The 54,757-nt window shown below is 69.1% G+C and carries 57 protein-coding genes and 1 pseudogene (1 of these 58 cut by a window edge); 29 read left to right on the top strand and 29 right to left on the bottom strand.

Features of this window, described 5'->3' with window-relative positions:
• Nucleotides 1-240, bottom strand: a pseudogene (locus A5713_RS27560) (DUF349 domain-containing protein); the annotation flags it as partial.
• A gap of 484 nt (nt 241-724) precedes the next feature.
• Between A5713_RS27560 and A5713_RS12015 the strand changes: the two are divergent.
• The 7 genes from A5713_RS12015 to A5713_RS12045 all read left to right on the top strand — a co-directional run bounded on the left by A5713_RS12015 (nt 725) and on the right by A5713_RS12045 (nt 9,832).
• On the top strand, nt 725-1,693 hold the full coding sequence (locus A5713_RS12015; protein WP_067917262.1) for a DMT family transporter: 969 nt from the start codon (nt 725-727) through the stop codon (nt 1,691-1,693).
• A gap of 34 nt (nt 1,694-1,727) precedes the next feature.
• Nucleotides 1,728-2,417, top strand: coding sequence for a hypothetical protein (locus tag A5713_RS12020; protein WP_067917260.1), 690 nt, complete (start codon nt 1,728-1,730; stop codon nt 2,415-2,417).
• 7 nt (nt 2,418-2,424) lie between these two features.
• A complete protein-coding gene (miaA, locus tag A5713_RS12025) occupies nt 2,425-3,348 on the top strand; it encodes a tRNA (adenosine(37)-N6)-dimethylallyltransferase MiaA (RefSeq protein WP_068095908.1) in 924 nt (307 codons plus the stop codon).
• Nucleotides 3,349-3,352: 4 nt separating this feature from the next.
• Nucleotides 3,353-4,225 carry a diaminopimelate epimerase gene (gene dapF, locus A5713_RS12030; protein WP_068095785.1) on the top strand — a complete coding sequence of 291 codons (873 nt, stop codon included), beginning with the start codon at nt 3,353-3,355 and terminating at the stop codon, nt 4,223-4,225.
• Nucleotides 4,226-4,271: 46 nt separating this feature from the next.
• Nucleotides 4,272-5,699 carry a GTPase HflX gene (gene hflX / locus A5713_RS12035; protein ID WP_067917256.1) on the top strand — a complete coding sequence of 476 codons (1,428 nt, stop codon included), beginning with the start codon at nt 4,272-4,274 and terminating at the stop codon, nt 5,697-5,699.
• 93 nt (nt 5,700-5,792) lie between these two features.
• A complete protein-coding gene (locus A5713_RS12040; protein WP_067917254.1) occupies nt 5,793-6,953 on the top strand; it encodes an acyl-CoA dehydrogenase family protein in 1,161 nt (386 codons plus the stop codon).
• 593 nt (nt 6,954-7,546) lie between these two features.
• Entirely contained in the window at nt 7,547-9,832 is a 2,286-nt protein-coding gene (locus tag A5713_RS12045; RefSeq protein WP_068095786.1) for a hypothetical protein, read from the top strand.
• A 23-nt stretch (nt 9,833-9,855) separates the two neighbouring features.
• On the opposite strand, the gene lexA is transcribed toward A5713_RS12045, so the two are convergent.
• A complete protein-coding gene (gene lexA / locus A5713_RS12050) occupies nt 9,856-10,554 on the bottom strand; it encodes a transcriptional repressor LexA (RefSeq protein WP_068095788.1) in 699 nt (232 codons plus the stop codon).
• Nucleotides 10,555-10,844: 290 nt separating this feature from the next.
• On the opposite strand from lexA, the gene A5713_RS12055 reads away from it, so the two are divergent.
• The 3 genes from A5713_RS12055 to A5713_RS12065 all read left to right on the top strand — a co-directional run bounded on the left by A5713_RS12055 (nt 10,845) and on the right by A5713_RS12065 (nt 12,425).
• On the top strand, nt 10,845-11,339 hold the full coding sequence (locus A5713_RS12055) for a LysM peptidoglycan-binding domain-containing protein (protein ID WP_068095790.1): 495 nt from the start codon (nt 10,845-10,847) through the stop codon (nt 11,337-11,339).
• Between the two features lie 86 nt (nt 11,340-11,425).
• Nucleotides 11,426-11,890: a transcriptional regulator NrdR gene (gene nrdR, locus A5713_RS12060; RefSeq protein WP_067917247.1), complete on the top strand. Its 465-nt coding sequence runs from the start codon at nt 11,426-11,428 to the stop codon at nt 11,888-11,890.
• A 49-nt stretch (nt 11,891-11,939) separates the two neighbouring features.
• Nucleotides 11,940-12,425: a peroxynitrite isomerase gene (locus A5713_RS12065; protein WP_068095792.1), complete on the top strand. Its 486-nt coding sequence runs from the start codon at nt 11,940-11,942 to the stop codon at nt 12,423-12,425.
• 21 nt (nt 12,426-12,446) lie between these two features.
• Here A5713_RS12065 and A5713_RS12070 read toward each other — a convergent pair whose 3' ends face one another.
• Genes A5713_RS12070 through A5713_RS12080 form a run of 3 tightly spaced genes read right to left on the bottom strand, consistent with a single transcriptional unit; the run spans nt 12,447 to nt 15,232 of the window.
• Nucleotides 12,447-13,133, bottom strand: coding sequence for a PhzF family phenazine biosynthesis protein (locus A5713_RS12070; protein ID WP_068095793.1), 687 nt, complete (start codon nt 13,131-13,133; stop codon nt 12,447-12,449).
• Between the two features lie 46 nt (nt 13,134-13,179).
• On the bottom strand, nt 13,180-14,211 hold the full coding sequence (locus A5713_RS12075; RefSeq protein ID WP_068095798.1) for an alpha/beta fold hydrolase: 1,032 nt from the start codon (nt 14,209-14,211) through the stop codon (nt 13,180-13,182).
• A 46-nt stretch (nt 14,212-14,257) separates the two neighbouring features.
• The gene (locus A5713_RS12080) at nt 14,258-15,232 is read right to left on the bottom strand and encodes a proteasome assembly chaperone family protein (protein ID WP_068095799.1); all 975 of its coding nucleotides are present in this window, start codon (nt 15,230-15,232) and stop codon (nt 14,258-14,260) included.
• A 195-nt stretch (nt 15,233-15,427) separates the two neighbouring features.
• On the opposite strand from A5713_RS12080, the gene A5713_RS12085 reads away from it, so the two are divergent.
• The gene (locus A5713_RS12085) at nt 15,428-16,267 is read left to right on the top strand and encodes a serine protease (protein WP_067917237.1); all 840 of its coding nucleotides are present in this window, start codon (nt 15,428-15,430) and stop codon (nt 16,265-16,267) included.
• On the opposite strand, the gene sthA is transcribed toward A5713_RS12085, so the two are convergent.
• Nucleotides 16,264-17,679: a Si-specific NAD(P)(+) transhydrogenase gene (sthA, locus tag A5713_RS12090; protein WP_068095801.1), complete on the bottom strand. Its 1,416-nt coding sequence runs from the start codon at nt 17,677-17,679 to the stop codon at nt 16,264-16,266. The genes A5713_RS12085 and sthA overlap by 4 nt on opposite strands.
• Nucleotides 17,680-17,790: 111 nt before the next feature.
• Here sthA and A5713_RS12095 point away from each other — a divergent pair, with 111 nt between their 5' ends.
• A complete protein-coding gene (locus tag A5713_RS12095) occupies nt 17,791-18,849 on the top strand; it encodes a DUF4192 domain-containing protein (RefSeq protein WP_068095806.1) in 1,059 nt (352 codons plus the stop codon).
• 16 nt (nt 18,850-18,865) lie between these two features.
• Here the strand turns inward: A5713_RS12095 and A5713_RS12100 are convergent, their stop codons facing one another.
• The 3 genes from A5713_RS12100 to A5713_RS12110 form a co-directional block, all read right to left on the bottom strand.
• On the bottom strand, nt 18,866-19,555 hold the full coding sequence (locus A5713_RS12100; protein WP_068095808.1) for a metal-dependent transcriptional regulator: 690 nt from the start codon (nt 19,553-19,555) through the stop codon (nt 18,866-18,868).
• Between the two features lie 230 nt (nt 19,556-19,785).
• Complete coding sequence (gene sigB / locus A5713_RS12105) at nt 19,786-20,775, bottom strand: sigma-70 family RNA polymerase sigma factor SigB (RefSeq protein ID WP_067924022.1); 990 nt, start codon at nt 20,773-20,775, stop codon at nt 19,786-19,788.
• Between the two features lie 108 nt (nt 20,776-20,883).
• Nucleotides 20,884-21,297 (bottom strand): DUF3099 domain-containing protein, encoded by a 414-nt coding sequence (locus tag A5713_RS12110; protein WP_369804416.1) that lies wholly within the window; start codon nt 21,295-21,297, stop codon nt 20,884-20,886.
• Nucleotides 21,298-21,342: 45 nt separating this feature from the next.
• On the opposite strand from A5713_RS12110, the gene A5713_RS12115 reads away from it, so the two are divergent.
• Complete coding sequence (locus A5713_RS12115) at nt 21,343-21,582, top strand: DUF3039 domain-containing protein (protein ID WP_067924016.1); 240 nt, start codon at nt 21,343-21,345, stop codon at nt 21,580-21,582.
• Nucleotides 21,583-21,604: 22 nt separating this feature from the next.
• Here the strand turns inward: A5713_RS12115 and A5713_RS12120 are convergent, their stop codons facing one another.
• Together A5713_RS12120 and A5713_RS27570 are read right to left on the bottom strand one after the other, a co-directional pair.
• Nucleotides 21,605-22,576, bottom strand: a complete 972-nt coding sequence (locus A5713_RS12120) for a YihY/virulence factor BrkB family protein (RefSeq protein ID WP_068095812.1) — start codon at nt 22,574-22,576, stop codon at nt 21,605-21,607.
• 64 nt (nt 22,577-22,640) lie between these two features.
• Nucleotides 22,641-22,826: a hypothetical protein gene (locus A5713_RS27570; RefSeq protein WP_082945686.1), complete on the bottom strand. Its 186-nt coding sequence runs from the start codon at nt 22,824-22,826 to the stop codon at nt 22,641-22,643.
• Between the two features lie 136 nt (nt 22,827-22,962).
• Here A5713_RS27570 and A5713_RS27575 point away from each other — a divergent pair, with 136 nt between their 5' ends.
• Nucleotides 22,963-23,328: a DUF952 domain-containing protein gene (locus A5713_RS27575; protein ID WP_082972915.1), complete on the top strand. Its 366-nt coding sequence runs from the start codon at nt 22,963-22,965 to the stop codon at nt 23,326-23,328.
• Here the strand turns inward: A5713_RS27575 and A5713_RS12135 are convergent.
• The 3 genes from A5713_RS12135 to ppgK form a co-directional block, all read right to left on the bottom strand.
• A complete protein-coding gene (locus A5713_RS12135; protein ID WP_068095819.1) occupies nt 23,277-23,690 on the bottom strand; it encodes a RidA family protein in 414 nt (137 codons plus the stop codon). The genes A5713_RS27575 and A5713_RS12135 overlap by 52 nt on opposite strands.
• A 103-nt stretch (nt 23,691-23,793) precedes the next feature.
• Nucleotides 23,794-25,296 carry an RNA polymerase sigma factor gene (locus A5713_RS12140; RefSeq protein ID WP_156751860.1) on the bottom strand — a complete coding sequence of 501 codons (1,503 nt, stop codon included), beginning with the start codon at nt 25,294-25,296 and terminating at the stop codon, nt 23,794-23,796.
• Nucleotides 25,297-25,471: 175 nt separating this feature from the next.
• Nucleotides 25,472-26,281 (bottom strand): polyphosphate--glucose phosphotransferase, encoded by an 810-nt coding sequence (ppgK, locus tag A5713_RS12145; RefSeq protein WP_068095821.1) that lies wholly within the window; start codon nt 26,279-26,281, stop codon nt 25,472-25,474.
• Between the two features lie 103 nt (nt 26,282-26,384).
• On the opposite strand from ppgK, the gene A5713_RS12150 reads away from it, so the two are divergent.
• Entirely contained in the window at nt 26,385-27,263 is an 879-nt protein-coding gene (locus A5713_RS12150) for an inositol monophosphatase family protein (RefSeq protein WP_067927371.1), read from the top strand.
• Nucleotides 27,264-27,269: 6 nt separating this feature from the next.
• Here the strand turns inward: A5713_RS12150 and cei are convergent, their stop codons facing one another.
• Nucleotides 27,270-27,920, bottom strand: coding sequence for an envelope integrity protein Cei (gene cei / locus A5713_RS12155; protein ID WP_067927369.1), 651 nt, complete (start codon nt 27,918-27,920; stop codon nt 27,270-27,272).
• A gap of 193 nt (nt 27,921-28,113) precedes the next feature.
• Between cei and A5713_RS12160 the strand changes: the two genes are divergently transcribed.
• A complete protein-coding gene (locus A5713_RS12160; protein WP_067115263.1) occupies nt 28,114-28,416 on the top strand; it encodes a DUF4193 domain-containing protein in 303 nt (100 codons plus the stop codon).
• A gap of 13 nt (nt 28,417-28,429) precedes the next feature.
• Here A5713_RS12160 and A5713_RS12165 read toward each other — a convergent pair whose 3' ends face one another.
• A complete protein-coding gene (locus A5713_RS12165) occupies nt 28,430-28,915 on the bottom strand; it encodes a DUF3093 domain-containing protein (RefSeq protein ID WP_068095824.1) in 486 nt (161 codons plus the stop codon).
• Between the two features lie 25 nt (nt 28,916-28,940).
• On the opposite strand from A5713_RS12165, the gene dut reads away from it, so the two are divergent.
• The gene (dut, locus tag A5713_RS12170; protein WP_067927364.1) at nt 28,941-29,405 is read left to right on the top strand and encodes a dUTP diphosphatase; all 465 of its coding nucleotides are present in this window, start codon (nt 28,941-28,943) and stop codon (nt 29,403-29,405) included.
• A 39-nt stretch (nt 29,406-29,444) separates the two neighbouring features.
• The gene (locus A5713_RS12175) at nt 29,445-30,197 is read left to right on the top strand and encodes a DUF3710 domain-containing protein (RefSeq protein WP_068095826.1); all 753 of its coding nucleotides are present in this window, start codon (nt 29,445-29,447) and stop codon (nt 30,195-30,197) included.
• 5 nt (nt 30,198-30,202) lie between these two features.
• Here A5713_RS12175 and A5713_RS12180 read toward each other — a convergent pair whose 3' ends face one another.
• On the bottom strand, nt 30,203-30,904 hold the full coding sequence (locus A5713_RS12180) for a hypothetical protein (RefSeq protein WP_068095912.1): 702 nt from the start codon (nt 30,902-30,904) through the stop codon (nt 30,203-30,205).
• 137 nt (nt 30,905-31,041) lie between these two features.
• Between A5713_RS12180 and A5713_RS12185 the strand changes: the two genes are divergently transcribed.
• Both A5713_RS12185 and A5713_RS12190 read left to right on the top strand, forming a co-directional pair.
• Nucleotides 31,042-31,410, top strand: coding sequence for an OB-fold nucleic acid binding domain-containing protein (locus A5713_RS12185; protein WP_067927359.1), 369 nt, complete (start codon nt 31,042-31,044; stop codon nt 31,408-31,410).
• Nucleotides 31,411-31,496: 86 nt separating this feature from the next.
• Nucleotides 31,497-32,120 (top strand): DUF3159 domain-containing protein, encoded by a 624-nt coding sequence (locus tag A5713_RS12190; RefSeq protein WP_156751863.1) that lies wholly within the window; start codon nt 31,497-31,499, stop codon nt 32,118-32,120.
• A gap of 118 nt (nt 32,121-32,238) precedes the next feature.
• Here A5713_RS12190 and A5713_RS12195 read toward each other — a convergent pair whose 3' ends face one another.
• Both A5713_RS12195 and A5713_RS12200 read right to left on the bottom strand, forming a co-directional pair.
• Nucleotides 32,239-32,916: a TrkA family potassium uptake protein gene (locus A5713_RS12195; RefSeq protein ID WP_067927355.1), complete on the bottom strand. Its 678-nt coding sequence runs from the start codon at nt 32,914-32,916 to the stop codon at nt 32,239-32,241.
• Nucleotides 32,917-32,928: 12 nt separating this feature from the next.
• Nucleotides 32,929-33,594, bottom strand: a complete 666-nt coding sequence (locus A5713_RS12200) for a TrkA family potassium uptake protein (RefSeq protein WP_156766176.1) — start codon at nt 33,592-33,594, stop codon at nt 32,929-32,931.
• A 127-nt stretch (nt 33,595-33,721) separates the two neighbouring features.
• Between A5713_RS12200 and A5713_RS12205 the strand changes: the two genes are divergently transcribed.
• From A5713_RS12205 to A5713_RS12225, 5 genes are all read left to right on the top strand, one after another.
• Entirely contained in the window at nt 33,722-35,716 is a 1,995-nt protein-coding gene (locus tag A5713_RS12205) for an APC family permease (protein WP_068095833.1), read from the top strand.
• Between the two features lie 29 nt (nt 35,717-35,745).
• Entirely contained in the window at nt 35,746-36,939 is a 1,194-nt protein-coding gene (locus A5713_RS12210) for a class I SAM-dependent RNA methyltransferase (protein WP_067927350.1), read from the top strand.
• 165 nt (nt 36,940-37,104) lie between these two features.
• The gene (locus tag A5713_RS12215; protein WP_082972916.1) at nt 37,105-38,568 is read left to right on the top strand and encodes a cation:proton antiporter; all 1,464 of its coding nucleotides are present in this window, start codon (nt 37,105-37,107) and stop codon (nt 38,566-38,568) included.
• A gap of 54 nt (nt 38,569-38,622) precedes the next feature.
• Nucleotides 38,623-40,548, top strand: a complete 1,926-nt coding sequence (gene dxs / locus A5713_RS12220) for a 1-deoxy-D-xylulose-5-phosphate synthase (protein ID WP_068095839.1) — start codon at nt 38,623-38,625, stop codon at nt 40,546-40,548.
• Between the two features lie 137 nt (nt 40,549-40,685).
• Nucleotides 40,686-41,033 carry a YbaB/EbfC family nucleoid-associated protein gene (locus A5713_RS12225; protein ID WP_067927395.1) on the top strand — a complete coding sequence of 116 codons (348 nt, stop codon included), beginning with the start codon at nt 40,686-40,688 and terminating at the stop codon, nt 41,031-41,033.
• A gap of 46 nt (nt 41,034-41,079) precedes the next feature.
• Here A5713_RS12225 and A5713_RS12230 read toward each other — a convergent pair whose 3' ends face one another.
• The 6 genes from A5713_RS12230 to A5713_RS12255 form a co-directional block, all read right to left on the bottom strand.
• The gene (locus A5713_RS12230; protein ID WP_068095916.1) at nt 41,080-41,616 is read right to left on the bottom strand and encodes a hypothetical protein; all 537 of its coding nucleotides are present in this window, start codon (nt 41,614-41,616) and stop codon (nt 41,080-41,082) included.
• Nucleotides 41,617-41,851: 235 nt separating this feature from the next.
• The gene (locus A5713_RS12235; RefSeq protein ID WP_067927345.1) at nt 41,852-42,166 is read right to left on the bottom strand and encodes an ESX-1 secretion-associated protein; all 315 of its coding nucleotides are present in this window, start codon (nt 42,164-42,166) and stop codon (nt 41,852-41,854) included.
• Between the two features lie 56 nt (nt 42,167-42,222).
• Nucleotides 42,223-43,470 carry an EspA/EspE family type VII secretion system effector gene (locus tag A5713_RS12240; RefSeq protein ID WP_156751861.1) on the bottom strand — a complete coding sequence of 416 codons (1,248 nt, stop codon included), beginning with the start codon at nt 43,468-43,470 and terminating at the stop codon, nt 42,223-42,225.
• Between the two features lie 190 nt (nt 43,471-43,660).
• Nucleotides 43,661-44,953 carry a ribonuclease D gene (locus A5713_RS12245; protein ID WP_067927342.1) on the bottom strand — a complete coding sequence of 431 codons (1,293 nt, stop codon included), beginning with the start codon at nt 44,951-44,953 and terminating at the stop codon, nt 43,661-43,663.
• A 1-nt stretch (nt 44,954) separates the two neighbouring features.
• Complete coding sequence (locus A5713_RS12250; protein ID WP_067927339.1) at nt 44,955-45,590, bottom strand: DUF3000 domain-containing protein; 636 nt, start codon at nt 45,588-45,590, stop codon at nt 44,955-44,957.
• Between the two features lie 174 nt (nt 45,591-45,764).
• A complete protein-coding gene (locus tag A5713_RS12255) occupies nt 45,765-46,586 on the bottom strand; it encodes an enoyl-CoA hydratase/isomerase family protein (protein ID WP_067927337.1) in 822 nt (273 codons plus the stop codon).
• A 57-nt stretch (nt 46,587-46,643) separates the two neighbouring features.
• On the opposite strand from A5713_RS12255, the gene hemE reads away from it, so the two are divergent.
• Genes hemE through A5713_RS12275 form a run of 4 tightly spaced genes read left to right on the top strand, consistent with a single transcriptional unit; the run spans nt 46,644 to nt 50,510 of the window.
• Complete coding sequence (gene hemE / locus A5713_RS12260; protein WP_067927334.1) at nt 46,644-47,705, top strand: uroporphyrinogen decarboxylase; 1,062 nt, start codon at nt 46,644-46,646, stop codon at nt 47,703-47,705.
• Complete coding sequence (locus tag A5713_RS12265; protein WP_068095845.1) at nt 47,702-49,057, top strand: protoporphyrinogen oxidase; 1,356 nt, start codon at nt 47,702-47,704, stop codon at nt 49,055-49,057. Before hemE ends, A5713_RS12265 begins: the two co-directional genes overlap by 4 nt.
• A gap of 5 nt (nt 49,058-49,062) precedes the next feature.
• Nucleotides 49,063-49,758, top strand: coding sequence for a hydrogen peroxide-dependent heme synthase (hemQ, locus tag A5713_RS12270; protein WP_068095847.1), 696 nt, complete (start codon nt 49,063-49,065; stop codon nt 49,756-49,758).
• A complete protein-coding gene (locus A5713_RS12275) occupies nt 49,755-50,510 on the top strand; it encodes a class I SAM-dependent methyltransferase (protein WP_068095849.1) in 756 nt (251 codons plus the stop codon). Before hemQ ends, A5713_RS12275 begins: the two co-directional genes overlap by 4 nt.
• 82 nt (nt 50,511-50,592) lie before the next feature.
• Here the strand turns inward: A5713_RS12275 and A5713_RS12280 are convergent, their stop codons facing one another.
• The 4 genes from A5713_RS12280 to A5713_RS12295 form a co-directional block, all read right to left on the bottom strand.
• Nucleotides 50,593-51,441 carry an endonuclease domain-containing protein gene (locus A5713_RS12280; protein WP_068095853.1) on the bottom strand — a complete coding sequence of 283 codons (849 nt, stop codon included), beginning with the start codon at nt 51,439-51,441 and terminating at the stop codon, nt 50,593-50,595.
• Nucleotides 51,442-51,549: 108 nt separating this feature from the next.
• Nucleotides 51,550-51,960 carry a peptide-methionine (R)-S-oxide reductase MsrB gene (gene msrB, locus A5713_RS12285; RefSeq protein WP_068095855.1) on the bottom strand — a complete coding sequence of 137 codons (411 nt, stop codon included), beginning with the start codon at nt 51,958-51,960 and terminating at the stop codon, nt 51,550-51,552.
• A 60-nt stretch (nt 51,961-52,020) separates the two neighbouring features.
• Nucleotides 52,021-53,298 (bottom strand): arabinofuranan 3-O-arabinosyltransferase, encoded by a 1,278-nt coding sequence (aftC, locus tag A5713_RS12290; RefSeq protein ID WP_068095856.1) that lies wholly within the window; start codon nt 53,296-53,298, stop codon nt 52,021-52,023.
• Nucleotides 53,299-53,316: 18 nt separating this feature from the next.
• On the bottom strand, nt 53,317-54,757 hold the 3' portion of the coding sequence (locus tag A5713_RS12295; RefSeq protein WP_067927315.1) for an alpha/beta hydrolase. Its footprint extends 119 nt past the window's final position; only the last 1,441 of its 1,560 coding nucleotides appear in the window; its start codon lies beyond the right edge, outside the window; the stop codon is at nt 53,317-53,319.

Here is a 54,757-nt window from a genome sequence, read left to right on the forward strand (position 1 = left end):
CCAGAAGCCGACGACGCGTTCGCCGTCGGCGGTGATCAGCCACACCGTGCCGTCGTCGTCGACGCGACCGAACCGATGCGGATCGCTGGTGGGCGGCGCCGGCACCGGGTGGGCGGCGGGCCGCGGCCCCGGGCCCGGCGGCCGGGGGCCGGGACGTGGTCCCGGGCGTGGCACCGGACCCGGAACGGGTCGGGGCGCCGGCCCGGCCGGCTCTGCGCCGTGGGGTTCGTCAGCCGTCATGCGCTCGTCACCTACCCTTCGCGCGGTCGTTGTCCCGCGCACCTGCCGCGCGTAGCGGCACCGTCTGCTGCACCCGTGGGCTGGCCGTCGCGGCCCTCCCAACAGCTGCTCAACAGTATTCAAGCAGCTTGGCGGCCCGTGCGCCGCCACCAGTGATCTTGCCGCTTGGGACGCATCGGCGTGGGCGCATCGGATATCACACCTGTCCTACCCCCGCTCGGACGCAGAAACCATGCCCAAGACGGACGTCGCCGCTTTGCCGGCGTTGGCGTCGGCGGGGTGCGCCGCGGCCGTCGTTACCCGATCGCAGCGTGACCCACAGCGCCTCCATAGGTTGGTGAAGTATCAACAGAGGGTGTTTCGCTGAACGCCGGCGGCGTGGGCGACGTCATACGGTTGTTGCTGAATTGAATGCAAATTTTGGGTGTATTTGCCCTTGCCCCAGGGAAAGCTGGTCGGGGCACTTTTGAGGTGAGGGGTCGCTATGTCGAAGGTTGATGTCGCGGCGTTGATCGCATTGTGCGCGGCGCTGGCGTCCGCGGTCGGCGATGTGATCCGCCAGCGCTCGGCGCAGGAGATCACGGACAAAGACGTCGGCCATCTCGAGTTGTTCCGCATGTCGCTGCGGGACACCCGGTGGTGGTTGGGGGGCGTGGCGGCGATCGTCAATTACAGCCTGCAGGCCGCGGCCCTGGCCTGGGGCTCGGTCGTGCTGGTGACCGCGTTGCAGGTGACCGCGTTGTTGTTCGCGCTGCCGATCTATGCGCGGCTGACCAAGCGGCGGGTGACCCGCTGGGAGTGGACCTGGGCGGTGATACTGGCGAGCGCCCTGGCGGTGGTCATCATCGTCGGCGACCCGGCCTCCGGCGATCAGCGCGCGGCGGTCGGCACGTGGGCCATCGTGGCCGCGGTGATGGTGCCGCTGCTGGTGGCGTGCGTGGTGGCCGCGCGGATCTGGTCGGGCAGCCCGATGGCGGCCGCACTGCTCGCGGTGGTGGCGGGCTCCGCTTTGGCCCTGTTCGCGGTGCTGACCAAGGGCATCGTCGAGGTGGGCGAAGCCGGCCCGCTGGCCGTGTTGAGCGCACCCGAATTCGTGCCCTGGTTGCTGCTGGCGCTGACCGGGATGATCTTCCAGCAGTCGGCGTTCCGCGCCGGCGCGCTGACGGCCTCAATGCCGACGATGACCGTGGCCAAGCCCGTGGTGGCCGGCCTGCTCGGCATCTTCGTGCTCGGTGAAACGCTGAACGCCGCGGGACCCAAGGCCTTCGTGCTGCTCGCGGCGGTGGCTGTGGTGATCGTGGCGACGATCGCGCTGGCCCGCGGCGAGGCCGCCACCATGGTCGCGCAGGTCGGCCGTGACACCGGAGACGTCACGGCGGACGCGTGGTCGTCCGGCGACGGCGCGTCGGACCCGTGCAGCGGTCCCGTCATGGTGGCGAGAGCCGAGGCCTGAACACGCCGCGCCGGTGAAACGTTAGTTTGGTGGCGTGCTCAGCGGCATTGCGATCGTTCCGTCGGCGCCGTTGCTCGTGCCCGAGCTCGCCGGGGCCGCCGCCGCGGAGGTGACCGACGTGGCGGCCGCGGTGCTGGCGACGGCCGCGCTGCTGCCCGTGGACTGGACCATCATCGGGACCGCGGGGCGTGACGAGGCGTTCGGGCCCGACACGGCCGGCACCCTCGCGGGTTTCGGCGTGGACCTCCGGGTCCGGCTGTCCCCGCGGGCCGACGACGAGTCCCCCGCCGAGCTGCCCGTGTGCGTGTTGCTGGCCGCCTGGCTCCGCGGCCAGGTCCGCCCCGACGCCACCGCGCAAGCACGGGTCTATTCCGCCGACCACGACGCCGAGGCCGCGCTGGACCGCGGACGGCGGTTGCGCGCCGAGATCGACGCGTCCCCCACGCCGATCGGGGTGCTGGTGGTGGCCGACGGCGCGAACACCCTCACCCCGGCCGCCCCCGGCGGGTACGACCCCGGCAACGCCGACGCGCAGCGGGCCCTCGACGACGCGCTGGCCACGGGCGACGTCGCCGCCCTGGGCCGGTTGCCGCGCCAGATCCTGGGCCGGGTCGCCTTTCAGGTGCTGGCCGGCCTGGCCGCACCGGGACCGCGGACGACCAAGGAGCTGTACCGAGGTGCGCCCTACGGCGTGGGCTACTTCGCCGGTGCCTGGCAGCTCTGAGGTGGCCGTGCGACCGCTGGCGATAATCGGCCCCACCGGAACGGGCAAGTCGCAGCTGGCGCTCGACATCGCGGAACGGCTCGAGGGCGGCGCCGAGATCGTCAACGCCGACGCGATGCAGCTGTATCGCGGAATGGACATCGGCACCGCCAAGCTGCCCGTCGGCCAACGCCGCGGGATCCCGCATCACCAGCTCGACGTCCTGGACGTCACCGAGACCGCGACCGTCGCCCGCTACCAGGCCGCCGCGGCCGCGGACGTCGAGGCGATCGCGGCCCGCGGCGCCGTGCCCATCATCGTGGGCGGCTCCATGCTCTACATCCAGTCCCTACTCGACGACTGGTCGTTCCCGGCCACCGATGCGGCCGTGCGGGCGCGCTGGGAACGGCGGCTGGCGGAGGTCGGGGTCGGCGACCTGCATGCCGAGCTGGCCCGGCGCGACCCCGCCGCGGCCGCGGCCATCTTGCCGACCGACGCGCGACGAACGGTGCGGGCGCTCGAGGTGGTCGAGCTGACCGGACGGCCGTTCGCCGCGTCCGCGCCGCGCATCGGCGCGCCGAGGTGGGACGCCGCCATCGTCGGACTCGATTGCCAGACAACGACTCTCGACGAGCGGTTGGCCCGCCGCACCGACGCCATGTTCGACCAGGGGCTGGTCGACGAGGTGGCCGCGCTGCTCGACAAGGGACTTCGCGACGGGGTCACCGCGTCGCGCGCCCTGGGCTATGCGCAGGTGATCGAGGCGCTCGACGCCGGGGGCGGCGCCGAGCGGCTGCGCGACGCGCGGGAGCAGACGTACGTGGGCACCCGACGCTACGTGCGGCGCCAGCGGTCGTGGTTCCGCCGCGACCATCGGGTCCGCTGGCTGGATGCTGGTGACAGCGCCCGGCTCGTCGACGAAGCCCTGCAAGCCTGGCGCCACGTATCCTGAGCAGGTGCAATTCGCGAAGGGCCACGGCACCGAGAACGACTTCGTGCTGCTCCCGGACGCGCAGGCCGCGCTCGACCTGACCGCGGCCCGGGTGGCCGCCTTGTGTGACCGGCGGCGCGGGCTGGGCGCCGACGGGGTACTGCGCGTCACCACCGCCGGCGCCGCGCTGGCGGCCGGCGTGCTCGACCGGCTGCCCGACGGCGTGGCCCCGGCCGACTGGTACATGGACTACCGCAACGCCGACGGCTCGCTCGCCCAGATGTGCGGCAACGGCGTCCGGGTGTTCGCGCACTACCTGCGCGCCAGCGGGCTCGAGGCCCGCGACGAGTTCGTGGTCGGGTCGCCGGCCGGCCCGCGGCCGATCACCGTGCACCGCGCCGACGCCACCCGTGCCGACATCAGCGTCGACATGGGCAAGGCCAACACGCTCGGTCCCGGAAGCGCGGTCGTCGGCGGCCGCCGGTTCTCCGGCCTGGCGGTCGACGTGGGCAACCCGCACCTGGCGTGCGTGGATCCCGGCCTGACCGCCGAGGGGCTGGCGCGGCTGGACGTGGCCGCGCCGGTCAGCTTCGACCACGCCCAATTCCCGGACGGGGTCAACGTCGAAGTCCTCACCTCACCGGTTGACGGCGCGGTGCGGATGCGCGTGCACGAGCGCGGTGTGGGCGAGACGCGCTCGTGCGGCACCGGCACGGTCGCGGCCACCGTCGCCGCGCTGGCCGCCGCCGGTGCGGCCACCGGCACGCTGACCGTGCGGGTGCCGGGCGGTGACGTCGTCGTCACCATCACCGACGCCACCAGCTACCTGAGGGGGCCGTCGGTACTGGTGGCACACGGGGAGGTCGGCGAGGAATGGTGGGACGCGCAGGAGCGTTAATTAGAGTGCACGACGCCGATTCGCCGTGCATCATCTTGTATTGCCTATGACACAACCTGAATTCCAAAATCACGCGCCCGCAGTCGCGGAGCCAAGCACCGGCGAGCTCGCGCTGGAAGAACGGTCGGCGCTGCGCCGCGTTGCCGGTCTGTCCACCGAACTCACCGACGTCTCCGAAGTCGAGTACCGCCAGCTGCGGCTGGAACGCGTCGTGCTGGTCGGTGTGTGGACCGACGGCACCGCCGCCGACAGCGAGGCCAGCATGGCCGAGCTCGCCGCCCTGGCCGAGACCGCCGGCTCCCAGGTGCTCGAAGGGCTCATCCAGCGCCGCGACAAGCCCGACCCGTCCACCTACATCGGCTCGGGGAAGGCCCAGGAGCTACGCGAAGTGGTGCTGGCGACCGGCGCCGACACCGTGATCTGCGACGGTGAACTGTCGCCGGCGCAGCTCACCGCGCTGGAAAAGGCGGTGAAGGTCAAGGTCATCGATCGCACCGCCCTGATCCTGGACATCTTCGCCCAGCACGCCACCAGCCGGGAGGGCAAGGCGCAGGTATCGCTGGCCCAGATGGAGTACATGCTGCCGCGGCTGCGCGGCTGGGGTGAGTCGATGTCCCGGCAGGCCGGTGGCCGTGCCGGCGGCAGCGGGGGAGGCGTGGGCCTGCGCGGTCCCGGTGAGACCAAGATCGAGACCGACCGCCGCCGCATTCGCGAACGCATGGCCAAGCTGCGCAGGGAGATCAAGGACATGAAGCAGGTCCGCGACACCCAGCGCAGCCGCCGGCTGGCCAGCGATACGCCGTCGGTCGCCATCGTCGGCTACACCAACGCCGGCAAGTCGAGCCTGCTCAACGCGCTGACCGGAGCGGGGGTTCTGGTGCAGGACGCGTTGTTCGCCACCCTGGAGCCCACCACTCGCCGCGCCGAGTTCGAAGACGGTCGCCCGCTGGTGCTCACCGACACCGTCGGGTTCGTCCGGCACCTGCCCACCCAACTGGTCGAGGCTTTCCGCTCCACGCTGGAGGAGGTCGTCGACGCCGACCTGTTGCTGCATGTGGTCGACGGCTCCGACGTCAACCCCCTGGCCCAGATCAACGCGGTGCGGGAGGTGATCTCCGAAGTGATCGCCGATCATCATGGTGACCCGCCGCCCGAGCTGCTGGTGGTGAACAAGGTCGACGCCGCGAGCGGCCTGATGCTGGCCAAGCTCCGGCACGCGCTGCCCGGCGCGATGTTCGTCTCGGCCCGCACGGGCGAGGGCATCGACGCCCTGCGGCACCGGATGGGCGAGATGGCCGTGCCCGCCGACACCGCCGTGGACGTGGTGATCCCCTATCACCGCGGCGACCTGGTCGCCCGGCTGCACGCCGACGGGCGGGTGCAGCAGGAGGAGCACAACCCCGACGGCACCCGGATCAAGGCCCGGGTGCCGGTGGCGCTGGCCGGCCGGCTGCAAGAGTTCTCGGCCCACTGATCTGCCCGGCGGGCCGACCCCGCCGACTGCCGACCAACCGTCTGGTTGGTATATGTTGGGCGACAGAGTTCCCCGTCGCCGGAGGTCATTCACATGGGCAGTGCCGTCAAGTACCAGCGCACTCTTTTCGAGCCGGAGCACGACCTGTTCCGTGAGTCCTACCGTGCGTTCCTGGATCGCCATGTCGCGCCGCACCACGACGAATGGGAGAAGGCCAAGATCGTCGACCGCGGCGTCTGGCTCGAGGCCGGTAAGCAGGGCTTTTTGGGCATGGCGGTGCCGGAGGAATACGGCGGCGGAGGCAACCCCGACTTCCGGTACAACACGATCATCACCGAGGAGACCACCGCCGGCCGCTACAGCGGCATCGGCTTCGGCCTGCACAACGACATCGTGGCGCCGTACCTGCTCGCGTTGGCCACCGAGGAGCAGAAGCAGCGCTGGCTGCCCAAGTTCTGCACCGGCGAGATCATCACCGCGATCGCGATGACCGAGCCGGGAACCGGTAGCGACTTGCAGGGCATCAAGACCCGCGCGGTCAAGCAGGGCGACCACTACGTGCTCAACGGCGCAAAGACGTTCATCACCAACGGAATCAACGCCGACCTGGTGATCGTGGTCGCCCAGACCGATCCGGACAAAGGGGCGCAGGGCTTTTCGCTGCTCGTCGTCGAACGCGGCATGGAGGGCTTCGAACGCGGCCGCCACCTGGACAAGATCGGGCTGGACGCGCAGGACACCGCCGAGTTGTCGTTCACCGATGTGAAGGTGCCCGCCGAAAACCTGCTGGGGCAGGAGGGCATGGGGTTCATCTACCTGATGCAGAACCTGCCGCAGGAACGCATCTCGATCGCTATCATGGCCGCCGCGGCGATGGAGCACGTGCTCGAACACACGTTGCAATACACCAAGGAGCGCAAGGCATTTAACAAGCCGATCGGCAGCTTCCAGAACAGCCGCTTCGTGCTTGCCGAGCTGGCGACCGAGGCGACCGTGGTGCGCATGATGGTCGACGAGTTCATCCGGCTGCACCTGGACAAGAAGCTGACCGCGGAACAAGCGGCGATGGCCAAGTGGTACTCCACGGAAAAGCAGGTGCACCTGATCGACCGTTGCCTGCAACTGCACGGCGGTTATGGCTACATGCGCGAATATCCCGTTGCCCGTGCCTATCTCGACGCCAGGGTGCAGACGATCTACGGCGGAACGACCGAGATCATGAAAGAGATCATCGGCCGCAGCCTGGGGGTCTAGCCCTAGCATCGTCGGCTGGAAATGCCGCCGGACCGGGCAATTCGGCGCTTCGGCGGCAAACCCGATCGGCGCTCGCCGCGCGGCCGTTTTTCGGGTGGATCGTTGAAGAGTTAATAGTTTCACGTACCGTCGGCACATGTGTTTTGGGTATGCCGCCCGGGCAATGACGCATCGCCACGCCGAAAAACATGACGGCGCCGAGGACCTGGTCAAGTTCGGCAAGTCCTTCGAGCGCCGAATCGCTGCGTGCCGCGGCGGGCGTGCCCCATTGCGCAGGCGATCGTCGGGTTCGGGATTCGGCGCGATTAGCCCAACGTCGCGTGAGCGACGGGGGATCCGGTCGCGATTTGAGCGTGGCTCGGCATCATTTCGACATCGGCGTGGTATCCGTTTTTGTAATATTCGTGATCTGACTTCGCATTTTTCGTTGGCTGGAGCAAAGTTATGCGAGCCCGGCGCAAATGCGGTTCGGAACGGGGTCGTTTCTCCGCGGTCGAACTGCGGCCCGCTCGCCGGCTGTGCGGAACGGGCGCAGCCGCTGATAGGGGAATAGCCGTCGGCTGGGAGGCTTGGTGAACGGGCAGAGAGGTCACATGCGCAGGCTGGTCGGGAGCGCGCTGGTCAGCTTGGCCGCTGCAGCAATGGCCGCTGCCTTGCTGGCGCCACCGGCGGCGGCGTCGCCCATCGGCGACGCCGAGGCGGCCATGATGGCGGCCTGGGAGAAGGCCGGCGGCGACTCATCACCGTTGGGCGCCCGGAAGGGCGATGTCTATCCCGCTGGCGATGGCTTCGCGCTGGACTTCGACGGCGGCAAGATGTTCTTCACCCCGGCGACCGGCGCGAAATTCGCCTACGGGCCCATCCTGGACAAATACGAGATGCTGGGCGGCCCCGCCGGCAGCGATCTGGGCTTCCCGGCCATCAACGAAGTACCCGGCCTCGCCGGCCCCGACAGCCGCGTGGTCACCTTCTCGGCCAGCGACAAGCCGGTGATCTTCTGGACGCCCGACCACGGCGCATTCGTGGTACGCGGCGCGATCAACGCCGCCTGGGACAAGCTGGGCAGTTCGGGCGGCGTGCTCGGAGTCCCGGTCGGCGACGAAACGTACAACGGCGAGGTGTCCGCCCAGAAATTCAGCGGCGGTCAGGTGTCATGGAACAGGCAGACGAAGCAGTTCAGCACCGAGCCGCCGGCCCTGGCCGACCAGTTGAAGGGCCTGCAGGTGGCGATCGATCCCACCGCGGCCATCAACATGGCATGGCGCGCGGCCGGCGGCCCCAACGGGGCCTTGGGGGTCAAGAAGGGCGCGCAGTATCCGATCGGCGGCGACGGCATCGTCCAGGACTTCGCCAACGGGAAGGTGTACTTCAGCCCCGCCACCGGCGCGAACGCCGTGGAAACCAACATCCTGGCCAAGTACGAGTCGCTCGGCGGACCGGCGGGCAGCGACCTGGGTTTCCCCACCGCCAATGAGTCCGACGGTGGCATTCCGTCCAGCCGCATGGTCACCTTCTCCGGAGCCGACAAGCCGGTGATCTTCTGGACCTCGGAGCACGGCGCCTTCGTGGTCCGCGGGGCCATGAAGGCCGCGTGGGACAAGCTCCGCGGACCGACCGGCAAGCTGGGGGCGCCGGTCGGCGACCAGGCCGTCGACGGCGACGTCGTCTCCCAACAGTTCGCCGGCGGCAAGATCTCGTGGAACCGGGCGAAGAACACGTTCAGCACGGATCCGGCCAACCTGGCGCCGTTGCTGTCCGGCCTGCAGGTGTCGGGCCAGAACCAGCCGAGCAGCTCGGCGATGCCCACGCACCCCAAGAAGTTCACCTGGCAGTCGTGGTGGCTGCTGGCCGTCATCCCGGTGCTGGTGCTGATCGTGTTGGCGGGGCTGGTGGCCTTCCGCTGGCGCCGGCGTCGGGCCGGTGACGACGCCGGCTACGAGCCCGACCGCGACCTCGATGTCGGCTACGACGCCGTCGGTGATCAGCAGTGGGGACACGAGGACGCGACCACCGAGCACTTCGCCCACGAGCCCGCAGCCCCCGATGCTGAGGCGGCCGGGCGGGTTAGCTGGCGCCGGGGTGGCGCGGACGAGGGTCCTTTCGGGCTCGAGCAGGAGGACCCCGACGCGGTCGACACCGACTCCTTCTCCGCCGTCTCGCCGGCGGCCCTGTCGGAGGCCGGTTACCCCGAGGGCGAAGTCGGTTACCCCGAATCCGGGGCCGATTACCCCGAAGGCGAGGCCGGTTACCCCGAAGGCGAGGCCGGTCACCCCGAATCCGAGTACGCCGAACCCGGATACGGTGAACCCGAGTACGCCGAATCCGATTACGCCGACGCGGATTACGCCGAAGGCGGGTACGTCGACGACGAGCACGGGTCCGCCTACCCCGAAGCCGACCACGCCGACGGCGACTACGTGGAGGCCGAATACCTCGATGTCGCCGTTCCCCACACGCCTCCCGACGCCGGCTTCGAGGGCGGTGCTCCCGCCCCCGAGCCCGCTCCCGAGTCCGAGGCCGAGCATCCTGACGTCGCGGTGCCCCGAGTCCCGGCGGACGTGTCCGAGGCCGAGGTAGCCGCCCCGGAAACCGTCGCGCCCGAGGCGGCGGCCGTCGGGGCGTCCGAGCAGCGCGGCGGGCGGCACGCGGCCGTCGACGACGACGACAGCGGTGTGGCGCTCGGCCCGGGCGGGCGCCCGACCATCCACCTACCGCTCGACGACCCCTACCAGGCGCCCGACGGATACCCGATCAAGGCGAGCGCCCGCTTCGGGCTGTACTACACGCCCGGCAGCGAGCTCTACCACGACACGCTCGCCGAAATCTGGCTGGCCAGCGAAGAAGTGGCGCAGGCCAACGGGTTCGTCAAGGCGGACTGAGCCTGCCGACACCCGGTACGGGGCTAGACCTTGCGGATCACCGTGACGACCTTGCCCAGCACGGTCGCGTCGTTACCGGGTATGGGATCGAACGCCGGGTTGTGCGGCATCAGCCATACCTGACCACCCGCGCGCTTGAACGTCTTCACGGTGGCTTCCCCGTCGAGCATGGCGGCGACGATGTCGCCGTTGTCGGCGACGTTCTGCTGCCGCACGACCACCCAGTCGCCGTCGCAGATCGCGGCCTCGATCATCGAGTCGCCGACGACCTTGAGCAGGAACAGCGTGCCCTCGCCCACCAGCTCGCGCGGCAGCGGAAACACGTCCTCGACGGCTTCCTCGGCGAGGATGGGGCCACCGGCCGCGATGCGCCCGAGGACCGGGACGAAGGTCGGCTCCGGCAGCGCGTCCGAGCCGGCGACTTCGGTGGCCGGCGCCGCCACGTCGTCATCGGCGCCGCGGACGTCGACCGCGCGGGGGCGGTTCGGGTCGCGGCGCAAATACCCCTTGCGTTCCAGCGTGCGCAGCTGATGCGCCACCGACGACGTCGACGTCAGGCCGACGGCGTCACCGATCTCCCGGATGCTCGGCGGGTAGCCACGGCTGGTGACCGACGCGCGAATGACGTTCAAGATGGTGCGTTGCCGTTCGGTCAGCGATGAATCGACCGCGTGCAGCCGGCCGTCCGCCCCGGCCGATGAGGTGTCGTTGCTGTCGCTCATGGCACTGAATGTAACCCCACCGCGCCCAAGAATCAAACATGTGTTCGACTGGCGTGTCGTGCCGATGCCTCGAGGGTGGAAAACCGCGCCGAAGTCCTAAATCACAAAGGTGTAACTCTTCGGCGGATCGGGTATTTCAGCCGCATGTCAGCTCTAGCGACCACGGACTTGTCGGTGGCGCGGTCTAGCGTTCGACTCGTGCGACACGCTTCGCTCACATGTTCGGATTTCGAACACACGAGCGATACAGTCGAACAGCTGAGCGAATTAAGTTGACCGGAGGAACGCAGATGACAACCATCCACACGCTGGCGCCGCGGACCAGCAGCCCCCGGCGTCCGGTCAACGGACCGGTCCCGGGTCTTCGTTACGGTCGGGACGGGCTGGATCGCTCGCGCCGCCCCGGTCCGGCGCGGCCGGCCGGCGCGCCCACTCGCTACCGCGGCACCGGCGTCGCGATGTCGGGCGCGCCTCATCGCAGGCGGCCCGTCACGGTGGCGACCACCATCTGGCTGGCGCTGGCCGCCGGTGCGATCACTCTGTGGCTGGGCCTGGTCGGGAACGTCGGCCAGGTGCTCAACGGCGACTCCGGGAATTCGGCCGCGCACGTACCGGACCGCTTGGCCGTCGTGCGCGTCGAGGCGGGGGAGTCGCTGCAAGACGTCGCCCACCGGGTGGCTCCCGACGCCCCCGCCCGGCAGGTGGCCGACCGCATCCGTGAACTCAACGACATGAACTCGCCGAATGTGGTCGCCGGCCAGACCCTGATCGCCCCCATCGGTTGACGCCTGGGCTCCGCCCGCGCAGGTCGGCGCACGGGTACGCTCGAAGTGCTGCGGTACCTGGTTGTCGGCACGGCGAAGGAGCGTTCATGCATTGCCCCTTCTGTCGTCATCCCGATTCCCGGGTGATCGACTCGAGGGAAACCGATGAGGGGCAGGCCATCCGGCGCCGCCGCTCGTGCCCCGAGTGCGGACGGCGTTTCACCACCGTGGAGACCGCGGTCCTGGCCGTGGTCAAACGCAGCGGCGTCACCGAACCCTTCAGCAGAGAAAAAGTCATCAGCGGGGTCCGCCGGGCCTGCCAGGGCCGACAGGTCGACGATGATGCGCTGAACCTGCTGGCCCAGCAGGTCGAGGACACCGTGCGCGCCGCGGGCTCGCCGGAGGTCCCCAGTCACGAGGTCGGCCTGGCCATCCTCGGCCCGCTGCGCGACCTGGACGAAGTGGCCTACCTGCGGTTCGCGTCGGTGTACCGGTCCTTTGAGTCCGCGGAGGATTTCGAACGCGAGATCCAGGCGCTGCGCGAACACCGCCAGGTCACCACGCCGAGCTGACCCTCCCGGCCGTGCCGGCCCGGATCGTCACCGGGCTAGGCTCGGTTTCATGCCCGTGGACTTGCATCCCGATCTCGAGGCCCTGGCGCCACTCCTGGGAACCTGGGCCGGCCGGGGGTCGGGTGAGTACCCGACGATCCAGCCCTTCGACTACCTCGAAGAAGTGGTCTTCACGCACGTCGGCAAGCCGTTTCTGGCGTACGCGCAAAAGACCAGGGCGGCGTCCGACGGCAAGCCGTTGCACGCCGAGACCGGATACCTTCGCGTGCCGCAGCCCGGTCACGTCGAACTGGTGCTGGCCCATCCGAGCGGCATCACCGAGATCGAGGTGGGCACTTACTCGGTCACCGGCACGCTGATCGAAATCGAGCTCTCCACAACGGACGTCGGGCTCACCCCGACCGCCAAGGAGGTCACCTCGCTGGGCCGGTCCTTCCGCGTCGACGGTGACGAGCTGTCGTACTCGGTGCGGATGGGTGCGGTCGCGCAACCCCTGCAGCACCACCTCGCCGCGGTGCTGCGCCGGCAGCGCTGAGCGCGCAACCCGGCCGGGGGGTCAGTTCAGATGCCGGACACCGTCATTGACGACGCGGCCGGCCACCCCCACCCAGCCCTCGGCGTTCCACGTCGTGTCGATGATCGATCCCTTGCCCTGGGTGATGTGGAGGTCGCGGCTGAGGTAATCGGTGATGCGCATCGCCGCCGAACCCGTCGCCTCGTCTTCCCGCACGCCGAGATTGGCGGCGAACACGCGGGCGCGCAGCGAACCGCCGGCCCGGTCCGTCCAGGCCCACAGGTAGTGCGCCGTGTCGTCGGCAAAATCCCCCGGGTCGGCGGCGAGAAGTTCGTCCGGCGAACCGAATTCGTGGAGGGCGACCTCGGGCGCCCACTCCGAGCGGGCGCTGATTCCGGTCCGGTCGGCGGTGTAACTCACCTGCACCAGGCCCGCCGACACCTGCAGCGTGTTGATCGGCGTGCCGTTCTCCCGCAACCACCACGCCGCGCCGACGGTGGGGTGCCCCGCGAACGCGATCTGGATCATCGGGGTGTAAATGCTGGCGTGCGCGGTGGTTGACCCGGCAGCGGGAAGATCGACGAAAACCGTTTCGCTGTAGCCCAATTGCGTCGCCAGCCGTTGCCGGTCCGCGGGTTCGACCTGGCCGGCATCCACGACGCCCAGCGGATTGCCGTAATTGCCGTCCGGATCGGTGAACACCCGCAACACGGTGACGTCGATACCCATGGCCCGACTGTACGACCCCGCGCGCGGCCGCACCGATCAAGGTGGTTCAGGTGGCGCTGCGTTCGTCGGAGTCCATGGCGTTCAGCACGGCGACGCGGGTGGGCGCTGGGCCGCTGACGGCCTTCTCGCCGCCGCCGCTGCGAAGTAACGCGCGCAGGGCGGCCTGATCGTATTCGGCGGGCGCGGTGCTGTCGATGAAGCGTTCGACCACGTCGATGAAGCGGGCCGGGTCGTCGTGGAACGGAAAGTGGCCGGACTCTTCGAAGATTTCCAGCCGGGAGCCGGGCATGGCGGCGTGGGCCATCTGCGCATGCCCTACCGGGACGACGGAGTCCTTGGCGCCCCAGACGATCTGGACCGGGATGGCCTCGGTCAAGTAACAGCGGTCCAGCATCGTGACGATCTGTCCGCGCCAGTCCACCACCGCACGCAGCGTCCGGCTGAATGCCGCCGAGGCCGTCGGCTCCGGCAGATCGTCGAGGATCCGCAACATGTTGGGCAGGTCGCGGCCCAGTCCCGTACTGCCCAGCATCGTGCCCAGCACCCGCCCGAGGATCTGGACGGCCGGCAGCACCATCGGCAGGCGCAACAACGCGAGGGCCTCACTGCCCATCGGCAACGAGGCCCACCGCAGCACGAAGTTCACGTCCTTGGTGACGCCCCCGGCGCCGACCAGGATCAGCCGCTCCACCAAATGCGGGAACTGGTAGGCGAATTGCATGGCGACACCGCCGCCCAGCGAATGGCCCACGATGGTCACCCGCTCGATGTCGAGCACGCTGAGCAGGTCGCGCATCCCGTTGGCGTAGGCGGCGACCGAGTAGTCGGCGCGCGGTTTGTCGGATCGGCCGTGGCCCAACAGGTCGGGGGCGATAACGGTGAACCGCTGGGCGAGCTTGGCCTGCACGGTATTCCACGTGGTGGAGTTGTCGCCGATGCCGTGGACCAGCAGGATCGCCGGCCCGTCACCGGCGATGCGGTAGGCCCGCTTATAGCCGTGGATGGTGCGGAACTCCAGCCGGGGGGCGGCGACCTCACGCACCGGGCGCAGAGTGTTCTTGCGCTTCCGCTCGGTCATGTCGCCAACCTTGGTGTCGGGCCGGGATGAGGGCCGGGTGGAAAGGTCAGGGCTGGTCGTCGTCGTCGCGCTTCTTCTCCGCCTGCTGGGCGAGGAATCGCTCGAACTCTGCGCCAAGCTCGTCTCCGCTAGGCAGGTCCTCGTCCCTCGTTAGTAACGACCTGTTCTCCTGAGCGTCGATGAAGGCATCGTACTGGCGCTCGAGCGCGGTCACCACTTGAGCAACCTCCGCGCTCGCCTCGACCTGCTCGTCGATCTTGGCCCGGATGACCGCGGCCGCTTCGGTCAACGCCGTCAGCGGCAGCTCGAGCGACGCGATCTTGGCCACCTGCGCGAGCAACGCCTCGGCGGCGGCCGGGTAGTCGGTCTGCGTCAGGTAGTGCGGCACGTGCACGGTGTAACCGATGACCTCGTGCCCGTGTTGGGCCATCCGGTACTCCAGCAGGTTGGACGCGCTGGCCGGGACCTGGATCTCGGAGATCCACGGGGTGAACTCGGCGATCAGCTCGGGGTTGTTGGAGTGCGCCGTCATCGTGATGGGCCGCGTGTGCGGAACCGCCATCGGCACGGTGCCCAGGCCGATCGTCTGACGCACGCCCAGGCGCTCGGCCAGCAGGCGGACCGCGGTGATGAAGCGCTCCCACTTCAGGTCTGGTTCCATGCCGGCCAGCAGCAGGAACGGGGTCCCGATGGTGTCGCGCAACGCGTACAAGCTCAGTTCGGGTTCTTCATAGCTCGTGAAGTGATCCGTCTTGAAGGTCATCAGGGGCCGCCGCGACCGGTAATCGAGCAATTCGTCGATGGCGAAGGACGCGACCAGCTCGGGGTCCAGGGCCGCCTTCAGATGCGACGAGGCGAGCCGGATCGCGTGACCGGCGTCCGAGAAGCCCTCCAGCGCATGCACCAGCACCGGGCCTCGGCCGTCCGACGTCGACAACTGCGGCGCCGGCAGCTCGAGCTCGTACATCCCGGCCTGTCCCGGCTGGTAGTGCGGCTCCTGCGGGTCCTGACCGTGAGCCATCACCGATCGCCTCCTCTCGGGGGTTGCTCCGTGCCCTACAAGTGTCCCCCGAATCGGGGTGCGCCAATATCAAACAGCGGTGTGAAGTTCGCGTTTAATCCAGAAGAGAACATCGTGGGGGTGGCCGATGCCCCTTGCCGGGAAGCGAGGAGGGACGCGACGCGTTGGAGTCTGCTCGTCAGGCAGGCGTCAGGCATGATGAAAACGATGCGCGTACCGACCGTGATGCTGTGCCTGGTGGTCGCCGTGGCAACGTCACTGACGTCGTGCAAGCGGCCACCGGGCGATCGTGCGTCGGCGCCGCCGGCAGCCCCTCCGCGGAGCAGTGCGCCGGCGCAACGGCTCGCTCAACCCCAGCAAAAGGCGGTGGCCGGCCCGGTGGAGCCGGACAAACGCGTCGGCGCCATCTTCATCGACGGTGGCCCCCTGCACGTGTGCACGGGCTCGGTGGTGCATTCGGCGGGCGGCAACCTGATGATCACGGCGGCGCACTGCCTGGCCGGGGCGTCCAAGATCACCTTCGTGCCGGGTTTCACCGGCGACGCGCCCCCGGCCCCGACCGATGTGTGGAAGGCCGACGCCGTCTACCTCGACCCCCGCTGGACCGCCAGCAAGGATCCCAACGCCGACTACGCGATCGCGCGGATGAGCAATGACGCCGGGGGCTCGGTCGAATCACGCGCCGGCCTGGCGCTCACGCTGGGCACGACGCCGCCACCCGGTAGTCACATCACCGTGATGGGCTATCCGGCCGGCGTGGGCGGCAACCCCATCGGGTGCCAGGCCAGCACGTCGTTGACCGACGGCGGGTTTCCCTCGTTTCCGTGCGAGGGGCTGGTGGACGGCACCAGCGGTGCCCCCTGGGTGAGCGGTACGACGCTGACCGGGGTGATCGGTGGTTTTGAGCGCGGCGGATGTGCCGCAAACGTCTCGTATTCGGCACCGTTCGACGCGCAGACCGCGCAGCTGCTGGCCCGCGCCGACGCCGGCGGGCCCGGCGACCCGGTTCCGGGCGAACTCGACGACAGCTGTTAGTGGCGGAACTGGTTGAGCGCTCGCACCTTGTTCATCACGTCGAGCGCCGCCACCTTGTAGGCCTCGGAGAAGGTCGGGTAGTTGAACACGGCGTCCACCAAATATTCGACGGTGCCGCCGCAGCCCATGACGGCCTGTCCGATGTGCACCATCTCGGTGGCGCTGGTGCCGAAGATGTGGACGCCCAGCAGCTTGAGATCGTCGGTGGACACCAGCAGCTTGAGCATGCCGTAGGAGTCGCCGGCGATCTGGCCGCGGGCCAGTTCCCGGTACCGGGCCACCCCGACCTCGTAGGGGATCGCGTTCTTCGTCAGCTCGACCTCGGTGGCGCCGACGTAGGACACCTCCGGGATGGAGTAGATGCCGATCGGCTGCAGCTCGGTGATGCCCTCGGTGGGCTCCCCGAAGGCGTGGTAGGCGGCCAGCCGGCCCTGTTCCATCGAGGTGGCGGCGAGCGCGGGGAAGCCGATCACGTCGCCGACGGCGTAGATGTGCGGCACCTTGGTCTGGAAGAAGTCGTCGACGAAGATCCGGCCGCGGTTGTCAGCCTCCAGCTCGGCGTTGTGCAGGTCGAGGTGATCGGTCTGTCCCTGGCGCCCGGCGGAGTACATCACCGTCTCGGCGGGGATCTGCTTGCCGCTGGCCAGGGTGGTGACGGTGCCCGCCGAGCCGACGTCGACCGCGGTCACCTCCTCGCCGAACCGGAACGTCACCGCCAGGTCACGCAGGTGGAATTTCAGCGCCTCTACCACTTCAGGGTCACAGAAGCCCAACATGTCGCTCTGCTTTTCCACGACCGTGACCTTGGTGCCCAGCGCGGCGAACATCGAGGCGTACTCGATGCCGATCACCCCGGCGCCGACCACCACCATCGAGGTGGGCAGCGACTTGAGGTCGAGGATGCCGTCGGAGTCGAGCACCCGGTCCTCGTCGAATTCGACGCCCGACGGCCGCGCCGGCCGGGTGCCGGTGGCGATGACGATGTATTTGCCGCTGACGGTGAGCTTTTCGCGGCGGGAGGGGTCCTCGACCTCGATGGTGTGCGGGTCGACGAACCGGCCGTGTCCCAGCAACAGGTCGATGCGGTTGCGCATCAGCTGGTTGCGCACCACATCGACTTCCTTGCCGATCACGTGTTGGGTGCGGGCCAGCAGGTCGGCCGGGGTGATCTTCTCCTTGACGCGGTAGCTCGCCCCGTACAGTTCGCGCTGGCTCATCCCGGTGAGGTAAAGGACGGCCTCGCGCAACGTCTTTGACGGGATGGTGCCGGTCTGGACGCACACGCCACCGAGCATCTGGCCCCGTTCGACGACCGCGACCGACTTGCCGAGCTTGGCCGAGGCGATGGCGGCCTTCTGGCCGCCAGGCCCCGAACCGATGACCACCATGTCGTACTCTTGCGCCGAACTCATGGGTAAACAGTAGAGCAGCAGAACTCACAGTGCTGAGTTCATTCACAGGTGCGGGATTCCGCCGCTTCTCGCGAGCGCCGGCTGACGGCGGGGCCCGTCAGCGTGGTGCCCATGACGACGCATCGACCTGACTTCAAACTGAACCGGCCCGGCGCACTCATCGCCGCGCTGCCTGCCGTTCTCGGCTTCGTACCCGAAAGTTCATTGGTATTGGTGTCTTTGGACGGTGGTGACCTCGGAGCGGTGATGCGAGTCGACCTCTCCGAAGAACTCACCGCCCGGGTCGGACACCTCGCGGATGTCGCCGCCGCGGCCGGGCCCGACGCCGCGATCGCGGTGATCGTCGACGGGGAGGGGGCGCACTGCCCGTCCTGCAACGAGGACTACCGGCAGGTGTGCGACGCGCTCGCAAAGTCGTTGTCGCAGCACGGTATCGAGCTGTGGGCGGCGCATGTGGTCGACCGGGTCGCGCTCGGTGGGCGCTGGCATTGCGTGGACGGTTGCGGTTCGAGCGGCCCGGTGGACGATCCCTCGGCGTCGCCGCTGGCCGCCGCGGCGGTGCTCGACGGCAGGCGGCTCTACGCTCGCCGCGCTGACCTGCAGGCCGTCGTCGCGGTCGAGGACACGGCGCGCAGCGCCGAGCTGACCGGCGTGATCGACCGGCAGGCGGCCAGGCGCCGGGCGGCCCACCGCACGAACCCGGACCGCTGCGTGCGTGGCGACGTGCGGCACGCGATGACGGTGGCGTCGCGTGTGGCCGCCGGCCAAGCACCGTCCGATGCCCAGCTGGCCAAGCTGGCCTGCGCCCTGAGCGACGCGCAAGTGCGCGACATCCTCTACGCCCTGGCGGTCGGCGAGAACGCCGGCGAGGCGGAGTCGTTGTGGGCGTTGCTGGCGCGCACCCTGCCCGCGCCCTGGCGGGTCGAGGCGCTGGTGCTGCTCGCGTTCAGTGCCTACGCCCGCGGCGACGGGCCGCTGGCGGGGGTGTCGCTGGAGGCCGCGCTGCGCTGCGCGCCCGAGAATCGGATGGCGGGCATGCTGGACACGGCCTTGCAGTCGGGGCTACGGCCGGAGGACATTCGGGAACTGGCGCTCACCGGCTACCGGCTGGCCAAACAGCTCGGCGTGCGGATACCGCCGCGCCGAGTGTTCGGCCGCAGGGCATGCTAGCCCGACGGCGGGGCGGTCAGACCTTCTCGACCTTGACGGCGTGCGCCATCTCGTGCGGCAGGGTGACGTTCTCGTGGCCAGGGATGACGATGGTGACCCCGGCGGGCCCGGTCTCGACGGTCACCCGGGCATTGGGGACGACCCCGGCGTCCTTCAGGCGGGTGATCAGGTCGATGTCGCCTTGCACGTGTTCGGTCAGCTGGCGGACGACGACGGCCACCGGGGAGCCGGGCGGCAACTCGGTCAGCCGGACGAGGATGGCGTCCTCCGCGCCCGATTCGGGGCCCACGCCCAGGTCCAGAAGCCCCGGGATCGGGTTGCCGAAGGGGGAGGTGGTCGGGTGGTTGAGCACCTTCACCAGCCGCCGCTCCACGTCCTCGCTCATCACGTGCTCCCACCGGCATGCCTCGGCGTGCACTTCCTCCCAGGGCACCCCGATGACGTCGACGAGCAGCCGCTCGGCAAGGCGGTGCTTGCGCATCACCGCGATGGCCAACGCCCGGCCCTTGTCGGTGAGCTCCAGGTGGCGGTCGCCGGCGACGTGGAGCAGCCCGTCGCGCTCCATCCGGGACACGGTTTGGCTGACGGTCGGCCCGCTCTGCTCGAGGCGTTCGGCGATGCGCGCGCGCAGCGGCGTCACGCCCTCTTCTTCGAGGTCGTAGATGGTCCGCAGGTACATCTCGGTGGTGTCAACCAGGTCGTTCATTTAGCACCCTCCATCGACGCCGAGTCTACTTGGCCAGCTGCGCGAACGGGTGTAACGCTTCCCCGACAAGCAGTATGCCCGCCGCGTCCGCGGCGGGCATACCGTCTTGTTACTAGTTCGGTATGCCCGCCGCGTCCGCGGCGGGCATACCGTCTTGTTACTAGTTCGGGCGGCGATCGCAAGCGCGGCGTTAGCCGGGCGCCGCGGGTCGCCGGGATCTACTTGGAGCCTTAGCTTGCGTACGACCGTAGCCGGTCGGCGCGCTCGCCGTGGCGGAGTTTGGACATTACGTCCCGCTCGATTTGCCGGACCCGCTCACGCGAGAGGCCGAAGAGCTTGCCGATCTGGTCCAGCGTGCGCGGCTGGCCGTCGTCCAGGCCGAAGCGCAGCCGGATCACCTGGTGCTCACGCTCGTCGAGAGTGGCGAGCACGCTGCGGATGTCGGTGTGCAGCAGCTCGGCGATCACCGCGTTCTCGGCGGACATCGCCTCGGCGTCCTCGATGAAGTCACCCAGCGGGGCTTCTTCCTCGGAGCCGACCGGCATGTCCAGGCTTACCGGGTCGCGGCTGTGCTCGAGCAGGTCGTTGATCTTCTCGACCGGGATCCCGGATTCGGCCGCCAGCTCCTCGTCGGTGGCCTCGCGGCCCAGGTTCTGGTGCATCTCCCGCTTGATCCGTGCCAGCTTGTTCACCTGCTCGACCAGGTGCACCGGCAGCCGGATGGTCCGGCTCTGGTCGGCCATGCCGCGGGTGATGGCCTGGCGGATCCACCACGTGGCATAGGTGGAGAACTTGAAACCCTTTGTGTAATCGAACTTTTCCATCGCACGGATCAGGCCCAGGTTGCCCTCCTGGATCAGGTCCAGCAGCGGCATCCCGCGACCGGTGTAGCGCTTGGCCAGCGACACCACCAGACGCAGGTTGGCTTCCAGCAGGTGACGGCGCGCGGCCTCACCGTCGCGCACCACGGCCTCGAGGTCGCGTCGGCGGTTCTCGCCGAGGCGCTTACGAGTTTCGAGCAGATGCTCGGCGTAGAGCCCGGCCTCGATGCGCTTGGCCAGTTCAACTTCGCCCGCTGCATTCAGCAGCGCCGTCTTACCGATGCCATTGAGATATACGCGCACGAGGTCCGCGGCGGGGCTTTGAGCATCCAGATCGCCATCAAATCTGCTCGTGCTGGCGTTCGCCATAGCGACCTCCCGTTCGGCTTGTACTGTCATTGAGTTCAACGACAGATCAGCCCTGAGAGTTCCCAGCCCTATCCCATCTCACACGTCTTGACGTGCACAAATGTCCCGTCGACCTGAGAATGTCCTAAGAAGTGCGGACTATTCCCAGCCGTGCGGTCCCGGGGGCCAGCTTGAGTGCGGATGCGGGCGCGCCTCAAGCGCAGGCCGCTCGGCGCTTGGGAACAGCGGGGTGCGTCGGCGGGCGTCGTCGAACCGCCGAGGTTCGTCGGGGCGCCGTGGCGGGCGGTCGTTGGCGATCAGGACCGCCATCCATGGCAATGGGATCGACACGGCGACGATCGCCAGTGAGATCAGACCGTTGTGCCAGGCGCCGTATGCCAGCGCGGCCAGGATCAGGGCCGGGATCCGAAAGCCCATCAGGGTCAGGTATTTCCGGACCCGCGCGCGGTGCTGCTCTTCATACGAGGGTGCTGCGGCGGTGATGAGCACCGGTCGGCCCTCATCGTCGAACCCCAGATCGGATTCGCGCTTCATTTCTCCACTCTCCCACACCCGGCCGATTCCGGCAGGAGCGAGTTACGGGGCACAATGTGAGGCATGCAGACCCAGACGATCGAACGCACCGAGACCGACGAACGCGTCGACGACGGGACCGGCAGCGATACGCCGAAGTACTTCCACTACGTGAAGAAGGACAAGATCGCCGAGAGCGCGGTTATGGGCAACCATGTGGTGGCGCTGTGCGGCGAGGTGTTTCCCGTCACCAAGGCGGCCAAGCCGGGATCGCCGGTCTGCCCGGACTGCAAGCGGATCTACGACCGGATGAAGAAGGGCTAGGTCGCACCGGTTGGGCCGGCCGTCACAGCGTCGCGTTGTCGGCGGGTGCCGGCGCCGGCGGGGAACCCGTCGGACGCTTCGACACGGTCAGGCGGGCTTCGAGCCACTTGCGCAGGCGGTGCGCGTGCGTCTTGGGCGCCGGGAATTCCTCTTGGATCGCCGCGTTGAGTTCGGCGCCCAGCATCACCGCGAAGCCACCGAAGAACGCGAACAACAGGAACGCGATCGGTGTGGCCAGCGCGCCGTAGGTGTAGCCGGTGCTGGTGATCCACCGCAGGTAGATCCGCAGGCCCAGGGTGGCGATCAGAAAGACCGCCGTGGCAAGCACCGCGCCGTAGATCAGCCGGTGCGTCGGCAGCGGTTCGGGCAGCGACACCCGGTACAAGATGACGACCCCGATCAGCAGCCCGAGGATCAGCGCCGGGTAGTAGCCGTACTGCAGCACGTTGGCCAGGTCGTACGGGATGTGCTCGCTCACCTTGCGCGGACCGATCACCAGCACGGGCGCGGCAACCACCACGAACACCAGCATCACCATGTAGATGAACAGGGCGAAGAGCCGCTGGCGTACGGGATGGCGCAGGGGAGTCTGGTCGTGCGCCTCCACCACGGCGTCGACGTAGGCCGAGATCGCCGACGATCCCGCCCACATCGAGATGAGGAAGCCGACCGACACCACCTCGCCGCGGGCGTTGGCGGTGACGTCGCGGATGGTCGGCTCGATGATCTCGTTGACGACGCTGGGCGAGAAGAAGCTGCGGATCGCGGAGATGACGCTCTTCTCGATCGACGTCAATGTGTCCGGGCCGAACAGCGGCGCCACGTAGGCCAGGCTGCCCAGCATCCCGAGCAGCAGCGGCGGGAGCGACAGCGCCGACCAGAAACCCGCCTGGGCCGACTCGGAGAAGATGGAATCATCCCAGCTTTTCGAGACGGTCCTCAGGGTGAGTCGCCAGATGTGATGGCGGGACGGTTTTGCGACTTGATCGCTCATACCCGTCCAGCATTACCGAAGACTGCCCCCGTCGCCCACATTGGTGACGGGTGAGTTGGCGGAACTAGCTTCCGCTGACCTCCAGGACGGCAGACAGCTCGGTCAGCTTGGCCTCGTGCTCGTTGGCGTGATGCTGGCAGAAGAGAAGCTCGGCTCCAGAAGGCAGCTTGGCGCGGACTCGAGCCGCGGCACCGCAGCGATCGCAGCGGTCCGCACGGGTTAGCTCGGGACTGGTCAGAGTTGCATTCATGGCTTCTCCGTTCTTGCTTTTATTCACTCTCTCAGACGTATGGGGTTTTCGCGTTGTTCCCCGATCGTTATCGGGTGTGTCGTTTCTCACGGGCTGTAAACGTTTCGTTTCGTAGTGCTCTCTACAGTGATCATTCGTGACTTTCGCTCCTGACCTGCTGGTACACCTGTGCGGGCGCGACGAGTGGTCCCGTGCCCGCACGTGCGGTGAGATTCGCCCCGACGCGTCCGGCGGCGGGCGGTTCATCCATCTGTCGACGCCCGAGCAGGTTCATCTGCCGGCCAACCGGCTCTTTCGCGGTCGCGGTGATTTGGTTCTGCTGCACATCGATCCGGCCAGATTGGACTCCGAGGTGCGGTGGGAACCAGGCGTTTCAACGGATCCCGAGTCGATGCTGTTCCCGCATCTCTACGGCCCCCTGCCCACGCACGCTGTGATTCGGGTCACCGATTACCGCCCGGCGCCGGACGGCATGTTCCCGCCGGCGAGGGGTTCCACGTAGGCGTCGGCCTCGATCTCCACCAGCAATCCTGGTGCGATCAGTGCGGACACCTCCACCATGGTCGCCGCGGGACGGATGTCTCCGAAGATCTGCGCATGGACCGCGGCGACCTCGCGCCAGCGGGAGATGTCGGTGACGTAGATGCGGGTGCGCACCACATCGGTGAGCGCCGCACCCGCCTGATGGAGCGCAACCTCGATGCGCTGCAGGGCATCTCGAGTCTGCGACGCGATATCTCCGGCCGCTCCGGCGCCGGTCGTTCCGGCCACCCACACGTGTGGGCCGACCCGGACCGCGCGCGAATAGCCGACGGCCGTTTCGAACTCGGAGTCCGACGAGACCACTGTGCGGTTGGCTGACATGGGAGTCACGGTACGACGGCGCCGCCGCCGGCGCGACGGATTTTCCGTGGAGATTGAATGTGCTTGCGCACCAACGGCTTTGGATAACAGCCGCTGTGGCCCCTTAGTCGAGGTAGTCGCGCAGGACCTGGGAACGGCTGGGGTGGCGCAGCTTTGACATCGTCTTGGATTCGATCTGACGGATGCGCTCGCGGGTGACGCCGTAGACCTGGCCGATCTCGTCGAGGGTGCGTGGCTGGCCGTCGGTGAGGCCGAAGCGCAGCCGTACTACGCCGGCTTCGCGCTCGGAAAGGGTCTCCAGCACCGACTGCAGCTGGTCCTGCAGCAGGGTGAACGACACCGCGTCGACGGCCACCACGGCCTCGCTGTCCTCGATGAAGTCACCGAGCTGGCTGTCGCCCTCGTCGCCGATGGTCTGGTCCAGCGAGATCGGCTCGCGGGCGTATTGCTGGATCTCCAGCACCTTTTCGGGCGTGATGTCCATTTCCTTGGCCAGCTCTTCAGGCGTGGGCTCGCGGCCCAGGTCCTGCAGCAGCTCGCGCTGGATGCGGCCCAGCTTGTTGATCACCTCGACCATGTGCACCGGGATGCGGATGGTACGGGCCTGGTCGGCCATGGCGCGGGTGATGGCCTGGCGGATCCACCACGTCGCGTAGGTGGAGAACTTGTAGCCCTTGGTGTAGTCGAACTTCTCGACCGCGCGGATCAGGCCCAGGTTGCCTTCCTGGATGAGGTCCAGGAACGCCATCCCGCGGCCGGTGTACCGCTTGGCCAGCGACACCACGAGGCGCAGGTTGGCTTCCAGCAGATGGTTTTTCGCGCGGTCGCCGTCGCGGCAGATCCACATCATGTCGCGGCGCTGGGCGGCGGGCAGCTTGTCGCCGCGCTCGGCCATCTCGGCCATCAGCTGCGTGGCGTACAGGCCGGCCTCGATCCGCTTCGCCAGCTCGACCTCTTCCTCGGCATTGAGCAGCGCCACCTTGCCGATCTGCTTGAGGTAGGCCCGAACCGAGTCTGCCGACGCGGTGAGTTCGGCGTCCTTGCGTGCCTGACGCAGCGCCTCGGACTCGTCTTCGTCCCAGACGAAATCGCCGGACGCCTTGTCCTTCTCGGAGGGCTCGGCGATCTCCTCGTCCTCGTCGGTGGCGGCCGGGCCGGCCGGGGCGACCTTGGCGGTTCCCTCTTCCTCGCTGTCGTCCGAGTCGGCCGGCTCGACCTCGGCGTCCTCGCCGTCGGCGGCAACGTCGTCTTCCAGGTCGTCCAGGCTCAGGTCGGCGTCGATCTCGAGATCCTCGCCCGGCTCCGCGTCGAGCTCCACGTCGTCCAGGTCTTCGGCGACCCCCAGTTCCGCGTCGGCATCCGCCGGGGCGGCCTTGGCGGCTTTGGTCCCACGGCCCGACGGGGCCTTGGCGGCGCGAGTCTTCTTCTCGGCGCCGGCGTCGCCCTCGGATTTGGCGGTGGGGGCCGGCGCCTTGGCGGCGCGTTTGGCGGGGGCGGTGCCGTTGGCGGCCTTGGCCGCCGGGCGCTTGGCGGGGGAGGACGGAGACTTGGTGGCGGTCCGTTTCACCGGCGCGTCGGTTGCCGGGCTGGCCTTGGTCGGTGCCACTTACACCCCTTCGTTTGGGCTCACCTTCGGTGGGTAATGGGCATGGTGAACCGAAAGTGTCTGCTATGTCGATGTCGGCGTTGGATCAGCGTTCGTGTTTGCACGCTATCGTTCGGGCGGTCGCCGATGACCATTGTAACGACAGCGAGCGGTCGAACGGCTCTGCCGGGGAAAATCAGTGGGTCACGTCGGAGGTGGAGGCCATCGCCGCGCCGACTATCCCGGCCGTGTTGAGCAGGGCCGCAGCCACCACCGGGGTCCGGTTCTCGAGCAGCGGTAGCCACTTGTCGGCCTTGCGGCTGATGCCGCCGCCGGCGATGAACAGGTCCGGCCACACCGCGTTCTCGATGGCCACCAGCACCCGGGTGACCTGCGCGGCCCACTTCTCGTAGCTCCAGTTGTTCTTCTCTTTGACCGACGACGCCGCCCGCAGCTCGGCTTCTTTGCCGCCGACTTCCAGGTGCCCGAACTCGGTGTTGGGTATCAGCGTGCCGTTGTGGATGACCGCGGAGCCGATCCCGGTGCCGAACGTCAGCAAGACGACCAGGCCGGACTGGTTTCTGCCCGCCCCGTAGTGCTCCTCGGCCAGCCCCGCGGCGTCGGCGTCGTTGAGCACCGTGACGTCCTGCCCGTCCAGCTCGGCGCTGATGATGTCACGCGCGTTGGTGCCAATCCACGACTTGTCGACGTTGGCGGCCGTCTGGACGACGCCGTGGGTGACCACCCCGGGATAGGTCACGCCGAGCGGGCCGGTCCAGCCGAACGCGTTGACCACCTCGGCGATGGTCTTGGCGACCGCCTCCGGCGTCGCCGGCTGCGGGGTCAACAGCTTGACCCGTTCGCCGATCAACTGTCCGGTGTCCATGTCGACGATGCCGCCCTTGATGCCGCTGCCGCCGACGTCGATGCCGAATCCCCGACGCTGTGGTGTGCCGACGGCGGCGCCGGTGCCGGGCGTTTCCGTGGTCGACTCGGTGCTGGTCATCGAAGCTCCTGGGCGTGACTTGGGATGTGCGCCCACCTTAGCCCGGCGCCGGCGCGGCTACGGGGTATCTGCGGGGCCGTGGCGGCTGTGATGCGATAGACCGGTGACCCGAGTTGATGACGAGCCCGCCCGGCTGCGCACGGTCGCCGAGACGTTGGCCACGGAAGCCGCCGCGTTCGTCCGGCGCCGCCGGGCCGAGGTCTTCGGCGGAGCCGCGGCGGGTTCGAAGCTTTCGGGCGACGGCGCGGTGTGGTCGAAGAGCACCCCCACCGATCCGGTGACCGTCGTCGACACGGAGACCGAGCGCCTGCTGCGGGACCGGCTGGCCGAATTGCGGCCCGGTGACCCGATTCTGGGTGAGGAGGGCGGGGGGCCGGCCGACCCGGCGGGCACGGCCGCGGACGCGGTCACCTGGGTGCTCGACCCCATCGACGGCACGGTGAACTTCGTCTACGGCATTCCCGCCTACGCGGTGTCGATCGGTGTCCAAGTGGACGGCGTGTCGGTGGCGGGCGCGGTCGCCGACGTCGTGGGCGAGCGGGTGTACTCGGCGGCGACCGGACTGGGCGCGCACGTCATCGACCAGGAGGGGGTACGGCCGCTGCGGTGCGCCACGGTGGACGACCTGTCGATGGCGTTGCTGGGCACCGGTTTCGGGTACGCACGGCAGCGCCGGGCGGCGCAGGCCGACTTGTTGGCGCGGCTGCTGCCGATGGTGCGCGACGTTCGTCGCATCGGCTCGGCGGCCCTGGATCTGTGCATGGTCGCGGCGGGCCGGCTCGACGCGTTCTACGAGCACGGCCTGCAGCCATGGGATTGCGCCGCGGGCGCGCTGATCGCGGCCGAGGCGGGGGCCCGGGTTTGCCTGCCGCCGCCCGGCACCGACGGCGCCGGCCTGGTGCTGGCCGCCGCGCCGGGGATCGCCGACGAGCTGCTGGCCGCCCTGGACGAAATCGACGGCCTCGACCCGATTCTCGACTGAGCTGCGTCAGCAGCTGCTCGAGTGGATCTTGGTGAGCAGCGAGGGGTCGGACGGCTCGGCGGCGCCGGGGCGCAGGGTGGCCAGCACGGCATCGATGTCGTCGTTGTGGGCGAGCGCGGTGAAGTCCGTCCCCAACGCCAGGTCGACGGAGTCGTCGGCGCGGTTGTCGTTGAACAGCTCCATGCACGGCGCCACCAGCCAAACCGCCGCCGCGGTGGCCTGCCCGGCCGTGCCGAACCGGATCTGACCCTGGCAGGTGAGCCGGGTGCCGGCGTAGAGGGGATCGTTGGCGGCGGTCGGCTGCGCAAACCCGAGGTCCTTCATCGCGCCGGCCACGTCGCCGGCCTGGCCGCCGCGGCCGCTGGCGTTGAGCACGCGGACCTTGGTGTCGCTGAGCTTGGCGGGCGTGACGTCCATCATCGCGCTTCGGGACACCTGCTCACCGAGCTGAGCCGGCGCCGATCCGGTCGCCTTTGGCGGCGGATTGCAGACCGCGACCTCGTGCACCTTCGCCGGCCGGGTCAACGCGATCGTCCACACCACGGCAGTCACCACGACGAGGAAGACCACCACGACGATGGCGGGCCGGGGATTGCGGCGCCGGAACGGCCGACCGTGCTTGTCGAAGGCGGTACCCTCGGTGATTTGTGCGACCACAGGTGCACTCTAATCGCACCCTAAACGCACTGTTCAAAGGCGAACGCAAGGCCCACAATGGTGGTGTGACGTAAATCACACATTAACGGGCCGTCATACGGGCACGAATCATTTGGTGGATGCGTTCGACGCTGGTACAAAGCGATGCCTGACATTACGAGGCATGAAGAGGCAATAGGGCAGGGGAATAGGTATGCCTACCGACTACGACGCTCCACGGCGCACCGAGACCGACGATGTTTCGGAGGACTCGCTCGAGGAGCTCAAAGCACGACGCAACGAGGCGGCTTCGGCCGTCGTCGACGTCGACGAATCCGAGACCGCTGAGTCTTTCGAGTTGCCTGGCGCCGACCTGTCCGGGGAAGAACTGTCGGTCCGCGTCATCCCGAAGCAGGCTGACGAGTTCACCTGCTCCAGCTGTTTCCTGGTGCAACACCGCAGCCGGCTGGCCAGCGAGAAGAACGGCGTGATGATCTGTACCGACTGCGCGGCCTGACCGTTTACGCCGGTCAGCTTCGCAATGCCGACAGCACCCGCTCCGGATGGCGGCAGCTCACCAGCCAGTACGGCGTGGGGTCGTCAGGCTCGTCCAGCACCACCAGGATCATCGGCCCGACCCAGGCCCGGTGCAGCACATAAGCCGCCGGGTCGAGCTGGCGACCCAGGGCCGCGGACTTGGCCGACGGGGCCACCACGGCGGAGCGGGCGATCGCGGTGACCGGGAGGTGCGCCTCGCCGGCCCACAGTTCCACCCCACCCGGGACGTTCGGGTCAGCGGTCACGCGGATCTCGATGCGGCCCAGCCACAGCAGCGTGCCGGCGGCCACCGCGAAAAGGGTGGCGTACGGCAGCCAGGACGGCCCGGGGGCGACACCCATGTTGACTTCGAAAGCGATGAGCCCCGCCAGCCCGAAGCCCAGCGGCCACCACCACCACGGCACCCACAGTCGTTCGCGATATCGCACACTGTGCGGCGCGACGCGCGTATCGGACACGCAGTCAAGGGTAATCTGTGGCCCCGTGTCGACCAGTCTGGCCATCGTTCGCCTCGATCCCGAGCTGCCACTGCCCACGCGCGCCCACCAGGGCGACGCGGGCGTCGATCTCTACAGCGCGGAAGACCTCAAGCTGGAGCCGGGACGGCGCGCGCTGGTGCGCACGGGCGTGGCCGTCGCGATTCCGTTCGGGATGGTCGGCCTGGTGCACCCGCGTTCGGGATTGGCGTCGCGCGTTGGGCTTTCGATCGTCAACAGTCCGGGCACCATCGACGCCGGGTATCGCGGCGAGATCAAGGTCGCCCTGATCAATCTGGACCCGGCCGAGCCCATCGTGGTGCATCGCGGCGACCGCATCGCCCAGCTGCTGGTGCAGCGGGTCGAGCTGGTCGAGCTGGTCGAGGTGTCGTCGTTCGACGAGGCGGGCCTGGCCGAAACCTCCCGTGGCGATGGTGGCCACGGTTCCTCCGGCGGACATGCGAGTCTGTGATGCGCGCCGGCGACGATGCAGTGGGGAGGAGCGCCGCTGATGGCTGCGTTCGGTAATCGTTCACGCGACGACGACAGCGAAGGGACCCCGGTGGGCGGCGACATCACGCCGCCCGGCGACGGGGTCTCCGACGAGATCGAAGAACTCGAGGGCCCATTCGACATCGACGATTTCGACGACCCGTCGGTCGCCGAGCTCGCGCGCCTGGACCTGGGGTCGGTCCTCATTCCCATGCCGGAGGCGGGCCAGCTGCAGGTCGAACTGACCGAGACGGGCGTTCCCAGCGCCGTGTGGGTGGTCACGCCCAACGGCCGCTTCACCATCGCCGCCTACGCGGCGCCGAAGACGGGTGGCCTCTGGCGCGAAGTCGCCGGCGAGCTCGCCGAGTCGCTGCGCAAGGACTCGGCCAAAGTCAGCATCAAGGACGGCCCCTGGGGCCGCGAGGTCGTCGGTTCCGCCTCCGGCGCGGTGCGCTTCATCGGGGTCGACGGATACCGCTGGATGATCCGCTGCGTCATCAACGGCCCGCACGAGACGATGGAAGCCCTCGAGCAGGAGGCGCGAGCCGCGTTGGCCGACACCGTGGTTCGCCGCGGCGACACACCGCTTCCCGTCCGCACGCCGTTGAGCGTGCAGCTGCCGGAGCCGATGGCGCAGCAATTGCGGGAAGCCGCGGCCGCCCAGCAGGCCCAGGCGCGACAAGCCGCGGCGCAGGAAGGGGCCAACGAGCCGGCGGCGCGCCGCAGCGCCGAGGGCTCGGCGATGCAGCAGCTGCGCACCACCGGCGGCTGACCCGCTCAGCCCGCCTCGGCGAGCGCGTCCAGGCACGCCGCGCCCAGCGCGGCGGGGTCGGAGCCGATCTGCTCCAGCGTCACCGTCCGCAGGGCCGCGCGCGGCGCGGCGTCGACCCACTCGGAAGCCACCCCAAGCGGATGGATGGGGTCGTCGACGGCGGCCGCCACGGCCAGCGGGGCCGCCAGCCCGGCCAGTTCCGCGCGGTTGGGCGCCACGTAGGCGGCGGCCTCGTCCATGGCGTCGGGCAGCTGGGGCCACTGCGCGCGCCAGGACCGGGCCAGCTCGTCGGCGAGCCAGGGCGGGCTGGAAGCCCGCATCTGGCCGGTGGTTGTCCCCAGTCCCTCGGCGCGCAGCTGCGACGCGGTATGGCGTGCCGCGTGGGCGGCGGGCGCCGCGTCCGGCGCCCCGGCCCAGGCCGGCAGCGCGGCCAGCACGGCAACCGCCTTCTGAGCGTGGGCCAGTGCCCAGGCGACCGCCACCGCCGCGCCGATCGACACCCCGCCGACGGCGATCGGGCCCGTTCGCGCGGCGGCGTCCAACGCGGACACGTAGCCCTCGATCAACCGGTCCGGGTGGGGCGGCGGCGCCACCAGCACGGCGCCGACCTCGCGCAACGGACCGGAAAATGCCCGGCGAATGTAGTCGTCGTCGGAGCCCGTACCGGGCAACAACACGACGGTGACACCCCGCAGATCGACAGCCACCCCCAGATAGTGCCCCGGCGTTGAGTCGCGCTCCAACACGACGTTTGACTCGGTTGGCGTGGGGGAACCAAGAGGTCTACGGTGTCCGTTGGCATGAATGGAAGCGCCAAGGCTTATCAGCATTGTCAGGAGGGGCCATGGGGGCCCAAGGATATCTGCGCCGGCTCAGCCGCCGATTGACGGAGGCTCCGGAGCAACGCGACTCCGAAGAGTTGTCCGACGAGGTAGCCCTTACCGGCGCGCAACGGGCGATCGATTGTGAGCGTGGCCAAGAGGTCACGATGATCGGCACGCTGCGCAGCGTGGAATGTAACGGCAAGGGTTGTGCGGGCGGTGTGCGCGCCGAGCTTTTCGACGGCAGCGACACGGTCACGCTGGTGTGGTTGGGGCAGCGCCGCATTCCCGGCATCGACTCCGGCCGCAAGCTGCGGGTGCGGGGCCGGCTGGGCACGCTGGAGAACGGCACCAAGGCCATCTACAACCCGCACTACGAAATTCAGCGGTGACGCGACCCGACGACTCGGGTCCGGGACCCGACGAGTCGGGCTCGCCCGACCGCGCGGCCGCCGGACGCATCACGGCCGAACGCCTGATGCGACAGGCGGGCGGGGTCAGCGGCGTCATCTATTCGTCGCTGCCCGTTGTGATCTTCGTCATTGTGTCGAGCGTGTCGGGGCTCTTCGTGGCGATGGCCTCCGCACTCGCCGCGGCCGCACTGGTCCTGCTGTGGCGGCTGATACGCCGGGAATCCCCGCAGCCGGCGTTCTCCGGGTTCTTCGGCGTCGCCATCTGCGCGCTGGTCGCCTACATCGTGGGGGAGTCCAAGGGCTACTTCCTGGTGGGAATCTGGATGTCGTTGCTGTGGGCGGTGGTCGTCGCGGCGTCGGTCGTCATCCGGCGGCCGCTGGTGGGGTTCGTGTGGACCTGGGCCACCGGGCGCGGTCACGGTTGGCGCGACGTCCCGCGGGCCGTCTACGCGTTCGACATCGCCTCGGTCTGCTGGGTGCTGGTCTTCGCCGCCCGGTTCGTCGTCCAGGGGCTGCTCTACAACGCCGACCGGACCGGTTGGCTGGCCTTCGCGCGCATCGCGATGGGGTGGCCACTCACCGTGGCGGCCGCGCTGGCGACGTACCTGGCGATCAAGTCGGCGCAGCGCGCCATGTCGGCGGTCGGTGACACCGGCGTCCAGGTCGACGCCGATCCCGTCCGCGACTAGCGGTGATCGCAAGCGCGGCGAAGCCGGGCGCTGCGGGTCACCGCCCTCAACGGTGATCGCAAGCGCGGCGAAGCCGGGCGCTGCGGGTCACCGCCCTCAACGGTGATCGCAAGCGGCCCTAGTCGTCCAGGGCGGGGCCGTCCGGCAACAGCAGCTTGCGCAGGTCCTCTTCGACCTCGGCGACCGCGACGAACAGCAGCTCGTCGCCGCCCTCCAACGGCTCGTCGGCCTCGGGCACGATCACCCGTGGACCGCGCAGGATGGTGACCAGCGCGGCGTCGCGGGGCAGCTGCAGTCGGCGCACCGGCTTGCCGCCCCAGGGCGTGTCGTCGGGCAGGGTGATCTCGACGAGGTTGGCCTGGCCCCGGCGAAATTCCATGAGCCGCACCAGATCACCGACGGCGACGGCCTCTTCGATGAGCGAGGCGAGCATCCGTGGGGTCGACACCGCCACGTCCACACCCCAGGCGTCGGTGAACAACCATTCGTTGCGCGGGTCGTTGACCCGCGCAACCACCCGGGGCACCGCGAATTCGGTCTTGGCCAGCAGGCTCAGCACGACGTTGGCCTTGTCGTCGCCGGTTGCGGCCACCACCACGTCGAACTCGTGCAGGTGTACCGATTCCAGCAGGCTCAGCTCGCAGGCATCGCCGAGGCGCCAGTGCGCCGCCGGGATGGCGTCGACGTCGACGTGATCGGGGTTGCGCTCGATCAGCGTGACGTCATGGCCGTTGCCGATGAGTTCGCGACTGACGGAGCGGCCGACCGCGCCGGCCCCGGCGACAGCTACCTTCATTTTCGCCGCTCCTTAAGACTCTTCACTGGGTGGCAGCGCCGCGATGGCCACGGCCTCGGCGGCGCGGCCGGAGATCGCGGCGACGTAGACCTGGTCGCCGGCCTGAATGACCGTCTTGGGCTCCGGCAGGACGCCGGCACCGAACCGGATCAGGAACGCGACGCGGGCGCCGGTGGCCTGCTCGAGATCGGTGATCCGGTGCCCGATCCACTCCTCGTGCAGGACGACCTCCGCGACGGCCACCGTGCCGGTCGGGTCTCGCCATTTGGCGGTCTCGGTGTCCCGCAGCAGGGCGTTGAGGAGGCGGTCGGTGGTCCAGGGCACGGTGGCGATCGTCGGGATGCCGAGCCGTTCGTAGACCTCGGCGCGCTTGGCGTCGTAAATCCGGGCGACCACGCGCTTGACCCCGAAGGTCTCGCGGGCCAGCCGCGCCGAGATGATGTTGGAGTTGTCCCCGGATGACACGGCGGCGAACGCGTCGGCCTCCTCGATGCCGGCCCGCAGCAGCACGTCCCGGTCGAACCCCTGCCCCAACACCCGCTCCCCGGCGTACTCGGGACTGAGCCGGTTGAAGGCGGTGCTGTCGCGGTCGATGACCGCGACGTCGTGGCCGATCCGCGATAGCCCGTCGGCCACCGAGGAACCGACGCGGCCGCAGCCCATCACCACTACTCGCACTTTCGATCCTCTCGGCTGCGTCCTGCGCCCCAATCGGCAACCCACGTCGGCCAGCCGATTTCGGGTCGGCAAACATTCTCGCCTACGAAGCTACCGCCAAACCCATGTGGGCTTACTCTTGGCTCTCGTGTCCAAACTTTCAACCGCAACGCGTCGGTTGCTCATCGGTCGGCCGCAACGCAGCGACCGGCTGAGTCACACCCTGCTGCCCAAGCGGATCGCCTTGCCGGTGTTCGCCTCCGACGCCTTGTCGTCGGTGGCGTACGCGCCCGAGGAAGTCTTCCTGATGCTCTCGGTAGCCGGTGTCAGCGCGTATGCGCTGACACCCTGGATCGGTCTGGCCGTGGCGGCGGTGATGCTGGTCGTGGTGGCCAGCTATCGGCAGAACGTGCACGCCTACCCCTCGGGTGGGGGCGACTACGAGGTGGTCACGACCAACCTGGGCGACACCGCCGGCCTGGTCGTCGCCAGCGCCCTGATGGTGGATTACGTTCTCACCGTGGCCGTTTCGACGGCGTCGGCGATGGCGAACATCGGCTCGGCGATCCCGATCGTGGCCGAGAACAAGGTCTGGTTCTGCGTGGCCTCGATCCTGCTGGTGATGGCGTTGAACCTGCGCGGAATCCGCGAATCGGGCGTGGCGTTCGCCATTCCGACCTACGCGTTCATCGTCGGCGTGTTCATCATGATCGGCTGGGGCCTGTTCCGGATCTTCGTGCTGGGCAACCCGCTGCGGGCGGAGTCGGCCGGCTTTCAGATGCACGCCGAGCACGGTCAGGTCGTCGGCTTCGCGCTGGCATTCCTGGTGGCGCGCTCGTTCTCCTCGGGCTGCGCCGCGCTGACCGGTGTTGAGGCGATCAGCAACGGGGTTCCGGCATTCGAGAAGCCCAAGTCGCGCAACGCGGCGACGACGCTGCTGATGCTGGGCGGGATCGCGGTGACCCTGCTGATGGGCATCATCGTGCTGGCCCAGCAGATCCGGGTTCAGCTGGTCGAGGACCCGGCCCGGCAACTGACCGGCGCGCCGCCCGGTTACTACCAGAAGACCCTCGTCACACAGCTGGCCGAAACCGTGTTCGGCAGCTTTCACGTCGGCTTCCTGCTGATCGCCACTGTCACAGCGCTCATCCTGGTGCTGGCGGCCAACACCGCGTTCAACGGGTTCCCGGTGCTCGGCTCGGTGCTGGCCCAGCACAGCTACCTGCCGCGCCAGCTGCACACCCGGGGCGACCGGTTGGCGTTCTCCAACGGAATCCTGTTCCTGTCCGGGGCGGCGCTGCTGGCGATCATCGCCTTCCGTGCCGAGGTCACCGCCCTGATCCAGCTGTACATCGTCGGCGTGTTCATTTCGTTCACGTTGAGCCAGATCGGCATGGTGCGGCACTGGACCCGATTGCTGCGCACCGAGACCGATCCGCGCGTAAGGCGCAAGATGATGCGTTCCCGGGTCGTCAATACGGTCGGATTGCTTTCCACCGGCGCGGTTTTGTTGGTCGTCCTGGTGACCAAGTTCGTCGCCGGCGCGTGGATCGCGCTGTTCGCCATGGGTTTGCTCTTCGGGATGATGAAGATGATCCACCGGCACTACCGCACGGTCAGCCGGGAGCTGGAGGAGCAGGCCGCCGCCCAGCACGACGTGGTGTTGCCCAGCCGCAATCACGCCCTGGTGCTGGTGTCCAAGCTGCATCTGCCGACGCTGCGCGCGCTGGCGTACGCCCGCGCGACCCGCCCGGATGCGCTCGAGGCGCTCACCGTCAGCGTCGACGAGGGGGAGACCCGCGAGCTGGTGCACCAGTGGGAAGAGAGCGACATCAGCGTGCCGCTCAAGGTCATCGCCTCGCCATACCGCGAAATCACCCGCCCCATACTCGAATACGTCAAGCGGGTCAGCAAGGAGTCGCCGCGCACCGTGGTCACCGTGTTCATTCCCGAGTACGTGGTGGGCCATTGGTGGGAGCAGGCGCTGCACAACCAAAGCGCGCTGCGGCTCAAGGGCCGGCTGTTGTTCATGCCCAACGTGATGGTGACTTCCGTTCCGTGGCAACTGAACTCGTCGGAGCGACTCCAGACGCTGCAGCCGCACGCCGCCCCCGGTGACGCCCGTCGGGGAATCTTCGATTGACCCGCGAGATACCGGGCGCACCCCACGCGGTGCTGCCCCCGCGCGACGAGCTGACGTTGGTGACCGGCGCCCCGGCCAACGGCGGCAGCTGTGTGGCGCACCACGAGGGACGCGTGGTGTTCGTCCGCTACGCGCTGCCGGGTGAGCGGGTGCGGGTCCGGGTCACCGCCGACCGCGGATCCTATTGGCACGCCGAGGTTCTGGAGGTGCTGGAGCCGTCGCCCGACCGCATCGAATCGCTGTGCCCCATCGCCGGCGTGGACGGCGCCGGGTGTTGTGACCTCGCGTTCGCCGCCCCGGACGCGGCCCGCGCGCTCAAGGCACAGGTCGTGGCCAACCAGCTGGAGCGCCTGGGCGGCCACCACTGGAATGGTGACGCCGAGCCTTTGTCGGACTCGGGGCCGACGGGCTGGCGCACCCGCGTCCGGCTCGATGTGGGCGCGGACGGGCGCCCCGGCTTCCACCGCTACCACAGCGACGAACTGGTCACCGACCTGCGCTGCGCGCAGTTGCCGGCCGGCATGCTCGACGGGCTCGCCGACTCGAAGTGGCCGCCGACCGCCCAACTGCACGTCGTCGTCGACGATGACGGCGCGCGCCACGTGGTGCGCACCCTGCGGCAGGGCCGGAAGACGGCGACCAAGGTGGTGGAGGGTCGCTACGAGGCGGTACAGCGGGTGGGCGGGCGCAGCTGGCAGATCCCGGTGACCGCCTTCTGGCAGGCGCACCGCGGCGCGGCCGCGGTGTACAGCCGGCTGGTCGCCGACTGGGCGCAGCCCGCTCCCGGCATGACCGCCTGGGACCTCTACGGCGGAGCCGGTGTCTTCGCCGCCGCGCTCGGCGCCGCGGTCGGGGAGACCGGGCGGGTGCTGTCCGTCGACACCTCGCGCGCGGCCACGCGGGCCGCCCGCGTCGCGCTGGACGACATGCCACAGGTGCAGGTCGTCACCGACTCGGTGCGGCGGGTGCTCGGCACGCAACGAGCGGGCGCCGACGTAGCGGTGCTGGATCCGCCGCGGGCGGGCGCCGGGCGCGAGATCATCGACCAACTGGCCGGCGCCGCCGTGCCGCGGGTGGTGCACATCGGTTGCGAGGCAGCGTCTTTTGCGCGCGACATCGGCCTCTACCTCCGCCACGGCTATGCCGTCGAGAAGATCAAGGTGTTCGACGCCTTCCCGCTCACCCATCACACCGAATGCGTCGCCCTGTTGACCCGCGGGTAGCGCCGGCGGCGACGTAACGGCGCGTGAAGTGCTCCCGGAGCGGCTAGACTCCGTCGCGGTGTGCCGGGAAGTCTGGTCGGCGATGTCCTCGATGTCCCTGTCGACCGACCGAAAGGCTCGAGTGCCCACCACCACAGGGCCTTCCCGTCCCCGGGTGCCGCGATCGTGAACGACGGTCTGCGGTTCGCGCTCATCGTCCTGTTCTCCAGTGCGGTCGGTCTGATCGCGGTGCTGGCGAACCGTCTGACCGAGCGGTTCAAGGTCCCGGTGCCCCTGCTGGTGCTCGTCGGAACGGCGGCGGTGGTGCACTCCGTGCCCGCGGTGCAGCCACCGTCCGAGCGGATCGTGGAACAGGTCATCACCGTCGCGCTGGTGCTGGTGTTGTTCGACGGCGGAATGCACATCGGGCCTTCCCGTTTCCGCGCGGCGGTCGCCCCGATCCTGTCGGTCGGCGTGCTGGGTACCGCCCTCACCGCCGCCGGCGCCGCGCTGATGCTGCACTACGTCTGCGGAATCGATTGGTTTCCCGCGGTGCTGGTCGCGACGGCGGTGGCTCCGACCGATCCTGCCGTGGTGTTCTCCGTCCTGGGCAAACGCGAAATCAGGGGCCGCAGCAGCACCATCCTCGAGGGTGAGTCCGGCGCCAACGATCCGGTCGGCATCTCGTTGATGTCCAGCCTGATCGCCGCCGGCGGCCTCAGCGCCGCCGGGTTCGCCGGCGTGGGCGCGCAATTCGTTCTGCAGATGGCGATCGGCCTGGCCGTCGGGGTCGTCGGCGGCCGCGCCCTGCTCGTCTTCATGCGCCGCGTGGCGCTGCCCAGCGAAGGCCTCTACCCGCTACGAACGCTGGCATCGAGCCTGATGCTGTACGGCATCGCCACGCTTGCGCACGGATCGGGATTTCTGGCGGTGTTCGTCGCCGGCATCGTGATCGGCGACGCGCGCGCGCCCTACAAGCCGGAGATCAAGCGGTTCCACGCCGCCCTGGCCGGGCTGGCCGAAATCGTCGCGTTCGTCGTGCTGGGCCTGACCGTCGACCTCGGCGTCCTTGCCCACCCCGACGTGTGGATCCCCGGGCTCGCCCTCGGGGTGGCCCTGACGGCGCTGATTCGTCCGCTGGCGGTGGGCTCGTGTCTGGTCGGCGTGCGACTCCAGCGAAACGAACGCGCCTTCATACTGTTCGCCGGCCTCAAAGGGGCGGTGCCGATTCTGCTCGGCGAGTTGCTGCGCGCCGCGCACATCCCCCACGCCGAACGCCTCTACGGCATCGTGGTCGTCGTCGTGATCTTCTCGGTCCTGGTGCAAGGCAGCTCGGTGCCCGGGGTCGCGAAACTGCTGCACCTGCCGATGCGCATGGTGGAGACCCAGCCCTGGCAGATCGGTGTCCGGCTCGCGGACGAACCCGAGGGGGTTCATCGCTTCAGCGTCGCACCGGGATCGGCCGCCGAGGGGTGCACGGTGGAGGGGCTCAGTGACCGGGTCGGCGACATCTGGGTGAGCATCGTGGTCCGTACCACCGGCCTGGTGCCGGTGCGGGGTGACACCGAACTTCAGGCCGGCGACGAGGTCGTCGTGCTGGCGGATCCCGAGCTGCACGACACCCTGGTCGAGCTTTTCGGACCCCCGTAGGCCGGCTACCTCCGGCTCCCTGCTGTTCCGGCGGCCGCTGCGTAGACTATCGGGATGCTGGAACAGATCCGCGGGCCCGCTGATCTGCAACACCTGTCGGGGCAGCAACTTCGCGAACTCGCCGCCGAGATTCGCGAGTTCCTGATCCACAAGGTCGCTGCCACCGGTGGACACCTCGGGCCCAACCTCGGCGTGGTCGAGTTGACGCTGGCGCTGCATCGGGTCTTCGACTCGCCGCATGACCCGATCATCTTCGACACCGGTCATCAGGCGTACGTCCACAAGATGCTGACCGGGCGCGCGCAGGACTTTGAGGGCCTGCGCAAGAAGGGCGGACTGTCGGGCTACCCATCGCGCGCGGAGAGCGAACACGACTGGGTGGAGTCCAGCCACGCCAGCGCGGCGCTGTCCTACGCCGACGGCCTGGCCAAGGCGTTCGAGCTGACCGGTCACCGCAACCGGCACGTGGTCGCCGTGGTCGGGGACGGCGCGCTCACCGGCGGCATGTGCTGGGAGGCGCTGAACAACATCGCTGCGTCACGGCGCCCGGTGATCATCGTGGTCAACGACAACGGCCGCAGCTACGCGCCGACCATCGGCGGCGTCGCCGACCGCCTGGCCACCCTGCGGCTGCAGCCGGCCTACGAGCAGGCGCTGGAGAAGGGCCGCGACGCGGTGCGTTCGCTGCCGCTGCTCGGCGAACTCGCCTACCGGTTCATGCACAGCGTCAAGGCCGGCATCAAGGACTCCCTGTCCCCGCAGCTGCTGTTCACCGATCTCGGGCTCAAGTACGTGGGTCCGGTCGACGGGCACGACGAACGCGCGGTGGAGGCGGCGCTGCGCCACGCGCGCGGCTTCGGCCGGCCGGTGATCGTGCACGTCGTCACCCGCAAGGGCATGGGCTACGCCCCGGCGGAGGACGACGAAGCCGAACAGATGCACTCGTGCGGCGTCATCGACCCCGTCACCGGGCAGGCCACCAAGGTCGCCGGGCCGGGGTGGACCGCCACGTTCTCCGATGCCCTGATCGGCTACGCCAGGAAACGCCGCGACATCGTGGCGATCACCGCGGCGATGCCCGGCCCGACCGGGTTGAGCGCGTTCGGGCAGCAGTTCCCGGACCGCCTGTTCGACGTCGGCATCGCCGAGCAACACGCCCTGACGTCGGCGGCGGGGCTGGCGATGGGCGGCATGCACCCGGTGGTGGCCATCTATTCGACGTTCCTCAACCGGGCCTTCGACCAGATCATGATGGACGTGGCCCTGCACAAGCTGCCCGTCACCATGGTGCTCGACCGGGCCGGCATCACCGGTTCGGACGGCGCCAGCCACAACGGCATGTGGGACATGTCGATGCTGGGCATCGTGCCCGGCATGCGGGTGGCCGCGCCCCGCGACGCCAGCCGGTTGCGCGAGGAACTCGGTGAGGCGCTGGAGGTCAACGACGGCCCAACCGCGCTCCGGTTCCCCAAAGGCGATGTGGGCGAAGACATTCCGGCCATCGAGCGGCGAGGCACCGGCCTTTCGGGCGTCGACGTGCTCGCGGTGCCGGCCGACGGGCTCAATCATGACGTGCTGCTGGTGGGCGTCGGCGCGTTCGTCCCGATGGCGTTGGAGGTCGCCAAGCGGCTGCACAACCAGGGGATCGGCGTGACGGTCATCGACCCGCGCTGGGTGCTACCGGTCTCCGAAGCGGTCCTCGAGCTCGCCGCCCAGCACAAACTGGTCGTCACGTGCGAGGACAACGGCGTCAACGGCGGCATCGGGTCGGCGGTGTCCGCGGCCCTGCGCGCCGCGGAGATCGACGTGCCGTGCCGCGATGTGGGCCTGCCGCAGCGGTTCTATGAGCACGCCTCGCGGGGCGAGCTGCTGGCCGAGCTGGGGCTGACGGATCAGGACGTGGCCCGCCGCATCACCGGCTGGGTCGCCGCGCTGGGCAGCGCCGTCACCGAAGCGGAGATCCGCGAGCACCTCGACTAGGCGCAGCGGCTGGGGTGGCGCCGTCGACTCGGCACCCCGGGGCCGATGCGGAGAAGGGTGCGGCGAACCATCGCGGCTCGCCTTAGACTGAAGAGCGGTAGTGGGCCGTGCCGTCAGCCGAGGACGAAGGACATCACATGACCGCAGGAATGCACCCGCAGTTGGCTGAGGCCATGGAGTTCGGGCAGCGGTTCCAGTCCGCCCTCGAAGACCAGATCCACCGAACGAACACCGAAACCTTCACGGCCGCAGACGAAGCCAACACCGTCGAGGTGACGCTGAACGCGCGCCGCGGGATCACCGATCTCCAGATCGAAGACGGCCTGTTGCGGCTGGGCGCCGAGACGGTCGAGCAACGCGTCAACGAGGCCCTGCGCAACGCGGTGGCCGCGGTCGATGCCGCCAACGAAGCCCAGCACCGGCAGCTAGTCGAGTCGCTGGCGCGCATGACCACGCTGATGACGGAGTCGTTGGGCCTGAGCTAGCCCAAATCCGTACGGCGGCAACTGTTCTCCTGCCGGGCCGAGACCGTCACTCGGTCGCGTATCGGGTGGCGAAAACGTGCGCCTGCGTCTCGGCGGCCCGCTCCGGCGACGTGAGTTCCATGCCGTACTCCAGGAGTTCGCGCACGGCATCGGGATCATCGGCGCCCAATTCGCGCATGTTCGCCATCAGGAATTCGTGTTGGGCCGCTTGCCCTTTCTGGCTCGCCAGGTGCGCGACCACGATTATCTCCTCGGCCAGTTCGGCTTCGGTCATGCCCGCGACCTTTTCGGACAGGGTGACTTGCCCGATTCCGCCGTCTCCAAGCGCCGACACCGACACCGTCCCGGGGGGATTGGTCACGGTGAACAGCGGGACGACGTCCTCCTCGTCGACCTCCTCGGCGGCTGCCGTCTGTGTGGCGAGCACCGTTGCGGTGTCGACGGGCTCGGCGGGCGCGAACTCCGGCGCCGGCTCAAGCGGGGACTCCTCGGCGCTGTCCTCGGCGGCGACGGAGAAGCTGAGGGCTGTCAGCGTGTCGGGTTCGCGGTCGGCCGCGGGTTCGCCGGCGGGCGCGAAATTCATTGCAGCGAAGATGTCGGTGGGGTCTTCGTTCGCATTCGGAAGCTGGGCCACGGCGTCCTTCTCTCGGATTCATAGCCTGGGCGGCTGTCCGGTAGGTAGAGCCTACAGTGCGCCCACCGGGGCGGGCGGACGAATTTCCATGTAGGCCAGTGGATCCGGCTCCCCGGGTCGATTCCGGCCGGTCGTTGCGACCGGGTTGCCGAGCGGTGAACAACTGGGGTGGTCGTTGCCGGGATCAGCCGGGAAGCACCTGTTTGTCGAGATTCTGGGCGGCATCGTGGTCCGTGCCGTCGTACGCTTTGGCGGCGGCACGCAGGTTAACGGCGAGGTCGGTGGCGACCTCGATCATGAGCTGGATCGCCTCCGCGCGGCTTACCTCGACTCCCACGACGGCGTCGTTGCCGGGTCCGCAGGCCAGGCCGTGGTTGAGCCACACGTTGACGCCGACCCCGTCGACCGCCCCGGCGGACGACTTGAAATTTTCCTTGGTCGCGTCCTGTGCGCGCGCCAGCTTGTCAAGATACGTCGACGTGACGCTCAAGTTCGCCATGGAACCTCCTCGTCTGGTAAACGGTTGCACCGCAAGCGGGTTGGGGCGTGACAGCGTTACGGGGCGGGCTGCGGCCGGTTCGGGTCTGCCGGCTGCTCGGCTTTGAGCGCCGCGACCTCGGCGGGTGCCCGCTCCGCGGCCCCGGTGCCCGCGGCCGCTCCGACGACTTCGGCCCCGTCGCTCGGGGTGGTGTCCTCGGGGCCGGCTCCGGTTGTCGTGGCCCCTTCGGCGGCTGCGGGCGCCTTGCGCTGCCGCGCGGTTGAGGACGACGGCTGAGCGCTGACGGGGCTCGTCGGCGTGGGGGTCGGCCCCGCGACCTGGCCGGCTTGAGCGGACGCCTCCACCGGCTGAGCCGGGGTGGGCATGCCCTGCACCGGCCGGCCCGACATCTGGATGAGTTCGCTCAGGCGAGGAGCCGTCACCGGCGCGGCCGTACCGGCCGGCGTGGAGGTGCTGGTGAGCGCGGACGACGTGGACTCGGTGGCGAATTCGGAGACGGTGGATTCCGCCGAGGGCGCCATGCGAGCGGACGGCGCAATTCGCGAAGTCGACAGATAGTCCTTCATCTCCGCAATGATCTTCTCGTATTCGCGGACCACTTCCTGGACCTTGGGCCGGGTCTCGGTGCCCGAGAAGAATTCCATGTAACCGATGGCGCCCACTGTTGCGGTGATCGCCGCGATGGTGACGACTTTCTGAAACACCAGGGACGAGGCTTCGCTCCCCTGCGCTTTGATCAGGAGGGCGACAAAGATGCAGCCGGTGAGGCCGTCCTTGATTCCGGCGACGGCACGGCGAATCTCGGTGAGCTGATCGACTTCGGCCGTCAGGATCTCCATCATCGCCTGGTCCTGATCTCGCATCAGGTTTACGCGGTCCAGCTGGGCTCGGTTCTGTTTGGCGTACTCTTCCGACGCGGAGCCCTCCCAGCCGCTGTCGGGGAAGGCGGACTCCAAGTCTTTCTTGGGCGAGTCGAGCTTGGAACGCGCGTTGTCGAACTCCGTTCCCTTGGAGGCGTCACCGAGGCCGAGGAAATATTCGAAGACCGTGATGGCGACAATTCCCCATTCGATAATCGGCACCTCCGCCGCCCAGGGATTGGTTCGCTCCTCGAGACCGCGTTCTATTTCCGCTTTTATCCTTCGCTCGACGATCGCCTTGACGGCAATTTTGGTCGTTTCCATGGCGAACGCGCCGCCGCCGATACCGGTCGCAACCCAATCCTTAGCGGCGGCATTCTTTCCTATGCCGGCCAGGCTGCCTACCAGACCGCCGATTTCGGAAGCGGCAACGACCATTGCCATGATCCCTTCTGCGAGTGGGGACTTCGCGTCCTACGGCGAGCCTAACAGCAGTCACAGGGTGGCCAGAGCGCCAATTTTTGGGACGGTCCGGGCATTTAGTCGCGGTCTACGGTCCGCGCCTCGTCCGCGGCGAGGAAAGGCTAGCGGCGAAAAATTACCCGCGCCGCCGCGCGAATATCTTCACCGCGCCCTAGGAGTTCTCGGGCGCGGCGGGCGGCTGCAACGCTGTGGCCAGCGGAGGATCCACCAATTCCCGCTGCCACTGCCGCGCCTGCCCGGCGCGCAGGAACCCTTCGACGGCCTCGAGGGGGTCGGGCGCGGGTTCCCAGTCCCAGCACAGCCGTCGCACCAGGTCGGGGGAGACTAGGTTCTCGGTGGGTACGTTGACCCGCTCCGACACCTGGGACAGCGCCGCACGCGCCGCCTCCAGCCGCGCGGCGGCCTCCGGTTTGCGCCGGCTCCAGCGCGCCGGCGGCGGCGGACCGTTCGGCGGTTCGGCGTCCACGGGCGGATTCTTGGTTTGCCTGGCCGCTTCCAGCGCCCCCAACCACGTGGCGGCGCTGCGACGTTGATTGCGCCCGCCGAAGACCGGCAGCGCGGTGAGCTCCTCGACCGTCTTCGGGTCGGCGATGGCGGCCTCGATGATGGCCGAGTCCGGCAGGATGCGTCGCGGCGCAATGTCGCGGCGCTCGGCGATGCGGTCGCGCGTCAACCACAGCTCGCGGACCGCGGCCAGGCCGCGCCGGTCGCGCACCCGATGGATCCCCGACGTGCGCCGCCACCGGTCCGGCCGACTCGCCGCGCCTGGCTCCCTGGTGCCCGTGGCGCGCAGATAGTCGAATTCCTCTGCGGCCCAACCCGTTTTGCCCTGCTGCGCCAGGACGTCGGCAATCGCGGCGCGCAGCTCGATGAGCAGTTCCACATCCAGCGCCGCGTAGTTGAGCCATTCCTCGGGCAGCGGCCGTTTGGACCAGTCCGCCGCGCCGTGGCCCTTGGCCAGCCCGGACCCCAGCAGCCGCTCCACCATGGTCGCCAGGTTCACCCGCTCGAACCCGGCCAGCCGGCCGGCGAGCTCGGTGTCGTAGAGCGCCGGTGGCTGCAAGCCGACCTCCGCCAGGCAGGGCAGGTCCTGGTCGGCCGAATGCAGGATCCATTCGTCTTCGCTCAGTACCTCGGCGACGGGCCGCAGCGCCTCGAGCGGGTCGGCGCCGTGGCTGACCGGGTCGATGAGCACGGTGCCGGCGCCGGCCCGCCGGATCTGGATCAGGTAGGCCCGGTTGGAGTACCGGAAACCCGACGCCCGCTCGGCGTCCACCGCAAACGGCCCACGCCCACGATCCAGGAGCTCGGCCGCCGCTTCGATCTGGCGGACGGTCACGGAGAGGTCCGGGATCCCTTCGGCCGGGCGCAGCAGCGGGGTGGGCTGGGGTTCGCTGCTGTCGGGGTCGGTGCTGACGGGCCCGTCGGCGGCCGGTTCGCACATGTCAGGCGCGTGACCTCGAGCTCAGGTCGGTGACGCCCGTCGGCGGAAGTCCCGCCGCGTGTTCGAGCACCTCGCAGAACGCCTCGACGTGGACGCCAACCTGGGGCGTGGTCGCCGTCCACGACGCCCGCAGCTCCAACTGGTGGGCGCGCGGCGGTCCGGAGATGTCGCCGTAGCGCACCGAGGTGGTGGCCGTGACCGTGCCGCCCAGGGCGGTGACCTGCTCCATCCGGGATTCCAGCGCGTCGACGAGCCAGCTCCACGCCACCTCGGGCAGCAGGGGGTCGACGGCCTCGCTGGGGTCCAGGTCGGCCTGGATGTAGGCCACCAGGCGGATGGTGCCGTCCCACGCGTCGGCGCCTTCCGGGTCGTACAGCAGGATCAGGCGGCCGAAGGCGTCGCCGTCGGATCGCTCGGGGATGATTTCGCGGTCGGGATGTTTGACCTCGGCCCCCAGCGCGTAGCTGTAGGGCGCGAGGCGTTGCGGGGGGCGGATGGGGCCCAGTTCGATCTCGGGGCGCACGGTGACGCCGTTCATGGCCGCGACCGCCTCGCGGAATGGCTCCGGTTCAGCTGAGGTCACTTGGCGCCGCTCCTGTTCATCCCGGCCACTTCGCGGCGGCGCGGCGTAGGTCATGAGCGCCACTCTCCCCCGCAAGCGGGTGGTGCCTCCACCGCATCGTGACGGTTCTGCGTCGGCGCGGCACGGGTCACAGGGTCCGACGGTAGACCCATCGGGGGACACGCGGAATCAGGCGCGCCGACCGCTACCAACCCGTTATGAGACCCCATGGCAACCTATCGACCCAGCTCAGGACCCTGTTCCGCCAGTAAATCGGGCGGGCCGCTTCTCGCGATGCGCGGCGAGGCCTTCCTGCACGTCGGGGCCGCTGAAGCTGAGGAACTCCAGCCCGAGCGAGGTCTCGAAGGTGGGCGCGAACATGCGGTACCAGTGGTTGAGGCTGCGCTTGGTCCAGCGGATCGCGTTCTGGGCGCCGCGCGCCAGGTCCTCCGCGATCCGCGTCGCCGTGGCCAGCACGTCGTCGTCGTCGACGCAGAGGGACACCAGGCCGATCCGCTCGGCCTCCTCGCCCAGCAGCGTCTCGCAGGTGAGCAGGTAGTACTTGGCCTTGGCCATGCCGACCAACAGGGGCCAGCAGATCGCGGCGTGGTCCCCGGCGGCCACGCCCAGCTTGGTGTGCCCGTCGATGAGCTTCGCCGTGCGACCGGCCACCGAGACGTCGGCGAGCAGGGCCACCACCAGGCCCGCGCCGACGGCCGGCCCGCGGATCGCCGAGACGACGGGTTTGTCGAAATTGACCATGTTGAGCACCAGATCGCGGGCCTCCCGCATGATGCGCATCCGGCCTTCGTAGTCGCTGATCGTCTCGTCGATCAGGTCGAAGCTGCCGCCGGAGGAGAAGGCCTTGCCCTCGCCGCGGACCAGCACGACGCGCACGTCGGGGTCGCGGGCGATCACCGGCCAGATGTCGGCGAGGTCGCGGTGCATCTGCGGCCCGACCGAGTTGAGGCCGGGAGCGTCGAGAACCACGGTCAGGATGCCGTCATCGCCCAGGTCGCACCGCAGGCTGGGGAACTCGTCGTAATTCACGGGCGGCTGGCTGACTGGCACGGTCGTGATAGTACGCAGCGCGGGACCGAGGCCGCCGTCGTGGCAGCATTGGGGACAATGAGTACTCGCCGCGACCTCCCCGAGTCGCCGTATCTGGCCGCCGTCACCGGTGCGAAACCCAACCGGATCCCGGTGTGGTTCATGCGGCAGGCGGGTCGCTCGCTGCCGGAATACCGGGCGCTGCGGGCGCAGACCGACATGCTGGCGGCCTGCTTCGACGCCGAGCTGGTCTGCGAGATCACCCTGCAGCCGGTGCGCCGGCACGACGTCGACGCGGCGATCCTGTTCTCCGACATCGTGGTGCCGTTGCTCGGCGCGGGCGTCGACCTGGACATCGTCGCGGGGGTGGGGCCGGTCATCGCGTCGCCGGTGCGCACCGCCGCCGACGTCGACGCGATGAAACCCCTTGACCGGCAACGGATCCAGCCGGTGTCGGATGCGGTCACGCTGCTGGTGGCCGCGCTCGGCGACGTCCCGCTGATCGGGTTCGCCGGCGCGCCGTTCACGCTGGCGTCGTATCTGATCGAGGGCGGCCCCAGCCGCCACCACGCCCGCACCAAGGCGATGATGCTGGCCGAATCCGACACCTGGCACGCGCTGATGGCAAAGCTCACCGACATCACCGTGGGCTTTCTGCGGGCGCAGCTGGAGGCCGGGGTGGACGCCGTTCAGGTGTTCGACTCGTGGGCGGGCGCCCTGTCGCTCGCCGACTACCGCACCTACGTGCAACCGCACAGCGCCCGGGTCTTCGGCGCGCTGGCCGAGCACGGCGTGCCGATGACGCACTTCGGGGTCGGCACCGCCGAGCTGCTGGGTGCCATGTCGACGGTCCTGAAACCAGCCACAGCAACGGTGGTGGGGGTGGACTGGCGGACGTCGCTCACCGACGCGGCCGCCCGGGTCGCGCCGGGCACGGCGCTGCAGGGCAACCTCGATCCGGTGGTGCTGATGGCTGGGTGGCCGGCCGTGGACCGTGCCGCCCGGGCCGTGGTCGAGGACGGGCGCCGCGCCGTCGACGCGGGCGCGACCGGTCACGTCTTCAACCTTGGCCACGGTGTGCTGCCCGAAACGGACCCCGGCGTGTTGACCGACCTGGTGTCACTGGTCCACTCGTTATGACATCCCCCTCGTATTGCGTTGTCGGGGGTGGGATTTCGGGGTTGACGGCGGCGTACCGGCTGCGCGCGGCGGTGGGCGACGACGCGGCCATCACCCTTTTCGAACCCGGCGACCGGCTGGGCGGGATCTTGCGTACCGAGCAGGTCGGCGGGCAGACCATGGACCTGGGTGCCGAGGCGTTCATCCTGCGCCGGCCGGAGATGCCGGCGCTGCTGGCCGAGCTGGGTCTGTCGGGGCGCCGGCTGGAGTCCACCGGCGCCCGGCCGCTGATCTACAGCGGGCGGACGCTGCATCCGCTGCCCACCGCGACGGTGGTCGGCATTCCGTCGACGGCCGCCTCGATGGCCGGGCTGGTCGACGCGGCGACGGTCGCGCGCATCGAAGCCGAGCCCGGCCGCCCACTGGACTGGCGGCCCGGCAGCGATCCCGCGACCGCCGACCTGGTGGCCGAGCGGTTCGGCGAGCAGGTCGTGGCCCGGTCGGTGGACCCGCTGCTGAGCGGGGTCTACGCGGGTTCGGCGGCCACCATCGGCCTGCGCGCCGCGGCCCCGGGCGTCGCGGCGGCCTTGGACCGCGGCGCCACCAGCCTGACCGAGGCGGTCCGGCGGGCGCTGCCCCCGGCAACCGGCGGGCCGCTGTTCGGGGCGTTGGACGGGGGCTACCAGGTGCTGCTCGACGCGCTCGTCGAGCGCGCCCGGCCGCGCCGGGTCAGGGCCGCCGTGCAACGGCTCGAGCCCGCCGGGGCGGGGTGGTCGCTGCTGGACGACACCGGCACTCGCTGGCATGCGGACGCGGTGATCCTGGCCATTCCCGCCCCGCGGCTGGTGCCCCTGCTCGGCGACGTCGCCCCCGGTAGCGCCGCCGCGGCCGGGCGGATCGCCAGCGCGTCGTCGGTGGTGGTGGCTTTGGCGGTGCCGGGCGACACCGCGTTCCCGCAGTGTTCCGGGGTGCTGGTGGCGACCGGGGAAAGCTTGCGCGACAAGGCGATTACCCTGTCCTCGCGCAAGTGGGGCGCCCGCGGGGACACGCAGCTGCTGCGGTTGTCGTTTGGCCGGTGCGGTGACGGCCTGGCCGAAACGGCGTCGGATGACGAGCTGCTGGGGTGGGCCGTGGACGACCTGGCCACCGTCTTCGGTCTGGACGTCAAGCCGGTGGATGCGCGCGTGCAGCGCTGGATCGAGGCCATGCCGCAGTACGGTCCGGGCCACGCGGAGCTGGTCGCCGAGATTCGTGCGGGCCTGCCGCCGACGCTCGCCGTGGCCGGCAGCTATCTCGACGGCATCGGCGTGCCTGCATGCGTCGGGGCGGCCGGCCGCGCGGTCGAGGCGCTCGAACTGGAAGTGGCACGATAGGTTCCATGGCCAAGCTCGACTACGACTCGCTCAATTCGACGATCCGCTACCTGATGTTCTCGGTGTTCTCCGTGGAGCCGGGTGAGCTCGGTGACCAGCGCGACGACGTCATCGATGAAGCATCGACGTTCTTCAAGCAGCAGGAGGAGCGCGGCGTCGTGGTCCGCGGCCTCTATGACGTGGCGGGCCTGCGGGCCGACGCCGACTTCATGATCTGGACTCACGCCGAACGGGTCGAGGCGCTGCAGGCCACCTACGCCGACTTCCGGCGCACCACCGCGCTGGGGCGGGTCAGCTCGCCGGTGTGGAGCAGCGTGGCACTGCACCGGCCGGCCGAGTTCAACAAGAGCCACATCCCGGCTTTCCTGGCCGGCGAGGAGCCCGGCAACTACATCTGCGTCTATCCGTTCGTGCGGTCCTACGAGTGGTACCTGTTGCCCGACGAGGAGCGCCGCCGCATGCTCGCCGAACACGGCATGGCCGCCCGCGAGTACAAGGACGTCCGGGCCAACACCGTGCCGGCGTTCGCGCTCGGCGACTACGAGTGGATCCTGGCCTTCGAGGCCCCCGAATTGCACCGCATCGTCGACCTGATGCGGGAGCTGCGGGCCACCGACGCGCGCCGGCACACCCGCGAGGAGACGCCGTTCTTCACCGGCCCGCGCGTGCCGGTCGAGCAGTTGGTGAACTCGCTGCCATGACTCAGCCGCAGTTCGATCCCACCGATCCGGCCCGCTTCGAGGAGATGTACCGCGACGAGCGGCTGTCGCACGGATTGCCCGCCGCCACGCCGTGGGACATCGGCGGCCCGCAGCCGGTGGTCCAGCGGCTGGTCGCCCTCGGCGCGATCAAGGGTGAGGTGCTCGACCCGGGCACCGGGCCGGGCCACCACGCGATCTACTACGCGTCCAAGGGGTATCCGGCCACCGGCATCGACGGGTCGGCGACCGCGCTGGACCGGGCGCGCGAAAACGCCCGCAAGGCAGGTGTTTCGGTCAACTTCGAGCTGGCCGACGCCACCAAGTTGGACGGCCTGGAAGGCCGCTTCGGCACCGTCGTCGACTGCGCCTTCTACCACACCTTCAGCACCGATCCCGAGTTGCAGAGGTCCTACGTGCGGGCGCTGCGCCGGGCCACCAAGCCCGGCGCGCGGCTGTACATGTTCGAGTTCGGGGAACACGACGTCAACGGGTTCAAGATGATGCGGTCGTTGTCCGAGAACGATTTTCGTGATGTGCTGCCGCACGGCGGCTGGGAGATCACTTATCTCGGGCCGACGACCTACCTGGTGAACATGAGCGTCGAGCAGATCGAGATGATGGCCGAGCGCAATCCCGACATGGCCGATCAGGCGCAGGACTTACTGAAGCGATTCCGCGCGATGGAGCCGTGGCTTCAGGGCGGACGGGTGCATGCCCCGTTCTGGGAGGTGCACGCCACCCGCGTGGACTGAGGACTCGCCTCTCGCCTTGGGCTCCCGTTCTTCCGCGAAAGTTAAACCACGGCGGCGACTTTCGGCGTGTCGTGTGCGTGGTTTAAGTGTCGCGGCATCCCCGACGGGCAAGTGCCTGACGCACGCGGCGGAGCACGTCTTCGGGCTTGTCCTCGGCGATCACGCGGATAACGACCCAGCCCAGTTCCTCAAGCTTGCGCAGCCGGCTCTGGTCGCGCGCGTACTGCCGACGGCTGGCGCGATGGTGGTCGCCGTCATACTCGACGGTCACCCTGTATCTCTCCCAGCCCATATCGAGGACGGCAACCAGTCGCCAGTTCTCCTGCACAGGGATCTGCGTCGTGGGGGTCGGCAGGCCGGCGTCGATCAGCAGCAAGCGCAGCCACGTTTCCTTTGGGGATGCTGCGCCTGGGTCGACCAGGGGAAGGGCTGTGCGTAGCGCCCGCAGGCCGCGGGCTCCTGCGTGCCGCTTGGCGAGGAGCATTACCTCCTCGCTCGAGAACGGCGTCGCTCGCATCAGCGCGTCGAGTCGTGCGACCGCCTTGCCGCATGGCGGCCGCCTGGCCAAGTCGAACGCCGTCCTCGCGAGAGAAGTCACCGGCAGACCGTTGATACGTGTGACCTCGTCGGGTCCGACTCGCGGATTGCGGGTGATCACGCCAGCCGGCGGATGCGGGTTCCGCCAAATCAGCTCGATCGGCTCGTCGCCGTCGATCCATTGCGAACCGTGTAGGGCCGCGGCGGCAAGTCCGGCAAGCACGCCGCGGCGGTCCGACCACAACCATGCTCCGGCCGAACGGGTGGTGAGCGACGGCGTGGCGTGGGCCGGCACATAAACATCGGGATATATCGCGCGAAATTGCACTCGCAGCTGGTGCCGGCTTAGGGCACCCCGCCCTAACGCCTCACTGCCGATAAACACGTCGTCCACACCTGGAAGACGTCATGACGGTCTCGCAGGCTCCGCGAGACTTAAACTGTGGCGGCGATTTGCGGCGTGTCGTGTGCGTGGTTTAAGTGTCGCGAGATCGAACGGGGATTACGACCCCGACGGCACCAGCCGCAGCGAGATGGAGTTGATGCAGTAGCGCTGATCCGTCGGGGTGGGGTAACCCTCGCCGGCGAAGACGTGGCCCAGGTGGCTGTGGCAGTTCGCGCACAGTACCTCGGTGCGCGTCGTGCCCAGTGAATGGTCGGGCCGCAGGATCACCGCGTCGGAGTTCGCCGGGTCGAAGAACGACGGCCAGCCACAATGCGATTCGAATTTCTCTGTGCTGCGGAATAATTCGGCACCGCAGGCCCGGCACTGGTAGACGCCTTCGGTTTTGGTGTCGGTGTACTCACCGGTGAACGGCCGCTCGGTGCCGGCCTGACGCAGCACATGAAACTCCTCGGGCGTGAGCTTCTGCCGCCACTCGGCTTCGGTCAGCTGCAGCTTCGGGCTTGTCATGCATTCCACGCTAGCGAAAATCGCGGTGACCCGCTGCGCCCGGCTCCGCCTTGCTCGCGATCACGCCCACGCCGGATCGATGCCGTCGTCCAGCCGGTTCTCGGCCTTGGCGTCCAGGTAGCGGAACAGCAGCACGGTGAACGCCACGATCAACAGCAGCGACCAGCCGTAGGTGATCTTCAGGTAGTGCAACGCGCGGCCGTATCTCATCCACCGGTAAATCAACCAGTCGTCCAGCGTCATGAAGCCGTAGATGCCCAGCCACGCCGGCCAATTGCGGATCAGCGAGTTCGGCAGCACGACGGTCATCAGGAACGGGAGCAGCATCATCGAGTAGTAGCCCTGGGCCAGCGACAGCACCAGCCACGACCACAACAGCAGCACCCCCGAGGAACCGGTGAACCAGAACAGCGGGTCGCGGGTGCGGTAGTAGCGGTACAGCAGCCACATGGCGCCGATCGCCAGCAGCGTGAACAGCACCCGCAGGAACACGATCAGCCACGTGGGCAGGCCGAAGTAGACGCCGTTGCCCTCGATCGAGCTGTTGAAGTAGTCCCGGGTGCCCAGGATGTAGGGCACCGTCTTGGTGACGAAGTCCATCGGGTCGCTGACCAGCGGCCACGCGGCCAGGTTGATGGCGACGGGCACGACGACGGCCGGAACCAGGGCGCGCCACTGGCGGTTGAGCAGGGGCAGCAGCAGCAGCGGCCCCAGGACGGGTTTGAGGGTCAGCGTCAGGCCGATCGCCAGCCCGGCCCACCACTGGCGGCTGGCCCGGCCGTCCAGCAACCACCGCAGATACAGCACCTCCGCCATCAGGACGCAGCCGTTGATGTTGGTGAAGACCAGCGTGCTGGTCACGCTCTCGGTGCAGAACATGGCCAGCAACAGGGCGGGCGCCGCCACCGAGGACAGCGTGAACTTGAACAACCGCAGCAGCAGGTACCAGGCGATCAGGATGGCGACGGTGTTGATCAGGATGAACAGGTACCGCGATGGCGTGAAGGACAGGTACCCGAACGGCGCCATCAGCAGCGTGCCGCCGGGCGGATACAGGTAGTGCGGGTCGACGTAGTCGAAGTGTTCGTTGTAGATGTCCCAGCCGTGCCGGAAGTTGAGCACCGCCCGGTACACCGGCTTGAAGTCGTCGGTGATGTTGCCGTTGAGCGGGAGGATGATGCTGCGGTGCAGGACCGAGAAGATGGCGATCGGCCACAGCGCCGTCCGCACGATCGTCGCGGTGCTCGGCGGGCCGCTGCGGGGGCGAAAGGCGGCCAGGATCCAGTCGCGCAAGCCGGTTCGGGTCGATTCAGCTGCGGTCACCAGCGCACCGTACACCGGGAGCGGCGCGGAAAGTCAGGCGGGACAGTAGGTGTCGGTGCCGGGCAGTTTGCCGCTGTTGACGTAGCCGACGAGCGGGGCGACCGCGCAATTCGAGTAGATGCTGGCGCCGTGGCCGATGCCCTGCCACATCACCCGCTTGCTGGCCGCGTTGGCGTTGATGACGGTGGCAGCGGTCGCGGCGACCCCTTCGGTGCCGACGATCGGGTCGTTCTGCACGCCCAACAACAGGACGTCGACCTTCAGCGATTTCGGCGGCGCCGGCGGCGAGACGGTTGGCCAGTGCACGCACTTGACCAGGTTGAGCGCCGCGACGGTGCCGAACTGGGGGTACAGCTTGCCCCACGCCACCACCAGTTCGCGCACCCGGTCCGGGGTGGGGCGGTTGACGGCGTCGCTGCAGGTGTTGACGAACTGGCCGTCGGTGTCCTGGGTGGCATCGGCGTGGTTGATGAGGTTGGTCAGCTGGTTGGTGTCCCCGGAGCGCGCGGCCGCCAGCGCATTGGCCAGGGTGGTGGTGGCGTTGATTCGCCCGCCGGACGGGAAGCCCAGCGCGACGGTGATGGCGTCGGCCAGCTGCGCCACCGACACGCCGCCGGGTCCCTTGCCGGCGCGGGCGTCGGCCAGCAACCCGCTGACGGCGCCCTTGGGGTCGGGGCCCAGCGCGCAATTCACCGCCAGGCATTGGGCGGCGAACGCGTCGAGCGCGGCCTGCTGGCCCTTGACCTGTTGTTCGGCGCCGGCTTCGGCGCTGACCCCCAACGCGACCGGCGAGTCGAGGATCAGCCGGGCGACCTTGTCGGGGCGTGCCGCGGCGTAGGCCAGCGCCACCTGGGCGCCGTTACCGACCCCGACCAGCGCGACCGCCGGCACGTCCCACAGCGTCCGCAGTCGCTCGATGTCCGAGGCGGCGTGGGCGTTGTCGTAGGCGGACGCGCCGGGCGCGATGGCGTCGGTGCAGTTGGTGGTAGCGGTGTTCGCGACGTCGGACAGGTTGGCGACGGGGTCGTCGCCGGTCTGGAACTGCGCCTGGTCGCGCATGATCTGGCGGTCGGAGGGGTCGCGGCAGTCGATCGGGTTCGACATGCCCATGCCGCGACGGTCGACGGCGATGATCGGATGCGCCTGCAGCACGTCGGCGCCGCCCCGCGACAGCCAGACCGGAAGCTGCGCCGAGGACGGCAGGTCCGAGCCGGTGGTGAACACCAGCGGGCCCGCGTCGCGCGGCGTCTGGTTCGAACGGGCCCGGACCACGCCCACGCTGACGTTGCCGGTGCCGCCGCCGTTCGGGTCCAGGTCGGCGTCGTAGTTCGCGCAGTCCAGCTGGACACCGGCGGCGGGCGGGACCGCGGCGTCGCCGAACACCTTCGCCGTGCAGTCGTGCCACGGCAGGTCGTTCTTGGGCGCGGCGATCGGCGGCGGGCCGCTGGGGGGCGGCTTGGCGGTGGTCGCCCCC

Origin of the sequence: Mycobacterium sp. E2497, assembly GCF_001668695.1 — a bacterium.
In the GTDB taxonomy this organism is placed as follows: domain Bacteria; phylum Actinomycetota; class Actinomycetes; order Mycobacteriales; family Mycobacteriaceae; genus Mycobacterium.

Excerpts from the sequence above, each read along its gene's own strand:
- A5713_RS12065 (WP_068095792.1), top strand. The coding sequence starts at position 11,940 with ATGCCCGTGGACTTGCATCCCGATCTCGAGGCCCTGGCGCCACTCCTG.
- A5713_RS12195 (WP_067927355.1), bottom strand. The coding sequence starts at position 32,916 with ATGAAGGTAGCTGTCGCCGGGGCCGGCGCGGTCGGCCGCTCCGTCAGT.
- A5713_RS12190 (WP_156751863.1), top strand. The coding sequence starts at position 31,497 with ATGCGACAGGCGGGCGGGGTCAGCGGCGTCATCTATTCGTCGCTGCCC.
- hemQ (WP_068095847.1), top strand. The coding sequence starts at position 49,063 with ATGGCCAAGCTCGACTACGACTCGCTCAATTCGACGATCCGCTACCTG.
- ppgK (WP_068095821.1), bottom strand. The coding sequence starts at position 26,281 with ATGACCAGCACCGAGTCGACCACGGAAACGCCCGGCACCGGCGCCGCC.
- A5713_RS12085 (WP_067917237.1), top strand. The coding sequence starts at position 15,428 with ATGATGAAAACGATGCGCGTACCGACCGTGATGCTGTGCCTGGTGGTC.
- A5713_RS12070 (WP_068095793.1), bottom strand. The coding sequence starts at position 13,133 with ATGGGTATCGACGTCACCGTGTTGCGGGTGTTCACCGATCCGGACGGC.
- A5713_RS12225 (WP_067927395.1), top strand. The coding sequence starts at position 40,686 with ATGACCGCAGGAATGCACCCGCAGTTGGCTGAGGCCATGGAGTTCGGG.
- lexA (WP_068095788.1), bottom strand. The coding sequence starts at position 10,554 with ATGAGCGACAGCAACGACACCTCATCGGCCGGGGCGGACGGCCGGCTG.
- A5713_RS12080 (WP_068095799.1), bottom strand. The coding sequence starts at position 15,232 with ATGGCTCACGGTCAGGACCCGCAGGAGCCGCACTACCAGCCGGGACAG.
- A5713_RS12055 (WP_068095790.1), top strand. The coding sequence starts at position 10,845 with ATGACAACCATCCACACGCTGGCGCCGCGGACCAGCAGCCCCCGGCGT.
- sigB (WP_067924022.1), bottom strand. The coding sequence starts at position 20,775 with ATGACAGTACAAGCCGAACGGGAGGTCGCTATGGCGAACGCCAGCACG.
- A5713_RS12100 (WP_068095808.1), bottom strand. The coding sequence starts at position 19,555 with ATGAACGACCTGGTTGACACCACCGAGATGTACCTGCGGACCATCTAC.
- msrB (WP_068095855.1), bottom strand. The coding sequence starts at position 51,960 with ATGACAAGCCCGAAGCTGCAGCTGACCGAAGCCGAGTGGCGGCAGAAG.
- A5713_RS12185 (WP_067927359.1), top strand. The coding sequence starts at position 31,042 with ATGGGGGCCCAAGGATATCTGCGCCGGCTCAGCCGCCGATTGACGGAG.
- A5713_RS12275 (WP_068095849.1), top strand. The coding sequence starts at position 49,755 with ATGACTCAGCCGCAGTTCGATCCCACCGATCCGGCCCGCTTCGAGGAG.
- A5713_RS12230 (WP_068095916.1), bottom strand. The coding sequence starts at position 41,616 with ATGAATTTCGCGCCCGCCGGCGAACCCGCGGCCGACCGCGAACCCGAC.
- A5713_RS12115 (WP_067924016.1), top strand. The coding sequence starts at position 21,343 with ATGCAGACCCAGACGATCGAACGCACCGAGACCGACGAACGCGTCGAC.
- A5713_RS27570 (WP_082945686.1), bottom strand. The coding sequence starts at position 22,826 with ATGAATGCAACTCTGACCAGTCCCGAGCTAACCCGTGCGGACCGCTGC.
- hemE (WP_067927334.1), top strand. The coding sequence starts at position 46,644 with ATGAGTACTCGCCGCGACCTCCCCGAGTCGCCGTATCTGGCCGCCGTC.
- nrdR (WP_067917247.1), top strand. The coding sequence starts at position 11,426 with ATGCATTGCCCCTTCTGTCGTCATCCCGATTCCCGGGTGATCGACTCG.
- A5713_RS12120 (WP_068095812.1), bottom strand. The coding sequence starts at position 22,576 with ATGAGCGATCAAGTCGCAAAACCGTCCCGCCATCACATCTGGCGACTC.
- A5713_RS12250 (WP_067927339.1), bottom strand. The coding sequence starts at position 45,590 with ATGACCTACGCCGCGCCGCCGCGAAGTGGCCGGGATGAACAGGAGCGG.
- A5713_RS12175 (WP_068095826.1), top strand. The coding sequence starts at position 29,445 with ATGGCTGCGTTCGGTAATCGTTCACGCGACGACGACAGCGAAGGGACC.
- A5713_RS12040 (WP_067917254.1), top strand. The coding sequence starts at position 5,793 with ATGGGCAGTGCCGTCAAGTACCAGCGCACTCTTTTCGAGCCGGAGCAC.
- A5713_RS12045 (WP_068095786.1), top strand. The coding sequence starts at position 7,547 with ATGCGCAGGCTGGTCGGGAGCGCGCTGGTCAGCTTGGCCGCTGCAGCA.
- A5713_RS12075 (WP_068095798.1), bottom strand. The coding sequence starts at position 14,211 with ATGACCGAGCGGAAGCGCAAGAACACTCTGCGCCCGGTGCGTGAGGTC.
- A5713_RS12235 (WP_067927345.1), bottom strand. The coding sequence starts at position 42,166 with ATGGCGAACTTGAGCGTCACGTCGACGTATCTTGACAAGCTGGCGCGC.
- dxs (WP_068095839.1), top strand. The coding sequence starts at position 38,623 with ATGCTGGAACAGATCCGCGGGCCCGCTGATCTGCAACACCTGTCGGGG.
- A5713_RS12265 (WP_068095845.1), top strand. The coding sequence starts at position 47,702 with ATGACATCCCCCTCGTATTGCGTTGTCGGGGGTGGGATTTCGGGGTTG.
- A5713_RS12015 (WP_067917262.1), top strand. The coding sequence starts at position 725 with ATGTCGAAGGTTGATGTCGCGGCGTTGATCGCATTGTGCGCGGCGCTG.
- A5713_RS12245 (WP_067927342.1), bottom strand. The coding sequence starts at position 44,953 with ATGTGCGAACCGGCCGCCGACGGGCCCGTCAGCACCGACCCCGACAGC.
- A5713_RS12135 (WP_068095819.1), bottom strand. The coding sequence starts at position 23,690 with ATGTCAGCCAACCGCACAGTGGTCTCGTCGGACTCCGAGTTCGAAACG.
- A5713_RS12095 (WP_068095806.1), top strand. The coding sequence starts at position 17,791 with ATGACGACGCATCGACCTGACTTCAAACTGAACCGGCCCGGCGCACTC.
- sthA (WP_068095801.1), bottom strand. The coding sequence starts at position 17,679 with ATGAGTTCGGCGCAAGAGTACGACATGGTGGTCATCGGTTCGGGGCCT.
- A5713_RS12160 (WP_067115263.1), top strand. The coding sequence starts at position 28,114 with ATGCCTACCGACTACGACGCTCCACGGCGCACCGAGACCGACGATGTT.
- A5713_RS12240 (WP_156751861.1), bottom strand. The coding sequence starts at position 43,470 with ATGGCAATGGTCGTTGCCGCTTCCGAAATCGGCGGTCTGGTAGGCAGC.
- hflX (WP_067917256.1), top strand. The coding sequence starts at position 4,272 with ATGACACAACCTGAATTCCAAAATCACGCGCCCGCAGTCGCGGAGCCA.